We start from the raw sequence: 57671 nt of genomic DNA, 5'->3' as shown, positions 1-57671 counted from the left end.
GATTTTGCCAATTTGCGTGGTGGTGACGGCGTACTGAATAATCATCAGCAGAATTCGACGCAGCGCCTCACGATCGCCGTGACGTTCGTCGTTGGCCGGCAGGTGGTTGTTGATCAGCAGCTGCAGACCTTTGCGCTTAATCACCGGCAGAACTTCCGGCACTACTTCGTCAATCAGATCCTGAATCGAGAAGAGGGTCGGCGTGCCTTTCCAGAAGTCGTTCTCAAGCATGTTCGCGAGCTGGATCTCATCCACCATCCGCACCAGCGAATCCGCCTGGCTTGCCAGCTGTTGGCTTTCAGGCGTGCTCAACGCCGCCGCCTGCGTCGCCAGCGTTCTTAATGGCTGTTTGAAGGCATCACCAATATTTTGCATAAACGCGGCGCGACCCTGCTGATTTTTCTCATACAGTCTTTGCGCCTGCTTCAGTTTTTTGTTCACCAGCACTTCGCGATCCTGATCGCGAATAATGAAGATCTGCGTGCGGGAGGCGACCTGGCTGCGGAACTGACGGATCTCGTACAGTTCATTATTGATGGTGGCCTGAATCACCCCCTGATGCTGATCCGCCATGGTGGTGATGTTCTGCAGGTTAAGATGCGGCAGCAGATGGTCGGCAATTTTATTGCTCATCACCGTGCGGTTGGCTTCCTGGTCGTGAACCAGCACACCCAGCGGCAGTACTGAGATGATTTCTTCATTCAGGGCACGTAATACGCGCAATTCATTACTGGTTCCGGCCGGGACCGTTGAGGCATCGCTCTGACGCCCGGGCTGGAAACGGAACGTACTGTAGCCAAACAGCGCCAGCGCCAGTAGCCCAATATTCAGCAGCAGCGGTAACAGGATATTTTGTAGGGTGTCGAGCAGCAGCGTGCCAAACGGCACCTGCCACACCAGGCGCATACCGGTTGAGTTCAGCGAAGAGGCAATTTCAATCTTCGAGCCGTTAAAGGAGATAGAAACGCTTTCTGCGGCCTCTTTATCCGAGGCAGCACGCATGTTCTGGGTACTGCTGTCCGGCTCCAGGCGGAAGCTGTCGAGCGGCATATCCGGCGGGATCAGATCGTTAATCGGCAGATCGAACGCCACAACCGTCGCCAGATGTCCTGGCTGGTTAAAGGTGGTGCGAAGGGTAAAGTAATGGCCATTTTGCCAGGCCAGACGGCGCAGGGAAGAGAAACTTTCGCGTTCATCAAGGGCGTTCGCCTGCTGCAGCATTTCTGCCCGGCGGGAATCGACAATGCTGCCCACGGTCGTCTCTTTAAAACCCGAGGAGAGATCTTTAAGCGGCAGGGTTGAGATCAGGATCATGCTGTTATCCTGACCGTTCAGATAGTACATCGACCATGGCACCGTCTCGGCACCCCAGAGGGTATCGAGATAGGTTGAAATGCGCTGCGTCATCTCAAGCGTCGCGCTGTCGTGCGAGCCGAAAATAAGCGCTTCCGTTTTGCGCTGCGGCTTTTCCAGGTAGTAAACGTCCTGTTTCAGGCGCGTTTCCTGCAGCCCTTCACCTGAGGATGTCGCCGGGGCGGCTGCGATATTGTCGTAAATCTGCCAGGTGGCGTAGCGCCAGGTGTCAATGCGCTTGTGCACGGCATGCGTGATATCAACGACCTGATAGCTCTTATCCTTCAGCCAGGCGTTCACCGCGCTCTGAACCATAACCCCCATCGTGACCAACAGCACAACGATCAAAAGAAGAAAGAAACGGGTGATGCTCCCGGGGAGAAGGGAGAATTTGCTCGGGGCGGTAGTTTCAGTCTGACTCATTGATATGTTTAACCCGTAATGGCCGTGCTTTATGGCGATAGGGCAGTATAAAGGGTAATAACTGAATTTCCAGCCTCATAGCCTTTGAACACGCGACTTTTTCCTCTGTGAGTACTACTGAATGGTCTGTATTAAATGTGTACATACCCGAGGTGAATGTACAGATTACGCTCGATATCAGACAGAGAATAGCACGAATAAACAAGAAATTATGATTTGTTGCGTTGCGTTTTATGCGGGAGGGGTTTCAGGTGAATTTAGTTAATAGTCGTTATGATTTCTGTGCGGTAGCACAAAAAAAGAATAATTACGTAAAGAAAGGTAAAAAAAAACCGAATGCGAAGCATTCGGTTGAATTAGGGATAAACAGACATTCAAAGCTGAATGACGGTAATAAATAAAGTTAATGATGATAGCGAGAGTTATTTTAGTGATTACGCACGATCTTGTTTTGTCATTCAGTGCTGTAATTTTCTTTATCGCAAGCGATTGATTTATATGAGCATATATTTTCGCTTGATTATTAGTGCTAATTTTCTAAGCGCTTTGTGCTTTGTAAAAGTTCCTTGATGTTTACAAATTGAAACATCTTGATAGTGAAATGAAACATTTTCAAAGTTTTCGTATCATATTCCTGTTGGATTATTCTGTAATTTTGAGGAGAATGAAATTGCCGACTGGTTAAGAGGGTTAACCGGTAAGCAGTGGTAATAATAAGGCATATAACAGAGGGTTAATAAAATGAAAGTTAAAGTACTGTCCCTCCTGGTACCAGCACTGCTGGTAGCAGGCGCAGCAAATGCGGCTGAAATTTATAACAAAGACGGCAACAAATTAGATCTGTACGGCAAAGTCGATGGTCTGCACTATTTCTCTGATGACGACGGTCAGGATGGCGACCAGACCTACATGCGTCTTGGCTTCAAAGGCGAAACTCAGGTTAACGATCAACTGACCGGTTACGGCCAGTGGGAATACCAGATTCAGGGTAACACGACTGAAAGCGACAACCAGGCCTGGACGCGTGTGGCGTTCGCGGGTCTGAAATTCGCTGACGCGGGTTCATTCGATTATGGTCGTAACTATGGCGTGATCTACGACGTAACCTCCTGGACTGACGTTCTGCCAGAATTCGGCGGCGACACTTATGGTTCAGATAACTTCCTGCAATCCCGTGCTAACGGTGTAGCAACTTACCGTAACCAGGACTTCTTCGGTCTGGTTGATGGCCTGAACTTTGCTCTGCAGTATCAGGGTAAAAACGGCAGCGTAAGCGGTGAAAACGACACCGGCCGCAGCACCCTGAAACAGAACGGTGACGGTTACGGTGCATCCCTGACCTATAACCTGGGTGAAGGCTTCAGCATCGGTGGTGCAATGTCTTCTTCCAAACGTACTGCTGACCAGAACAACACCGCTAACCCTGCGCTGAAAGGCGAAGGCGATCGCGCTGAAGTCTATTCTGGTGGTCTGAAATACGACGCCAACAACATCTACCTGGCGGCGCAATACTCCCAGACCTACAACGCAACCCGTTTCGGCAACTCTCAGAGCAGCAGCGATATTTACGGCTTTGCTAACAAAGCGCAGAACTTCGAAGTGGTTGCTCAGTACCAGTTCGACTTCGGCCTGCGTCCTTCCGTGGCATACCTGCAGTCCAAAGGTAAGGACATTGAAGGTTACGGCGATCAGGATCTGCTGAAATATGTTGATGTTGGTGCGACTTACTACTTCAACAAAAACATGTCTACCTACGTGGACTACAAAATCAACCTGCTGGATGACAAAGAGTTCACCCGTAACGCAGGTATCAGCACTGACGATATCGTAGCACTGGGTCTGGTTTACCAGTTCTAATCGCTTTTCAGTGTAACAAAGGGGCCGGCTGGCCCCTTTTTATTGCCTTTTTTAAGGCCTTTCAATTCCCGCGTTTTGGTGTACTCTTGCCGCCCTGGCATGAGGATAATAATGAATGGACATGACTTTTTTACGCGCCAGCGTCCTGGCAACCTTTTTTTTCCTGACCGCATGTGACTCTTCCACGCCAGCGGCACACACCGACGCGCCAGCGGCGACGGTGCTGGAAGGCAAAACGATGGGGACATTCTGGCGCGTCAGCGTAATGAACCTTGATAAAGCACGCGCAGAAGAACTTCGCGGCAAAATTCAGTCTCAGCTGGATGCCGACGATCAGCTGCTATCCACCTACAAAAACGACTCGGCGCTGATGCGCTTTAACCTCTCTACCAGCACGTCCCTGTGGCCGGTGAGCGAGGAGATGGCCGATATCGTGACCGAATCGATGCGCGTGGGCTATAAAACCCACGGTGCGATGGACGTGACCGTGGGGCCGTTAGTTAACCTCTGGGGATTCGGCCCAAATAAGCAGCCGGTGACCACCCCCGATCAGGCGGCCATTGACGACGCCCGTGCCCGGACAGGGCTTCAGCACCTGACGGTGATCAACCAGTACGGGCAACAGTATCTGCAAAAAGACATCCCCGACCTGTTTGTTGACCTGTCGACAGTCGGGGAAGGTTATGCGGCGGATCATCTGGCCGCACTGATGGCTCAGGAAGGCATCCCGCGTTATCTGGTCTCCGTGGGTGGCGCATTGGTCAGCCGGGGGATGAACGCCAGCGGCAAACCGTGGCGTGTGGCGATTCAAAAACCGACCGACCAGCAAAATGCGGTGCAGGCGATTGTCGATATTAACGGCCATGGCATCAGCACCTCCGGCAGCTACCGTAACTATTACGAGCTCGACGGGAAGCGGATCTCGCATGTTATTGACCCCCAGACCGGGCGACCTATTACGCATAATCTGGTCTCGGTTACGGTGATTGCCCCGACGGCGCTGGAAGCCGATGCCTGGGATACCGGGTTAATGGTGCTCGGTACTGAGAAAGCCAAAGAGGTGGTTCGCCAGCAAGGGCTGGCGGTGTATATGATCACCAAAGAGGCCGACGGCTTTAAGACCTGGAGTTCACCGCAGTTCGACAGCTTCCTGGTGAGCGAAAAGAATTAAAAAGCAAGGTTGCGGGTTTTTGATTGCTGGCGCTCAGGCAAGCTGTAGGTATGCTTGTAAGAGGAGCCGATGATGAAAAACCCGACTTATATGACCGATGAGGATCGTTGGCAGGCCGTGCTGGCCCGCGATCCGCGTGCTGACGAACAATTTGTCTTTGCCGTCCAGACGACAGGGATCGTATGTCGTCCGTCCTGTCGCGCCCGACACGCGCTGCGTAAAAATGTCCACTTTTACCCCGATGTGCACCATGCTGTTCAGGCAGGGTTTCGGCCGTGCAAGCGTTGCCGACCGGACAAACGCGACCCGCAGGAAGAGAAGCTGGAAAAAGTGGAGCGCGCCTGCCGCCTGCTGGAGCAGGATCCCGCGTTAACGCTGGAAATGCTGGCGCAGCAGGTTGCCATGAGTCCTTTCCATTTTCACCGCCTGTTTAAATCCGTAACCGGGATGACGCCAAAAGCCTGGCAGCAGGCAGCGCGAGGACAGCGCCTGCGCAATGCGCTCGCCCACGGGGATAAAATAACCGATGCCGTGCTGGCGGCAGGGTTTCCGGACAGCAGCAGCTACTATCGTAAAGCCAACGACGCGCTGGGCATGACGGCAAAGCAGTACCGAAAAGGGGATGTCGCAGTGCGCTATGCCATCAGCGAGTGTGCCTTAGGCCGCTGTCTGGTGGGTGAAAGCGAGCGGGGGATCTGCGCAATATTGCTGGGCGATGATGATGCCAAAGTCACCCAGGAGATTTTGTCGCTGTTTCCGGACGCGGAGCGCGCGCCGCTGGAAGGCGAATTTGCCCGACGTATTGATCAGGTTATCCATACCATCGATAACCGTGGCGTGCCGCTGGCTCTGCCGCTGGATATTCGCGGAACCGCTTTCCAGCAGCAGGTCTGGCAGGCCCTGCGCAATATTCCCTGCGGTAAAACAGCCAGCTACCAGCAGGTGGCGCAGGCGATTGGCAAACCTGGCGCGGTACGTGCGGTGGCCGCAGCGTGTGCCGCAAATAAACTGGCGATCGTCATCCCTTGCCATCGTGTTGTACGCCAGGACGGAGCGCTTTCGGGCTATCGCTGGGGGACGGAACGAAAGGCGCTATTATTGAAACGTGAGTCCAGGAATCAGGAGGGATAATGCTCGATCTCTTTGCGGATGCAGAACCCTGGCAGGAGCCGCTAGCGCCTGGCGCGGTGATCCTGCGCCGGTTTGCACTCTCCCGGGCCTCGGCGCTGCTGGCCGGGATCCAGGACGTCGCGGCCGTTTCGCCATTCCGACATATGGTGACGCCTGGCGGCTACACCATGTCGGTGGCGATGACCAACTGCGGTACGGCAGGATGGGCAACCAACGAACGGGGCTATCTCTATGCCCCGGACGATCCCGTCACCGGCAAGCCCTGGCCGCCCATGCCTGCGGTTTTTCAGGCGCTCTGCCATGATGCCGTCGTCGAGGCCACCTATCCCGATTTTCAACCGGATGCCTGTCTTATCAACCGCTATGGCGTTGGGGCGAAACTCTCGCTGCATCAGGATAAAGATGAACCCGATCTGCGTGCGCCGATCGTCTCGGTATCCCTGGGGCTGCCCGCCATATTCCAGTTCGGCGGATTACGCCGCAACGATCCTCTCCAGCGTCTGATGCTGGAGCATGGGGATGTGGTGGTGTGGGGCAGGGAGTCGCGGCTCTATTACCACGGCATTCAGCCACTGAAGCCTGGCGTCCATCCGCAGACGGGCGAGTTCCGCTTTAACCTGACTTTCCGCCAGACCGCGCCAGGCAAACAAAAATAAGAATTATTCTTGATGTAAACGCAGGGCAGTTTACACTGCTGGCTGATTTTTATTGTCCGGATTGCCTGCATGCAACTACTTCTTCTTGTCTGGCGTCAGTATCGCTGGCCCTTTATTGCGGTAATGGCGCTAAGCCTTGCCAGCGCCGCATTAGGTATTGGTCTTATCGCCTTCATCAACGTGCGTTTGATCGAAATGGTCGACACCTCGCTGTCCGTTCTGCCGGAATTTCTGGGGTTGTTATTGCTGCTGATGGCGGTCACGCTGGGTTCCCAGCTGGCGCTGACGGCCCTCGGGCATCATTTCGTCTTCCGCCTGCGCAGCGAGTTTATCAAGCGGATCCTGGATACCCAGGTGGAGCGCGTCGAGCAGCTCGGCAGTGCCTCTTTGCTGGCGGGACTGACCAGCGACGTGCGCGCCATCACCATTGCGTTTGTCCGTCTGCCGGAGCTGGTGCAGGGCATTATCCTGACTGTTGGCTCGGCGGCCTATCTCGCCTGGCTCTCCAGCAAGATGCTGGCCGTTACGGCACTGTGGATTACTATCACCATCTGGGGTGGTTTTCTGCTGGTTTCCCGCGTCTACAAACACATGGCGGTACTGCGTGAAACCGAGGACAAACTCTATAACGATTACCAGACGGTACTGGAAGGGCGTAAAGAGCTGACCCTTAACCGCGAGCGTGCCGAGCATATCTTCAACAACCTCTACATCCCGGACGCGCGTGAATACCGGCACCATATTATCCGTGCCGATACCTTCCACCTGAGCGCGGTTAACTGGTCGAACATTATGATGCTGGGCGCGATTGGCCTGGTCTTCTGGATGGCCAACAGCCTGGGCTGGGCCGATACCAATGTAGCGGCAACTTACTCCCTGACGCTGCTGTTTTTGCGCACACCGCTGCTCTCTGCCGTCGGTGCATTGCCCACCTTGCTGAGTGCGCAGGTGGCATTTAATAAGCTCAAAAAGTTCGACCTTGCGCCGTTCAAAGCCGAGTTCCCGCGCCCTCAGGCCTTCCCGAACTGGCAAACGCTGGAACTGCGTAACGTCACATTCCGCTACCAGGACAACGCCTTTTCCGTGGGGCCGGTCAATCTGACGATTCATCGCGGCGAACTGCTGTTTCTCATTGGCGGTAACGGCAGCGGGAAATCGACGCTGGCGATGTTGCTGACGGGGTTATATCAGCCGCAATCGGGTGACATTCTGCTGGATGGCCGCGCGCTCAGCGCAGAGAAGCCTGAGGATTATCGCAAGCTGTTCTCGGCGGTATTCACCGATGTCTGGCTCTTCGACCAGCTGCTGGGGCCGGAAGGGCAACAGGCTAACCCGGCGCTGGTGGAGAAGTGGCTGGCGCATCTGCAGATGTCGCACAAGCTTGAGCTGCAGGACGGCAAGATCCTCAACCTGAAGCTCTCGAAAGGCCAGAAAAAGCGCGTGGCGCTGCTGCTGGCCCTGGCGGAAGAGCGCGACATCATCCTGCTGGACGAATGGGCAGCGGATCAGGACCCGCATTTCCGCCGCGAGTTCTACCAGGTGCTGCTGCCGCTGATGCAGGCGATGGGCAAAACCATCTTTGCCATCAGCCATGACGATCACTACTTCATTCACGCCGACCGGCTGCTGGAGATGCGTGACGGCAAGCTGAGCGAACTGACCGGTGAAGAGCGCGATGCGGCGTCTCGCGATGCGGTGGCGCGCACGGCTTGAAGCCTTCACTCTAACCCTCTCCCACAGGGAGAGGGGATAAATCGTGAATGTTATGCCGATTTTTTCTCCATCCCGCCCCGTTGTTTATTCTTATTTACATATCTCCGCGCTATGCTTAAAGCCAACTTATTTCATGGATTTATGATTAATGTCGGTTTTAAAGAAAAACAGTGCCAGGCAGCGCGACCAGGAACGTGCGCGTCTCATCTGGCTCCTCACGACGGATAAAGCGGTCACCTCTGCGTTACTGGGCAAACTGACCCTGGCTGAGCAATATGATGTCGGCACGCTGGCCGACGATATTGCTGAGGTAGGTGCGCTGGTTGCTCATTTACCTCCGCCGGATCTGGCGGATACCCTGGAAGCCCTCCCTTCCGAAGAGCGTCACGCCCTGTGGCGGCTGGTGCAGGATCACGAGCGCGGGCAGGTGTTGCTGGAAGCCTCTGAAAACGTCTGGGACGATCTCATTGATGAGATGAGCGACCGGGATATCCTCGATGCCCTGCAGACGCTGGACATTGACGAGCAGATTTACCTCGTTCAGCACCTGCCGCGAAACCTGACCGGGCGACTGCTGGCTTCGCTGCCTGCGGAAGAGCGGGCACGCGTGCGTCAGGTGATGCACTATGACAAACACAGCGTGGGCGCCATTATGGAGTTTGGCGTCATCATGGTACGCCCGGATGTGACTCTCGGTACGGTGCAGCGCTATCTGCGTCGCCTGGGCAGCATGCCGGACAACACCGATAAGCTGTTCGTCACCTCCCGGGATAAAACCCTGCTTGGCGAGCTGGAGCTTAAAACGATCCTGCTCAACAGCACCCAGCGGCGGGTGAGTGAGGTGATGGAAACCGAGCCGATGGTCTTCTCCCCGGAAGACGACGCGGAAAAAGCGGCCCGTACCTTCGAACGTGACGACCTTGTGAGCGCGGCGGTCGTCGATTCTGTGGGTAAACTGATGGGGCGTCTGACCATCGATGAGATCGTTGACGTGGTCTACGAAGAGACCGATAACGATTTACGTGCGCTCGGCGGGATCAGCGCCGAAGATGACGTCCACGCCTCCGTCGGCAAGGCGGTGAAAACCCGCTGGGCATGGCTCGCCATTAACCTCTGCACTGCATTTATCGCCTCACGGGTGATCGACGGCTTTGAACACACCATTTCACAACTGGTCGCGCTGGCCTCGCTGATGCCGATTGTGGCCGGCATTGGCGGCAACACCGGCAACCAGACCATTACCATGATCGTCCGTGCACTGGCGCTGGAGAACATTCAGCCGGGTAACTTCGCCTTCCTGATCTTCAGGGAGATGGGGGTGGCGCTGATTAACGGCCTGGTGTGGGGCGGCATTATGGGCGGCATCACCTGGTGGCTGTACGATGATATGGCGTTAGGCGGGGTGATGATGCTGGCGATGGTGCTGAATCTGCTGGTGGCCTCCATGATGGGGGTCATTATCCCCCTGACGATGACCAAACTGGGGCGCGACCCCGCGGTGGGGTCGAGCGTGATGATTACCGCCATCACCGATACCGGCGGTTTCTTTATTTTTCTTGGGCTTGCAACGATTTTTCTTCTTTAAGCCGACGCTTGAGCCGGGCGGGAAGCAATGCCATCACAATAATCCCGCCCAGCACGCCAATGGCCAGGTTACCGGTTGAAACCGTTGCTGCAACGGTAATCAGCATCGCAACCGTTTCGGCAATGGGCGCGCTTTTTAACGTGGCAGGCTGAAGGCTGTGCCAGTTAAACGTTTTGATGGCAACAATCGCCATGATCCCGGCCAGAACGGCCATAGGGATTTTTGCCATCACCTCACTGAGGGCGGTGACCAGCACCAGCAGCACCATGCCCGCTGCAAAAGTTGAGACGCGACTGCGACCTTTGCCCATCTCCACGTTGACGATGGTTTGTCCGATCATGGCACAGCCCGCGATACCGCCGTACAACCCGGCAAGAATATTCCCTGCGCCGAGGCCGATACTTTCACGGCGTTTGCTGGACGTCGTCGCGGTCAGTTCATCCACCAGTTTTGCCGTCAGCAGTGATTCCAGCAGGCCGACAAAAGCGATACTCAGCGCGCATGGCCAGATGATGCTGAGCGTTTCCATGTTCAGCGGAACGAGCAGCTGTGTCAGCCCTGGCAAACCACTGCTCATAGAACCTTCATCCCCCACCGTCGGGAGAACCTGTCCGCTGGTCACGGTGAACAGGGTGAGCAATACAATCGCAATAAGCGGTGACGGGATGCTTTTAACAAAACGCGGCACCCACAGCACAATCAGCAGCGTCAGCACGAACAGACCCACAATCAGCGGGCTGCGGCTCCAGAAATGGGGAACCTGCGCGAAGAAAATTAACAATCCCAGCGCATTTACGAAGCCGGTCATCACCGACTGGGGAATAAAGCGCATCAGGCGCGCCATTCCGAGCACGCCGAACAGAATCTGGATTATCCCCGCCATCAGGACCGCCGGCAGGATGTACTGCACGCCGTGCTGATGCACCATCGGGCCAATCACCAGCGCGACGGAGCCCGCAGCTGCTGTGACCATCGCACGACGACCGCCGAACGCTGAAAGGGTCAGACACAGCACCACAGAGGCAATCAGGCTGACCTTTGGGTCAACGCCTGCGACCACGGAAAAGGAGATCACCTCAGGAATGAGGGCCAGAGCGGTAATTACGCCTGCCAGCGTTTCGCGTAGCAGCAGTTGAGGGGAACGCAGCACCGTGGCGACCTGGTCTTCACGGGAAAGAGAAGCATGGGGTAATGACATAACAATTCGCAGATTAGGGCGGGCTTCCGTGCGCGCGATCACAAAGTGCAGCATAGTAACCAGAAATACCGCGCCTTGCCAGTTTCATCCGGCAATCCCCTACAAACAATCCATCATTAAATTTCACAATTACAATAATTTCGTAACCTTTAAACAATATTTAAAAGTTGCTACCGTTCCCCCCGCAGCTTTTTTCACCTGCAATTTCCACGCTTCAAGCACTACTCAACTAAGGCAAAATTATGAAAAAAATGACTGCCATGCTCTTTTCTCTGGCCGTGGGGCTGAACACCGTCTCCATGGCGGCGAAAGCTGACGCACCAAAAGAGCAGGAAACGGACGTCCTTTTAATTGGCGGCGGCATCATGAGCGCCACGCTGGGAACCTATCTGCAAGAGCTTCAGCCGGACTGGTCAATGACCATGGTCGAGCGCCTCGATGGCGTGGCGCAGGAAAGCTCAAACGGCTGGAATAACGCCGGTACCGGACATTCGGCACTCATGGAACTGAACTATACGCCGCAGAAAAAGGACGGTTCCATTAGTATCGAGAAGGCGGTAGAGATCAACGAAGCATTCCAGATTTCTCGCCAGTTCTGGTCTCACCAGGTGAACAGCGGCGTGTTGCACGATCCGCACTCCTTCATCAACACCGTGCCGCACATGAGCTTTGTGTGGGGCGAGCAGAACGTGAACTTCCTGCGCGCACGCTACGCGGCGCTGCAGCAGAGCACGCTGTTCCGCGGCATGAAATATTCTGAAGATCACGCGCAGATCAAAGAGTGGGCACCGCTGGTGATGGAAGGTCGTGACCCGAACCAGAAGGTGGCGGCAACCCGTACTGAGATTGGTACTGACGTCAACTATGGCGAAATCACCCGTCAGCTGGTGGCCTCTCTGAAGAAAAAAGAGAACTTCAATCTGCAGCTCAGCACCGAAGTGCGTGGCTTTAAGCGCAACGCTGACAACAGCTGGAGCGTGACCGTTGCCGATCTGAAAAACAACGAAGCCGAGCACGTCATCAAGGCAAAGTTTGTCTTTATTGGTGCGGGCGGTGCGGCGCTGAAACTGCTGCAGGAGTCCGGTATTCCGGAAGCGGACGACTACGCGGGCTTCCCGGTGGGCGGTCAGTTCCTGGTGTCGGAAAACCCGGAAGTGGTGAACCGTCATCTGGCAAAAGTGTATGGTCAGGCCTCCGTGGGGGCGCCGCCAATGTCCGTTCCACACATCGATACCCGTATGCTTGATGGTAAGCGTGTGGTGCTGTTCGGGCCGTTTGCAACCTTCTCCACTAAGTTCCTGAAAAACGGCTCGTTGTGGGATCTGCTGAGCGCAACCACCACCTCAAACGTGAAGCCAATGATGGATGTCGGTCTGGATAACTTCGATCTGGTGAAATACCTGATTAGTCAGGTGATGCTTTCTGATGAAGAACGCTTCGAGGCGCTGAAAGAGTACTATCCGCAGGCGAAGAAAGAAGACTGGCGTCTGTGGCAGGCGGGTCAGCGCGTACAGATCATCAAACGCGATCCGAAAGAGGGCGGTGTGCTGCGTCTGGGTACCGAAGTGGTAAGCGATAAAGACGGCACTATTGCCGCCCTGCTGGGGGCTTCCCCTGGTGCCTCTACCGCTGCACCTATCATGCTGCACCTGATGGAAAAAGTGTTTAAAGATAAAGTCGCCACGCCGGAATGGCAGGCGAAGCTGAAAACGATTATTCCATCCTACGGAACGAAGCTGAACGGTAACGTGGACGCGACGGAGCAGGAGCTGGAATACACCAGCCGCGTACTGCAACTGCAATACGTTAAGCCGCAGGCTGCTGATGCTGCACCAAAAGCGGAGCTGAAGCCGCAGGCAGAAAACAAACCGGTGGCGGATATCGCGCTGTAAGGTAAAAGCAAAACGGTAACATCCGTTACCGTTTTTAGTGTTTTCTCCCTCTCCCGGTGGGAGAGGGTTGGGGTGAGGGCACCAGAGCACACCCATTCCGGGTCGGGTAAGGCGAAGCCGCCACCCGACTTATTCTTAACGTACTACCGCTTGTCCGATATTTTCATCCGCCTTCCACACGCGATATTTCACTTCCACGTTTTCCGGCGTATACACCACGATTGGCAGCTTGCTGTTGTAGCGTAACAGGCTGTTATCACCCAGATACGCGGTCACGAATTTCTTCTCTTTCTTGCCATCCGGGCAGGCCATCATGGTGGAAACCGGTGACGTCACTTTATCAAAGATAAAGTAGTCGTAGCCCCAGCCTTCCAGCGTTTTGCTTTCCAGCTGTCCGCCGAGACGATGCTGGTTGCAATCCACTTCCAGCGTCTGGCCGATCAACAGTTCCACTTTGAAATTCGCTTCATTTTGCTGAGCCGGTAACTGGATCACCTGACGCTTCATGCCTTTTTCCGCTTGCGGATAAGGCGCGATTTTTTCCAGAGGTTGCACCTTCTGGCTTTCAGTTGCGAAGGCGCTGGTGCTGACGCACGCGGCGGCGATCAGGGCAAGGGCAAATTTAGGTGCGTTTTTCACAGTCATTCCTTTATGTCAAAACCATCCTGAAGAGATTAGCATAACGCCCATGTATGATTAGCGTGATTTACTTACATTTTCAATAAAAGCAGTGTAATGAGCTAATGCAGTGCCATTTTTGTGGTGGTTTGTACTTCGGTGGAGTCTGGCGGCAGATCGTGTTATTTTAAGGCATACATAATGTTATTCATCTGTAAAGGGAAGAGAGATGATTCGTGCAAAACTGAAAACACCTGAAGGCCGTAAGTTCCTCCTGGCGCTGCTGGTTGTGTTTATGATTGCGGCCGCGTGCGTGGGCCGGGCAACCATTGTCGGCGTCATCGAACAGTACAACATTCCACTCTCTGCGTGGACGACCAGCATGTATGTCCTGCAGTCGGCGATGATCTTCGTTTACAGCCTGGTGTTCACCGTCCTGCTTGCCATTCCGTTGGGTATTTTCTTCCTTGGCGGTCGCGACAAGCACTAAGCGCCGATATGCGATAACTAAGCCATTCTGCGGGGTGGCTTTTTTTGTGCACAAAAAAACCAGCCATATGGCTGGTTTTTAAATAGTTTTGGTCGGCACGAGAGGATTTGAACCTCCGACCCCCGACACCCCATGACGGTGCGCTACCAGGCTGCGCTACGTGCCGACGCATGAAATGAATACTACTCGATTCCGTTTTGAATGCAAGGGAATCTGAGGCTAACTGGTTTATAATTAATCAGTTAGCGATAAACCGTTTCTCATCCGTCAGAACCTGTAGCAGCAGATTCAACTGCGGTTTCTGGTCTTTCAGCCGTTCACCCTGCAGATTATACGTCTGGTAGTTTCCGTTATTGTTCAATACCAGCGTCAGCATTGGCGTGGTGACCGCCAGCGTATCATTGCCCGCTGCCGTGACCCAGTTGTGGCGACGCGTGGCGCTGAAGAGATCCTGCCCCTGTGAATACTCATTTGCCGGTGTACTGACGTGCAGCAGCCGTTGCATCAGCGTGGTCATCACATCTTTATGTTCGGTGAGCATGTTAATGCGCTGAGCGGGGGTGCCCGGCCAGTGGATCACCAGCGGAACATGCAGATTCGGCCGCGACCAGCTCATACTCTTCGCTTCGTCGCCCAGCGGTACGCCGTGGGCTGCCGTCACGATCACCACGGTGTTTTCGAGCTTGCCGGATTCGCGTAAGGCATCAAGCACGCGGCTAATCTGGTCATCAACATTGCCTGCTGCACGGCTGTAGCGGCGCGCAAAGCCTTTCTGATTGCTGTCATCGAGTGTGGTGCCATTAAAGGCAACCCAGGAGAACCAGCGGTTATCTTCCTGCGCATAACGCTGCAGCCAGTTAATCCACTGACTGGCGGTCTGCTCGTCCGACTGGCTTTCTGCGGCTGGCAGGGAGAAATCAGACAGCAGCGCCTGGCGGTACAGCGCGCTGTTAAAGCCGTCTGAGGAGAACAACCCTAACTGATATCCTTGCTGATTGAGCCCGGTGATCAGCGCTGCAGGAATGCGCGCAGAAAGCACGCCGTCCATGTAGGCGGCTGAAATGCCATAGAACAGGCCAAAAATGCCCGCATCGGCGGTGTTGCCGGAGCTCATATGCTGGGTGAACGTCACGTTCTTGCTGGCGAACTCGGCCAGCGCGGGCATCTGCTTCTCGTAACGGGAGTAGTTCAGACCATCGACGGTGATCAGCAGGACGTTCTGTCCGCGTCCCATATCGCGATAGCGCAGATCGCTCAGCGGATACTGCACGCTAACCGCTTCCGGATTCCCTTGCTCAATCAGACGACGCTGGTACTCCTGCGCGTCCAGCAGGCCGTGCTTCTCAAGGAAACGACGCGCCGTCATTGGATAAGAGAGCGGCAGGTTCGCACGCTGCATGGTGATCGGGCGATAGAAGTTAGCATCCGCCCAGATATACATGATGTGCGAACTGATAAAGGAGACGAAAAAGATCGCGGCCACCGGTTTTGCGTAATGGCGTCGGCGGGTCAGGCTGCGCAGTTTTTGCCAGCTCCAGGTGGCAAACAGCATCTCTATCAGAAGGATCACCGGGACGCTGATAAACATCAGCTGCCAGTCACGGGCCGTTTCGTTCTGATCGGGGTTAATCACCAGCTCCCAGACGATGGGATTGAGATGCAGGTGGAAGCGGGTGAACACTTCACTGTCGATAAGCAGCAGCGTCATCCCTGCCGTTGCAAGGATGGCGGATAAAAATCGCATCAGACGCTGCGACATGACGATAAACGTCAGCGGGAAGAGGATCAGCAGATAGGTGGCGAAAACCAAAAAGCTAAAGTGCCCTACAACGCTTATCCAGGAGTAAATACGCCCGGTTAGCGTCGTCGGCCAGTCTGCGACAAACAGATAACGACAGCCGATAAGCGTCGCCAGCAGAATGTTGAACAGGGCAAACCAGTGCCCCCAGCTGACCATCTGGGAGACTTTTTCACGGTAGCGCTGACGATTCGTCACCATAAACTGTTGTTCGTTTCCCTTAATGGGCCTGGTCGTCGCTAACGGAAGACTGTAAAGCCTGGGCGAAAGATTTGGCGATCGCCTGACGCTGAGCCGGAGCAACGCTGGTATTGATAAGGTTGGTGACCATATTTCCCAAAACCATCAGGGAGAGATCGGTCGGTGTTTTATGTTTTTCCAGTACGTTGACCAGCTCACTGAGCAATTGTTCAACGTGTTCATCACTGTAGCGGGAATGTTGTGGCATAAATCAAAATCAGTTTGTTGATGAAAGGGCAACATATTACCGTAGCAACAGCTTTTTTTCCCCTTTTTTATCAGTTGTTGCACACATGTCCTGGTGGTGGTTGAATACCGCCCGGTCTAAAAGGAGAGTTTATCATGAGTCTGGAAATCAACCAGATTGCCTTGCACCAGCTTATCAAGCGTGATGAGCAAACCCTTGAAGTGGTGCTGCGCGATTCGTTACTGGAACCCACGGCAACCGTTGTGGAAATGATGGCGGAACTGCACCGCGTCTACAGTGCAAAAAATAAAGCCTATGGTCTGTTCAGCGACGAGAGTGAACTGGCTGATAGCCTGCGCCTGCAACGCCAGGGTGAGGAAGATTTCCTGGCGTTTAGCCGCGCGGCAACCGGGCGTCTGCGCGACGAACTGGCAAAATACCCGTTTGCCGACGGCGGTATCGTTCTGTTCTGCCACTATCGCTACCTGGCGGTCGAGTATTTGCTGGTCACCGTGCTGAACAATTTAAGCAGTATGCGCGTGAATGAGCAGCTGGATATCAGCTCCACCCATTATCTGGATATCAATCATGCGGATATCGTTGCGCGTATTGATTTGACCGAGTGGGAAACCAATCCAGAGTCGACGCGCTACCTGACCTTCCTCAAAGGGCGTGTTGGCCGTAAAGTGGCCGATTTCTTTATGGACTTCCTCGGTGCCAGCGAAGGTCTCAACGCCAAAGCGCAGAACAAAGGGCTGCTGCAGGCGGTGGATGACTTCACGGCGGAAGCGCAGCTCGATAAATCTGAGCGCCAGAACGTGCGTCAGCAGGTTTACAGCTACTGCAACGAACAGCTGCAGGCGGGGGAAGAGATTGAGCTTGAGTCGCTGTCAAAAGAGCTGGCCGGCGTCAGTGAAGTCAGTTTCCAGGAATTTACTGCTGAGAAAGGGTATGAGCTGGAAGAGAGCTTCCCGGCGGATCGCAGTACGCTGCGTCAGTTAACCAAATTTGCCGGAAGCGGCGGCGGGTTAACCATCAACTTTGATGCCATGCTGCTGGGGGAACGTATCTTCTGGGATCCGGCCACCGACACGCTGACCATTAAAGGTACGCCACCCAACCTGCGCGATCAGCTGCAGCGTCGCACCGCTGGCGGTAAATAACCGCCATAAAAAAACCCCGCCGAAGCGGGGCTTTTTTTCGACATGTTTGCGATTACGCGCGAACGAAGTCGATGTGAGTCAGTTTTGGCTTGAACGCGTGACGCTGAACAGCCTGAACTTTCACTTTTTCTTCTTTACCGCCAACAACGATGGTCAGAACTTCGCTGTAGAATTCAGCTTTGGTCTGCATGTTCCATACTTTGTCGTGATCCAGTTCGATAGAAACTGGAGCAGCTTCGCCACCGTAAACGATAGCCGGGAACTTGTTAGCGGTACGCAGGCGGCGGCTCGCACCCTTACCCTGCACGTTACGTACTTCTGCTTCGATAGTGAACATTGATTTCTCTCTGTATTTAAAACCCTACTACAGGCGACCCAGCAGCAGGTGAGTGTTCTGCTTTGCGGATGCAAAAGCGGGCGGCATTATAGCCCCCAATCCACCTCAGGGCAATGAATTAATCCCCACTAAAAAAACCGCTTAGGGCGTCGGCGACGGCCTGAGGCTGCTCTTCTGGCTGAAAATGGCCGCAACGGGGGATCAAGCACCCGTCAACGCGTTCTGCAAACGCCCTCAGCGGCGAGGCCATATCAGGAATCGAACCCTGATCGGCACTGAGTGCCAGAACAGGAACAGAGAGTTTACCCCGTTCGCTAAGCGCCCGGTTTTGCGCAGCGGAGAGGGCGGCAGCGCGATAGTAAGCCAGCCCTGCGCGCAAGCCACCTTCGCGCGTAAAAATGCGCAGATACTCGTCAAGATCCGCCTCGCTGAAGGTGAGGGGATTCGCCGCTTTGCGACGCAGAAACCACTCCAGATAGCCGCGCTCTTTGCCCCTGATGAGGAATTCAGGCAGGTCTGCAATTACGTGAAAGGCAAAATGCCAGGTGCGCCAGGCGCGGTCCGCGGTGACGGGGAGGGCATCGGGTAAGGTAATACCCGGAATGCCGGCGTCCAGCAGCGCCAGCTTTATCACCTCATCGCTGTACATCGCCGCATAAGGCCAGGCAACCCAGGCTCCCACGTCGTGACCGGCCAGATAGTAGCGATGCACGCCAAGCTGGGTCAGCAGTTCATGAACATGGCTGGCGAGGGTGTGGGTGTCATACCCCTCTGACGGACAATCGGTATCACCCTGTCCGGGTAAGTCCGGGGCGATCACATGATAACGCTCGGCCAGCAAAGGGATAACATGGCGCCAGGCGTACCAGCTTTCGGGGAAACCTGCCAGCAGGACAACCGTCTGCGCGTGCTGTTCTCCGGCGGTGACGTAGTGCGTGCGGATACCATTGATGAGCGTGAAGTGGTGCTGCGGGGCGACGGGTATGGTCATAACGATCTCCGGAATAATAGGAAATAATCGTTTCCTAATTGATTAAAAAAAACTCAGCCGAGCAGGCTGAGTGCCGCGTTAACGGCGCTATTGATTTCGTCCTCAGACAGGCCTTTTTTGCCGATCACGCGGTAACCCTGCAGCAGCGCGAAAAGATTACGTGCCGTTTGCTCCGTGGGCAGCGCGCGAGAAAGGCTACCGTCCCGCTGGCCCTCCTGAACCAGTTCGAGCAACAGCTGCTCGGTACGCTGCATGGCGGTTTTGATGTACTGCGCGGTTGCCTCATCAAAAACCGCCAGCTCGGTCGCGCTGGCGACCACCAGACAGCCGCGTATGCCCTCAGAACCGTGGCTGCTCTCGGCGTAGAAACGTAACACCGCCGCGATTTTATCTCGCCCGCTGCGTGCCGCCTCGGTACGCTGGCGCAGGGCGGCGCTGCGCGTCCGGGTGTAACGATCGAACGCCGCGAGAAACAGGCCATTCTTGCTGCCAAAGGCTTTATACAGGCTTCCCGCCGTAAGGCCCGTCGCGTCACTCAGCTCTTTGATTGAGGTAGCATGGTAGCCGCGCTCGCGGAAAACGAGCAGGGCGCTGTCGATGGCAGCGTCGGTGTCAAATTCACGCGGGCGACCGGGAAGACGTGACATGAGTGAGTCCTGTTGCAATACGATAATACATAATAGGAAACAATCGTTTCCTATTCAAGGCCTGCCTGCCATTAACGCAGTTCGTTGGCCCGACGAAAACGGCCTTCATAGTCAAAAATCTTTTCACGGACTTGCCAGTACTGGCCTTTCTTGCGGGCGACAACAAAATCCGGATGGCGCAGCAGCACCTGCTGATGCACGATATCCGCTACGGTTATCCAGCGCAGCGGTACGCCCGGTGTGCGGGTATGCGGGCGGATAAAGAGCTGTTCGAAAGCCATGCGCTGAGCCGGAGTGTGCACCCGGAAGCGCTCGCTGACGTCGGCGCCGTCCTCATCGTAATAGGTGATTTTCAGCCATTCGCCTTTTTCATCCGCTCCCGGTTGCAGCGCCATGCCAGAGCAGCGCAGCACCAGGGCATCCTTTAACTTCAGCGCGGCCTTCAGCATGTCATCAGGGTCGACCAGAACCGTGTCACATTCGCGGCAGCGGCGGGCGGCGATATCATTTTCAGCGTTGCATTGGGGGCAGTTTTTAAAGCGGAAACGGAAATCGCACTGCTCGCGATGCCCTTCATCATCTTCAAACCAGCCCTGACAGCGGCGGCCAAAATGTTCGATCAGCGTACCGTCAGCCGTCGTCTTGCCCCAAAAAGTGTTGGCAAAGCCACAGGCAGGACAGAAGACCTGTACCGGCACGTTGTCACTTTTTCCTTTCGGCGTACCCACTTCAGGCGAGTAGAGATCGTGCGGGTTACCGGCGTAATCCAGGATCAGGCAGTCGGTTTTACCGGGAGCCAGACGCAGACCGCGGCCAACGATTTGCTGATACAGGCTGACCGATTCGGTCGGACGCAGAATAGCAATCAGGTCGACGTGGGGGGCATCAAACCCGGTGGTGAGCACCGAGACGTTTACCAGATAGCGAAACTGCTGCGCTTTAAACGCCTCAATCAGGCTGTCGCGCTCCGGGCCGGGCGTCTCGCCGGTGATCAGCGCCGCGTCGCCAGCGGGCAGTAAGCCGGTGATTTCGCGCGCATGCTCAACGGTGGCGGCAAAAATCATTACCCCTTTGCGCGTTTCAGCGAACTCTTCAATCTGGCTGATAATGTGCGGAGTGATGCGCTTTTGCTTTTTCAGCTCCTGGTTCAAATCCGCTTCGCTAAATAAGCCGTTGCTCTGCGCCTGTAAGCGGCTGAAATCGTACTGGACGACCGGCATATCCAGCCGTTCAGGCGGGGTCAGGTAGCCGTGTTTAATCATATAGCGCAGCGGAAGTTCATAGATACAGTCGCTGAACAGCGCCTTCTCATCCCCTCGCACCATACCGTGATAATGAAAGCGGTAAATCCAGCCTTTACCCAGGCGAAACGGGGTTGCCGTCAGGCCCAGCAGGCGTAAGTGAGGGTTCACCTCTTTCAGGTGAGTGAGGATTTGCTGATACTGGCTATCGTCGTCATCACTGATGCGATGGCACTCGTCGACAATCAGCAGCGAAAATTCGCTGCGAAACAGGTCAAGGTTGCGGGCAACAGACTGAACGCTGCCGAACACCACTTTGCCGTGGCTCTCTTTCCGCTTTAGCCCGGTGGCGAAGATATCGGCCTCCAGACCAAGCGCGCAATACTTGGCATGGTTTTGCGCAACCAGCTCTTTGACGTGCGCCAGCACCAGCACGCGGCCGCGCGCCAGGCGGGCAAGTTCGGCGATCACCAGGCTTTTGCCTGCGCCAGTGGGGAGCACAATGGCCGCGGGCTCACGGTGTTTGCGAAACCAGGCCAGGGTGGCGTCAACGGCTTCCTGCTGATAGGGGCGAAGTGTAAAAGTCATGGGGTCTCTGTATCGTTATTCCGCATATAGTATGCCACGAAACTTTTTCCCTTGAGTGGCGCAACCAGACCATTATACTGAACCGTTCCTGACTGCTTCTTTTTCGGACGCATTGTCCGACTTCCAGCACCATTAAGGCTAAAAAGATTTCATGCGACTTGATAAGTTTATCGCTCAGCAACTCGGCGTAAGCCGTGCTATTGCCGGGCGCGAGATCCGCGCCAGCCGCGTTACCGTGGATGGCGACATTGTGAGAGACAGCGCGTTCAAACTGCAACCTGACCATCAGGTGGAGTATGACGGCAATCCGCTCACCCAGCAGCACGGCCCGCGCTATTTCATGCTCAATAAGCCGGAAGGCTACGTCTGTTCTACGGACGATCCGGATCACCCGACGGTGCTCTATTTCCTCGACGAACCGGTTGCACACAAGCTGCATGCGGCTGGCCGCCTCGATATCGACACCACCGGTCTGGTGCTGATGACCGATGACGGTCAGTGGTCCCACCGCATTACCTCTCCTCGTCATCACTGTGAAAAAACCTATCTGGTGACGCTGGAATCGCCGGTGGCAGATGACACGGCAGAACAATTTGCCAAAGGCGTTCAGCTGCATAATGAAAAAGACCTCACCAAACCGGCGGTGCTGGAAGTCATTACCCCGACCGAAGTCCGTCTGACCATCAGCGAAGGGCGTTATCATCAGGTGAAACGTATGTTCGCCGCGGTGGGTAACCACGTTGTGGGTCTGCATCGTGAACGTATTGGGGCAATTGAACTCGATCCCGATCTGGCGCCTGGCGAATATCGCCCGCTGACGGAAGAAGAGATCGCCAGCGTCGGTCTGCCCTCGCATTAATTTCAGGAGAACCCTGTGACCACCAGGCCACACTCGTCTTTCAAAATCGTGTTCATTCTTGGCCTGCTGGCCATGTTGATGCCGCTGTCGATTGATATGTATCTGCCTGCGCTGCCGGTGATTTCGGCGCAGTTTGGCGTACCGGCAGGCAGCGCACAGATGACGCTCAGTACCTATATTCTCGGTTTTGCCCTTGGCCAGTTGTTTTATGGCCCGATGGCCGACAGCCTCGGACGTAAGCCGGTTATTCTGGGCGGAACGCTGATCTTTGCAGCCGCAGCCGTGGCCTGTGCGCTGGCACAGAGTATCGATCAGCTGATCGTGATGCGTTTATTCCACGGCCTCGCGGCGGCGGCGGCAAGCGTGGTGATTAACGCCCTGATGCGTGATATCTACCCGAAAGAAGAGTTCTCCCGCATGATGTCGTTTGTCATGCTGGTAACCACCATTGCGCCGCTGGTGGCTCCGATGGCCGGTGGCGCGGTGCTGGTATGGTTCAGCTGGCATGCCATTTTCTGGATCCTGGCGCTTGCCGCACTGCTGGCCTCGGCGATGATTTTCTTCTTTATTGATGAAACGTTAGCCGTCGAGCGCCGCCAGAAATTCCACATCCGTACCACAATGGGGAATTTTGCCTCGCTGTTCCGCCACAAGCGCGTGCTGAGCTACATGCTGGCAAGCGGCTTCAGCTTTGCCGGCATGTTCTCCTTCCTGAGCGCCGGGCCATTTGTCTATATTGAGCTGAACCACGTTTCCCCTCAGCACTTTGGGTATTACTTTGCGCTGAACATTGTGTTCCTGTTCATCATGACCATCATCAACAGCCGCTTTGTTCGCCGGATTGGAGCACTGAATATGTTCCGTGCCGGGCTGTGGATCCAGTTTGTGATGGCTATCTGGCTGGTGGTCAGCGCGTTTTTCGGCGTGGGCTTCTGGGCGCTGGTGGTGGGGGTTGCCGCTTTTGTTGGCTGCGTCTCGATGATCTCATCCAATGCGATGGCGGTCATTCTCGACGAGTTCCCGCATATGGCTGGCACCGCGTCATCGCTGGCGGGGACGTTCCGCTTCGGGATTGGTGCCGTGGTGGGGGCGTTACTCTCAATGGCGACCTTTAACACGGCCTGGCCAATGCTGTGGGCGATGGCGTTCTGTGCCACCAGCTCCATTCTCTTCTGTCTTTATGCCAGCCGACCGCGAAAAGCCGCTCATTAATCTGCACATCAGGCCCGATACGGGCCTTTTTGTTGACCCATATCAACCAAACTTGCGTTCGTTTACCCTGTGTTTGTTTCTTTTATGTAAAATCTATTTGTGTAAAAAGTCACATCATTGTATTTAAAAAGGTTGAGTTAGATCGCAGAAACGGGTACATATAGCGCCGACGCGAGCCTGGATACCTATAAAAAAGCGCTGAATAGTGCAGGTTGGCGATGATGTGTTACTATAAATGTAAATAAATTGTGAAGTAAATTTGCTTCCGGGGATCGAACGTGAATACATTACAACTCTCCATAGTCCATCGCTTGCCCCAGAGCTATCGCTGGTCGGCGGGTTTTGCAGGTTCGAAAGTTGAACCGATTCCGCAAAACGTTGCAGGTTGCGAGAATTGTCTGGTCGCGCTCAAACTGCTTAGCCCGAGCGACGAAGATGCATGGCCGGTAATGGAACGCTTAAGCCAGGCGCTGTCGGATATCGAAGTGGACAGCTCCGTACTGGAGTGTGAAGGCGAGCCGTGCCTGTTTGTTAAAAGTCAGGATGAATTTGCCGCAACCTGCCGCCTGAAGAACTTTGGCGTGGCCATTGCTGAGCCTTTCTCGGGCCAGTATCCCTTCTGAGTGCTAGTCTGCCGATAACAGCTGGCGCGTGTAGCTCTGCGTCGGTGCAGTAAATACACGCTGGCACTCACCTTGCTCGACCACTTCTCCCTGCCGTAGCACAATCACCTGATGGCATAACGCCCGCACTACCTGTAGATCGTGGCTGATAAAGATATAGGCCAGCCGGTGCTTTTCCTGTAACCCTTTTAACAGGGTCAGGATCTGTGCCTGCACGGTTCTGTCCAGCGAGGAGGTCGGTTCATCCAGGATGATCAGCTCAGGTTTGAGGATCAGCGCGCGGGCAATGGCGATACGCTGGCGCTGTCCGCCAGAAAATTCAGCCGGGTAGCGGTGGCGCGTCTCGGGATCTAACCCTACCTCTGCCATCACACGCCTGACCTCATTTTCACGTTGCAGAGCCGTCAGGGTAGGCTGATGGACGCGCAATCCTTCTTCGATGATCTGCAAAATACTCAGCCTTGGATTGAGCGAGGAGTTGGGATCCTGAAACACCACCTGCATGCGGGGACGTACCGGCAGCATCTGCCGACGGTTCCAGCGGTGCAGCGGCATGCCGTCAAACAGGATCTCGCCCTGCGAGGCAATTAAACGCAGTAGTGCCAGGCCGGTGGTGCTTTTGCCTGAACCCGACTCGCCCACCAGTCCCAGCGACTCACCCGGGCGCAGTGAAAAACGGATGTTCTTCAGCACGGCGTTCTGGTCGACCACGCGGCGCAGAATACCTTTACGGATGGGGAAGGAGACAGACAGCCCCTCGACGTTGAGCAACGGCGCGCTGTCCCCCTGAAGAGGCACAGGATCGCCAGCGGGTTCACTGTCGAGCAGCCGCTGCGTATAGGGGTGCTGAGGCGCGTTCAGCAGTGCGGCGGCGGTGTTCTGCTCTACACAGCGTCCGTTTTGCATTACGGCGACGCTGTCGGCCAGCTTTTTCACAATGCTCAGGTTATGGGTGATAAACAGCAGACTCATGTTCAGCTCGCTACGTAGCTCCCGCAGCAGTTGCAAAATTTGCGCCTGCACCGTGACGTCCAGCGCGGTGGTGGGCTCATCGGCGATCAGCAGTTCCGGGCGCGTCAGTAGCGCCATGGCAATCATCACACGTTGACGTTCACCGCCGGAAAGCTGATGCGGGAAATCGCTCAGCCGTTTTGCCGCGTTGCGGATGCCGGTTCTCTCGAGGCAGTCGAGGATTTCCCCGCGCGCGGCCTCTTTGCGCATGCCCCGGTGCAGGGACAGCACCTCGTAAAGCTGTTTTTCCAGGGTATGCAGCGGGTTGAGTGAGACCATCGGCTCCTGGAAAATCATCGCAATTTTATTGCCGCGGACGCCCCGCAGGGTCTGTTCGTCGGCGTGCAGCAGCGAGCTGCCGTGAAACAGAATATCTCCTTGCGGGTAGCTCACTGGCGGAGACGGGAGCAGGCGCAGTATGGAGAGTGCCGAGACGCTCTTGCCGGAGCCGGATTCCCCCACCAGTGCCAGCGTTTCGCCACGCTGGATCTGCAGCGACAGATCGCTGACCACGGTGCGCGTCTCACCCTGTTTCGAAAAGGCAATCGACAGATTCTCGATACTGAGAAGGGGCTGCGTCATGTTACACCGCCTTGTTGGGATCGAAGGCGTCGCGCACGGCTTCGCCAATAAAAATCAGCAGCGAAAGCAGTACCGCCACGGAAAGAAAGGCTGTAATGCCCAGCCACGGTGCCTGCAGGTTGTTTTTGCCCTGCAGCAACAGCTCGCCGAGCGAGGGGGAACCGAGCGGTAGCCCGAAGCCCAGAAAATCGAGCGAGGTGAGGGTGGTGATGGAGCTGCACAAAATAAACGGCAGAAAGGTCAGTGTCGCCACCACGGCGTTCGGCAGCATATGGCGGAAGATGATCCCGCTGTCGCTCACGCCCAGTGCCTGTGCGGCACGAATATAGTCAAAATTACGGGTGCGCAGAAATTCTGCGCGCACGACGCCCACCAGCGCCATCCAGCCAAACAATACGGTGATCCCCAGCAGCCACCAGAAGTTTGGCTGCACCACGCTCGACAGCAGGATGATCAGAAACAGCGTTGGCATACCTGACCACACCTCAATCACGCGCTGACCCCAGAGGTCAATTTTACCGCCATAGTAGCCCTGGACGGCACCTGCCACCACGCCCATCACGCTGGAGAAGAGCGTCAGCATCAGCCCAAAGAGGATCGAGATTCGGGTACCGTAGAGGATGCGCGCCAGCACGTCGCCACCGTTGGCATCCGTTCCCAGCCAGTTTTGCGTGGACGGGGGAGAAGGGAAGGGGGTCGTGGTGGCGAAATTGATACTGTTGGCGCCAAAACGGATCGGGGCCCACAGTGCCCAGCCGTGTTGATCAATCTGCTGGCGCAGCCACGGATCCTGATACTCCGCCGGTGTTGCAAATGGGCCGCCAAAGTCACTTTCACTGTAGTTATTAAGCACGGGCACATACCAGCGGTCGTTGAAATGCACCAGCAGGGGTTTATCGTTGGCAATCAGCTCTGAGCACAGGCTTAACACAAACAGGACGGCAAAAATCCATAACGACCAGTAGCCACGACGGTTGTGGCGAAAACGGGCCCAGCGGGCCTGATTGACGGGGCTTAAACGCGGCATCATCGGCCCTCAAAATCGATTCGGGGATCGACCAGCGTATAGCTGATATCACTGACGATATTCAGCAGCAGGCCAATCAGGGTAAAAATGTAGAGTGTGCCAAACATCACCGGATAATCCCGCGACACGGTGGCTTCATAACCCAATAGCCCCAGACCGTTAAGCGAGAACATCACCTCAATAAGCAGCGAACCGGTAAAAAACATACTGATGAACGTGGCAGGAAATCCGGCAATCACCAGCAGCATGGCGTTGCGGAACACGTGCTTCCACATGATCTGTTTTTCACCCACGCCCTTCGCGCGGGCGGTGACGACATATTGTTTGCGGATTTCATCAAGAAAGGCGTTTTTGGTCAGCATGGTCAGGGCGGCAAATCCGCCAATCACCGTTGCCAGCACCGGCAGCGTGATATGCCAGAGATAGTCGGTGATTTTCTGATACCACGGCAGGGTGCTGAAATCGGCGGATACCAGCCCCCGCAGCGGGAAGAGATCGAAATAGCTGCCGCCGGCAAAAAAGACAATCAGCAGCACAGCGAACAGAAACGCCGGAATGGCATAGCCGATGATAATGAACGTGCTGCTCCAGATATCAAAACGGCTGCCGTTGTAGACCGCTTTACGGATCCCAAGCGGAATGGAAACCAGGTAGATAATCAGCGTTCCCCACAGTCCCAGGGTGATCGACACCGGCAGGCTTTGTTTGATCAGGGTTAAGACCGAGGCACTGCGGAACAGGCTATCACCAAAATCAAACCGGACGTAATCCCACAGCATTTTGAAATAGCGCTCGTGAATCGGTTTATCAAAACCATAGCGATGGGTGATCTCGGCAATCACCTCCGGATCCAGCCCGCGGCCGCCGCGATAATGGCTTTCGCTGATATTCCCCACGCCCGTTTTGGCATGGCTTGCGCCCATTCCTTCTCCGCCACCGCCGGGCATCCCGCCGCTGGTGCCAAATTCAATGGCCGCAATCGCCTGATCGACCGGCCCACCGGGGGCGATTTGCACAATAAAGAAGTTAATGGTGATGATGGCCCACAGGGTTGGGATGATCAGCAGGAGACGGCGGATTAGATACGCACCCATGATGATTCCTTATCGCCGCTCAGCTGGGAGTCTGGCAGCTTTGTTAACGTCATACCACCAGGTATCGAAGCCCAGCGAATAGATCGGGCGCACGGCAGGCAGCGAAAACTTGTCCCAGCGGGCAAGACGATCTTCACCCATATACCACATGGGCAGCATGTAGTAGTTCCAGGTTAACACTCTGTCGAGGGCGCGTCCTAATGGCAGGAGCTTCTGTTTATCGCCCTGTGCCGCCACGATCTTTGCAATTAGCGCGTCAACGACCGGGCTTTTTACCCCCGGCGCATTGTACGAGGAGTCGATGTAACTGGACGCCCAGGAAATCTGCAGGTCGGAGCTTGGCCAGGGCTGCGCGGGCCACAGGCTCTGCATCATATCGTAATCCCGGCTGCGCTTGCGGTTGGTCAGCTGGGCGATATCCACCTGGCGTATGTTCATTGTGATCCCCAGCCGGGCCAGGTTGTGCTTAAACGGCAAAACCCACTGATCGTTTGCCCCTGACGCGATCAGTAGCTCGAAGCTCAACGGTTTTCCCGTTTGGGCATTGACCCGTTTTTGATTTTTCAGGACCCAACCGGCCTCATCCAGCAGTTTGCTGGCTTTCAGCAAATTGTCACGATCAAAGCCGTTGCCATCGGAGGTGGGGGGATCAAACACGGTGGTAAACACTTCCGGCGGCAATTGTGCTTTGAAGGGGGCCAGCAGCGTCAACTCGTCGGCATTGGGGTAAGCGCGCGCCGCGTATTCGGTATTCTGAAAATAGCTGTTAGCGCGGCTGTAGGCGCCATAAAACAGCGCCTTGTTCATCCACTCAAAGTCAAAGGCCAGGGTAATGGCCTGACGTACCCGGCGGTCGTTAAATACCGGACGCTGAATATTAAACGCCAGCCAGCGCGTGTCTTGGGCAGAGCTATTTTTTTGCTCGTCCTTGACGATGAAGCCTTTGGCAAAGTTTTTACCGATATAGCGCGTAGCCCAGTTTTTAGCGCTGCTCTCCAGGCGTAAATCGAAGGCTCCGGCCTTAAAGGCCTCAAAAGCCACGTTATCGTCCAGGTAGTAATCATAGCGAAGGGTGTCGAAATTCCAGCGCCCCCGGTTTACCGGCAGGTTGGCGGCCCAGTAGTCTTTTACACGGGAGTAGACCACATACTGCCCCATGCGCCAGTCGGTGATGCGGTACGGGCCTCCTGCCAGCGGCGGTGTGGAGAGCGGGTCGCTCAGCTTATGGGCTTTCCAGAACGATTCAGGCATTACGGGCAGGGAGAACAGGCTCAGCATATTCTCTTTATTCGGCTCGCTCAGCTCAATGCGCACGGTGAGCGGTGCGATGGCCCTGACCGACGCGCCTTTGTAGACAATACGGAACTGAGGAACGCCTTCAGTCATAAATTTATGAAACGTAAAGGCGACATCGCTTGCCCTGACCGGCGAACCGTCATGAAAACGCGCCCGCGGGTTAAGCGAAATTTCCGCCCAGGCAAAATTATCCGCATACCGCACGTTTTCGGCGATCATGGGATAGTAGCTTCCGGGCTCATCATCAGAGGTGACAAACAGGGTATCGTAGAGAGCTTCTGTGCGCGCCGCGGCCACACCGCGCAGGGCAAAGCGGTTGAAGTTATCGAACGTGCCGGTGGCGGAGAGCGTCACATTCCCGCCTTTCGGCGCGGCAGGGTTGACGTAATCATAATGGGTGAAATTCACCGCGTATTTCGGTTCACCAATCACGGCAAACGCAACGTCTTCTTTGATGGTTTGCGCCTGGCTGGACAGGGCCGTAAGTGCCAACAGCAACAGTATGAAGCGCATAAACATCTCGCGACAGCTCCCTCTTTAACAGACCGGCTCAGTTAAGCTGAATAATAAGTGACGTCACGGGCAATGTGAAATTATTCGCCAGCGTGCGTCAGGTCGGGCCGCCACTCACGGAACTGCTCCAGCGGCATCGGACGGCTAATCCAGTATCCCTGCAGGAAGTTAACGCCATGTTCGCGCAGCCAGGCCGCCTGTTCCGGCGTTTCCACGCCCTCTGCGACGGTGGACATGTTCAGCCGTCTTGCCAGCATCAGTACGGCATCAAGTACCGGTGAGGTGACGGTTTCTGTCCCGATGGCGTTAACAAAACCCCGGTCGATTTTGATGTAATCCATGGTGAAATGTTCAAGATAGATCAGCGCACTGTGGCCGGTTCCAAAATCATCGATCGCTATCTCAAACCCTTCGTTGTGCAGCCATTCGAACAGGTTGTTGGCTTCACGGTGGTTGAGCATGTCGCGCTCGGTAATTTCCAGCACCAACTGGAAGTGATCCGGCGGCAGTAACTCTTTAAAGGTGCGCATATCATCTTTAAAGCTGTCGGCGTGCAGATGCCCCGGCGCAATGTTGATACCGAGTTTTGCGCCCGGCGGCAGTTGGGTCTGTAATACCGGTGCATCGTGAATGATAAGGTCAAACAGATGCAGCGTGAGCGGAACAATCAGCTGCTGCGCTTCAGCAAAATTGATAAACGCATCAGGGGGGATCTCACCCATGGTGGGGTGCTTCCAGCGCATCAGGACCTCAACCCCCCGCATTTTCAGATCTTTTGCATCCACCACGGGCTGATAGACCACATAAAACTGGCCGCGCTTAATAGCGCTGAGGATCTCTTTGCCGGGATTAACGCGGATGGTGAGGATATAGAAATTCAGCGATCCTGCCGCAATACCGCACACCAGCCCAAAGAAGAGGGCGTAGAGGATTTCGTCGCTTGTCCACTTTTCAGCGTAAAGCTTAATGGTCAGCGGCACGGCCTTAAGCGTGGCGGTACGCTCGGGCACGGCATGTAAATCCTGCGCCCTGACCAGGGTACTGGACATGGTGGACAGCGCCATATCCCCGATGATGATGGCAATCCCTGCGAAGTCGTCCTGGCGCGCGGTATAAAGCAGGTACGGGGTCAGATTGAGATTAACTGACGTAAACACCCCGCCGTCTTTAACCAGAGGGTTTCGGTACCAGATGGCAATGGCGGGTTTATTCGGCAGCATAGGCGTGCCCGGCAGTAATGCCATATCAATCTTCTTGTTGATGTGCAGCTCAGGTATTAGAGCTTCCATCGGCGTATCCATCGGCCCGGTGGCCGACGAGCAGAAGGCGATTTTGTCCCTGACCAGCAAGAACGCGCGCACATTGAGGCTGAAGGCCGCGCGCGACGTCAGCTCGGCATTGACGTCATGGCAGCTGTTCAGCGTGAGGGGCTGAAGAACATCGATAGAGGTTTTCAACTCTTCGAAATAGCTCTCCATGTAGAGGCTCACATCGGTAATCAGGGTGTCGAACCGGACTTCCCGCTTGTGGTAACTCCAGAAAAATTGCAATGAACCCAAAAGCAGGGCAGTGACCAGACCTGTAATAATACTGAGGAAAAGTATCTTGCGATGACTGGAAAAGTAGCGGGTGAACATAGACGTCGTGATTCCTGAATTGCCGCTGGATGTATTCAGTGTAACGGGCAAAAAAAAAACACCGCCGAAGCAGTGTCTTTTTTTCATCATATCGCCAGCCAAGGGATAACCAACGATACAATCATCATATTAACTGCGGGTCAGTACGCGACGCGCTTCGTTGTAGCGCTTCTTCCAGTATGGCTCGTTCATGCTGGAAATGGTCACACCGCTGCTGGTGGAGGCATGCACAAACTGGTCATTACCAATATAGATGCCGACATGTCGACCCGTTGAACCGGCACGGAACAGAACTAAATCACCGGTGCGCAGTTTTGTACGTGAAATCGACTTGCCCACTTCCTGCTGTTCGTAAGTTGAACGCGGCAGGTCTAACCCAAACTGCTCACGGAAGGTACGCTGTACAAAGCTGGAACAATCGATACCTTTTTTGGTGCTGCCGCCCAGACGATAACGCACGCCTTTCCAGTCAGCATACTGGTCCATAATACGGGACTTCACGTCCAGATTACGTACCATATTTTCAAATTCATCCTGAGAGGCTTGCAGTGACGAGGAATCTTCCATTCCCACAACACGCGTCTCAGGATGCATGTTCTTTGCGGTGTTCGATGTACTACATGCAGACAACAGTACCGCAACTGCTATCGCCGGGATCCCCCGCAAGATATATCTCAAAATCGGTTGAGATTTGACCATTTTGTTTATTTTCCCTTGAAGTCCTTAACGACAAATATCGTTATAAAAATGCCAAACGTGACGAGACTAATTATCTGTTCACAATGAGACAATTCTTTCTGGTCACATTTGTGGCGCAGCGCACAAATTTATTCACCAAGGAAATAATTATCTCTATGGGGCAAAACGAGTTCGAGATTAACCGATTGCCAGGGCTATTGCGAGTAAAAAAAGCCTTTTTTTTATAAGAAATTGTGATACAGAAAGTAAAAATCCGGCATTGCTTAAAATGCAGTCAGATCCGGCGCTTTATCACGCAATTGATTCATTTTTATCATGAAAGAGATGACGGGAAGATGACAGTGCGAAACGATCGTGGCGGGAGATCTATCAGGGATCGCAATGATCCCTGATAGCGGACGTTAATTTTGGTTAATTATTTGTTTAATGCTTGTTGCTTTTTACCCGGCAGATAGCGATCAAACAGGGCTATTATCCGGTCGCTCAGCGGTGTCATCAGACACCACGGTAACGCGACCAGCGCAACAGAGAGCGAGCCCACGGCAATATCGGTGAACCAGTGTGCGCCAATCATTACGCGAGGGAAGGCGAAAACCACAAAAATAATCAGGGCTATGGCGAACGCCTTCCTGCCGAAATAGCGCAGCATGACTGCACAAAAAATAAGCAGCATCATGCCGTGATCGCCAGGGAAACTGGCCTTCGAGGCATCTTTCGTTGGAATATGCAGCAATTCGCTGACGCGATAAATATTGGTAAAGAACAGCGTTGGGCTTGAGCGCTTGACCGGAATAATAGCCGTAGCAAGTTGGTTAATGGCGACAGCCAGCAGCAGCATCATCAGACCAATAATCATAATGCGGCGACGCCCGGTTTTGTCCTCTTTCAGCCAGAAAGAGAGCATCAGGCAGCCCATCGCCACCAGCGAACAGCCGTCAAACGCGCGGTTGTTGGTAATCGCCACCAGCCACAGGAAGGCATCACTCTTCACCAGAGCCTGGTTAAAGAAATGGAAGATGGCAGAATCCAGCGGAAACCAGAAACCGTGATCCACCGGGATATACCAGGAGAAAAAGAGCGCCAGTCCGGCGACATTGAGCAGCAAAATCAGGGGAATTCGAGTTGTCATAACATTCAGCATACAGGGAAATCAGGGGCAACGTTAGCCGCCCGAACTTAAACGAAGCTTCAACAGGCTGGACTGCAGGGCATTCCAGTCGGCGTTAACCGCACTAATTAACTCTATTCGGCTATCCGGGGGCGCAACATTCTGCGTTTCAATAAAGAAATCTTCACCCTGACGGTTGATGCGCACCAGGCCGTCGGGGGTGCGCATAATCCCCTTAACGCGATCGACCGGCGCCAGTCTTGCCCACTCAAGCACGCCTATGGTGTCGAAAACGGTGTCGGCATCAAAGATCCACCCGCAGGCCTGATGACCCTGACCGCTGTTGAGATTACGTCGCCAGCGCTGGTGTTCCGGCAGGCTCAACGCCGCCAGACCCTGCTTTGCGGGATGACTATGCGCATGCTCCGCACTGGCTGGCAGCTCGGTGAGGTTCAGGCGAGGCAGGTCGAGCAGGGCGACATCTATCTTCCCCTGAGTGGTTTGCACCCGCTGACGGTTGCCCCCGAAATGTTGCCACCAGGCATCGAATGCCGCCTGGCTTTCAGCCGTAGCCCGATCTTCTTTATTTGCGACGATAATATCTGCGCAGGCGAGCTGATCGCGGAAGTTGTCGTTGGCCACCGCTTTTTCATCCAGCAGCTGTCGCGGGTCGAGCAGGCAAAGCGTGGCGCGTAAGTCTATCCACGGCTCGTAAACCGGCGCGGTGAGTAAATCAAGAATTTGCTTCGGGTGACCAAGCCCCGTCGGTTCAATCAGCAGGCGGTCGGGTTTACCCTGACGCAGCAGCGTATTCAGCCCCACCTGCATGGGCAGGCCGTTTACACAGCACATGCATCCGCCTGGGATCTCTTTGATCATGGCGCCGCAGTCAGACAGTAACGCGCCATCAATACCCACTTCGCCGAATTCGTTGACCAGCACGGCCCATTTTTCTGCCGGATCTTTATTGGCCAGCAGGTTGAGAATTGAGGTGGTTTTCCCGCTACCGAGAAAACCGGTAATAAGGTTGGTCCTGGTCACGTGCGCTCCGGTAGATAATTGTGATGATGTAACAATTATCTCTCATCCTGACGAAAAAAGGGCGCAATGAGAAGAGAAAGGGCAAACGGAGCGCATGTCCGTTCGCCTTAAGCGCAATAAACGTTAAAGATTTAACGTTTCGATAACAGCCTGGCGCGCCCCGCGGCGGGCAATACGTTGGTATGCCTGGTTCACCGACTCGACAAAAACGTGGTTTTGCGCGAGATCGTGACCAAAGACTTCGCTCAGCGTCAGCAGAGCGTTTACGCGGTTTGCGTCATTGCTGGCTTCAACCTTCGCACGGATTTTGTCGCTGAGCGGATCGCGGACATCAATCGTATTGCCTTGTTCATCTGTACCGCTGACGTAGCGGATCCAGCCCGCCACACCCAGCGCCAGCAGTGGCCACGCACTTTGACGCTCCAGATGAATACGGATCCCATCCAGCATGCGTTGGGGCAGCTTTTGACTGCCGTCCATCGCAATTTGCCAGGTACGGTGCTGCAGTGCCGGGTTGGCAAAACGGTCGAGCAGGCTGTCGGCGTAAGCCGTCAGATCAACGTCGGTGATACGCAGCGTAGGGGCCTGTTCATCCAGCATTAAACGCCGCGCGGCCTGACGAAACGCCTCATCCTCCATACATTCATTAATGTGCGCATACCCGGCGAGATAGCCCAGATACGCCAGGAAGGAGTGGCTGCCGTTCAGCATACGTAATTTCATCTGTTCCCACGGCAGAACGTCCTGCACCATCTGCACGCCTGCCACTTCCCACTCCGGGCGTCCGGCGACAAAGTTATCTTCCACGACCCACTGAATAAAGGGCTCGCAGCTGATGGCGCACGGATCTTCCACACCGAGTTCCTGCGCGACCTCCGCCAGCGAGGCATCGGTGGCGGCGGGCACAATCCTGTCAACCATTGTGCCCGGGAAACTCACATGGGTATCAATCCATCCGGCCAGGTCTTCAGAGCGTTTCTGCGCCATGCCGAGCACGGCATTTTTCACCACGTGGCCGTTATCCGGGATGTTATCGCAGGAAAGCACCGTAAAGGCGGGTAAGCCGCGTTCACGGCGGCGGTGGAGCGCTTCGACGATGATCCCTGGGGCGGAATGGGGCTCCGTCGGGTTTTCCAGATCGTGAACGATCCGGGTGTTTTGCAAATCGAGTTTCCCGGTTGCGGGGTCGATGCAATAGCCTTTCTCAGTAATGGTGAGGGAAACAATTGCCACCTGCGGCTCGCAAAATTTCTCAATGATGGCGGCCAGCGAGTCCAGTTTTGCGTTCAGGCATTCATGCACGGCTCCAGTGATAATCGGCTGGTTGCCCTCCGCGCCTTTCTCCAGCACGGTGAAGAGGTGATCCTGCGCCCGCAGCTGGCTCATCAACACATCGCCGCTGAACAGGCTGATCTCACAAATGCCCCAGTCGCCTCCTTTGGCATTCAGCACCCGATGGGTTAATAACGCCTGATGCGCACGGTGAAAAGCACCAAAGCCGAAGTGAACGATGCGCGAGCGCAGAAGCGAGCGATCGTAGCGCGGCTGCTGAACATGGGCAGGAAGCGAGGTGGAGGCAATTGTCTTCATGAAATACACACCTGATTAACCATTAATTAACAATGCCAGTGTAAAGTTATGTGACAACAAATAGAATTGGTAAGCCGTAAATATCGCCGTTCTGTGAGTTCGATCAATCAATCTGTGGCGCTGTATTGACCCCCTTCATTAAACATGTATGGTAGTCGTCATCGCAGTAACATATATTGGTATAACAACTTTGGAGGGTGGGCAATGGAACAAACCTGGCGTTGGTACGGGCCGAACGATCCAGTTTCTCTAGATGATGTGCGTCAGGCTGGCGCAACGGGTGTCGTCACGGCGCTGCATCATATTCCGAATGGCCAGGTGTGGCCGGTAGAGGAGATTCAACAGCGTCAGGCGCTGCTGGCAGAAAAAGGCTTAACCTGGTCTGTCGTGGAAAGTATTCCCGTTCACGAAGATATCAAAACCCATTCTGGGGAGTATCAGACCTGGATTGCTAACTATCAGCAGAGCATCCGCAACCTGGCGGCCTGCGGCATCGATACCGTTTGCTATAACTTCATGCCTGTTCTTGACTGGACGCGTACTGATCTCGAGTATCAGCTGCCAGACGGTTCACGAGCGTTGCGTTTTGATCAGATCGCCTTCGCGGCATTTGAGTTACACATTCTGAAACGCCCTGGCGCGGAAGCCGATTACACGGCCGACGAGCAGCAGCAGGCCCGCGAATGGTTTAACGCAGCAAGTGAAGCAGACATAGAGAAGCTGACCCGCAATATCATCGCGGGCCTGCCGGGTGCAGAAGAGGGCTACACGCTGGATCAGTTCCGCGCCCGTCTGGCAGAGTACGGCGGCATTGATAAAAATCAGCTGCGCGAAAACATGGCGTACTTCCTGCGCGCGATTGTGCCGGTCGCGGAAGTGGCGGGCGTGCGTCTGGCCGTACATCCGGACGATCCTCCGCGTCCCATCCTCGGCCTGCCGCGTATCGTCTCAACCATTGAAGATATGCAGTGGCTGAAAGAGACGGTCGATAGCATCTATAACGGCTTTACCATGTGCACGGGCTCGTACGGCGTGCGTGCGGATAATGACCTTGTGCGGATGATTGAAACCTTTGGCGATCGTATTCACTTCACGCATCTGCGTGCGACCTGCCGTGAAGAGAACCCGAAAACCTTCCACGAAGCGGCGCACCTGAGCGGTGATGTGAATATGGTGGCGGTGGTGGATGCCATTCTGGCGGAAGAGGCACGTCGTAAACAGGCTGGCGATTTACGTCCTATTCCGTTCCGCCCGGATCACGGACACCAGATGCTGGACGATCTGCGTAAGAAAACGAACCCGGGCTATTCGGCGATTGGCCGCCTGAAAGGGATGGCAGAAGTGCGCGGCGTAGAGCTGGCGCTGAAGATGACGAAGTATCCTGAGCTTCTGTAAGTGCTGTTGCCCGATGGCGCTACGCTTACCGGCCTACAAAAAACCGGCCTGAGAGCCGGTTTTTGTGTTTTTGTAGATCGGGTAAGGCGAAGCCGCCACCCGACAAAAGCCGCACTCAGTCAGCACGACCCATATAGCGTTTTTCTTCGATATGGATGCGGATTTTCTCACCCGCGGACAGGTATTCAGGTACCTGCACCACCAGACCGGTGGTCAGCGTCGCGGGTTTGTTACGCGCACTGGCGGACGCGCCTTTGATGCCCGGTGCCGTTTCAACGATTTCCAGATCAACCGTCTGCGGCAGTTCCAGTGCCAGCAGCACGCCGTCCCAGGTAAGAACCTGCATATCCGGCATACCGCCTTCAGGAATGAACAGCAGCTCTTCTTCAATCTGATCTTTGGTGAAGATGTACGGGGTGTAATCTTCTTTATCCATGAATACATACTCGTTGCCGTCGATATAGGAAAAATCAACATAGCGACGGGTCAGAGTGACGGTATCAACGATATCATCACCTTTAAAACGTTCTTCCACTTTAAGGCCGGTACGTACATCGGCGAAACGCATTTTGTACAGCGTTGCTGCACCACGGGCGCTCGGGGCCTGAATATCGATATCTTTCACAATCAGCAGTTTGCCGTTGTAATTCAGTACCATACCTTTCTTAATTTCGTTCGCTCTTGGCATTGCAGTAATCCTGTCTACGGGAGGTAAAAAATATCGCGCCAAATTACTCGTGCGCGGCCTTTCAGGCAAGCGGAATTCGTGGCTTTTGCTATCAATACACAAAAGGTGTTACTGTGCGCCCGATACCCGATTGCGCGGGTCTTTCACCGATAGAGAGCATTTATGGATTGTCGTCCCGATTGCGGCGCGTGCTGTACCGCACCGTCCATTTCCAGCCCCATTCCAGGAATGCCGGAGGGCAAGCCTGCGAATACCCGCTGCGTTCAGCTCTCTGAAACCAACCTGTGCATGATCTTTGGCTCGCCTCTGCGCCCGAAGGTCTGCTCCGGGCTGCAGCCCTCCGCAGAGATGTGCGGCAACACGCGCACGCAGGCGATGACGTACCTGCTTAACCTGGAAGCGCTCACCGCACCTTAAACGTCTTTAATTCTTGTCAGGCACGCTATCGTCAGGGTGCACATCACCAGCGCAATCCAGAACACCGTATGATAGTTCCAGATTTCAGCCACCACGCCGGCCATTGAGCCTGCGATAATCCAGCCCACGCGGGTGGTATTAGTATAAAGGGTGGTGGCGGAGCCAGCCTGGCCCGGCATCAGATCCTGGAAATAGAGCATGCCAATTCCGGCGAGTATGCCGATATAGATGGCGTTCAGCAGCTGTAAAGCGAGCAGCAGTCCCGGCGTATGTACCGTCAGCATTCCGACATAGAACAGTAGCCCGGCGACGGCGGCGATACGCATCAGAAAACGTTTCCCGAAACGCTTCGCGTAATAGCCAGCAATCAGCATGGTGGGAATTTCAAGCCCGGCCGCGGTCCCCATCATGATGCCAGCAAGCTTCTCGGGCAGATGCAATTCATCAATAATAAACAGCGGCATATTAATGATATACAGGCTGTTTGTGCCCCACATCAGCGTACAGATAATAAAGAGGAGCAGGGCGTCACGACGGTTACGACGCGGTGCTTCCAGCACGCCTGTTGCCACTTTTGGCTCTTTACGCATCGACGGCAGAAAGAACCACACCATGGCGCCACACACCACAAAGGCCACTGCCGCACTCAGGTACATCACCGTAAAGCCAAACCCCATCGCCAGCGCGTAAGCCAGCGGCGGGCCAATAACCCACGCCAGCGATACTTGCGCACGCAGAATAGAGCTGAACATCACCGCTTCTCGCCCGGTATGGTCGGCATGCTCACGGGCAAGGGCGAACATCTGCGGATTCGCCGTTGAACCGAAACTGCTCAGAAACACCCCGATAAACAGCAGAACAAAATAGTTGCGGTTCCAGGCAAACAGGACGCAGGCGAACACCCCCAGCAGACAGCAAAAGACGATCAGGCTTTTACGATCGCCTTTTTTATCTGAACGCCCCGCCAGAAACTGGCTCACCAGGATGCCGATAATGGCGCTTCCGGTAAAGAAGAAGCCCACCATCGCCGGACGCGCATGGACTTCATTGGTCAGGAACAGGCTCAGCGTAGGGGTCTGCAGCGCACCGGCGATGCCGGTCAGGAAGGCAACAATTAAAAATGCCGTTGAGGTGAAATCAAAGGGCTTCGGTGAGACGGCGGCGGGCGTGTTATGCATGTTTCACAGTCGGTGAGTTTCCAGGAGACGCGGAGTGTACGTCGCGAGTCAGAAAATAAACAGAGGGTGAGGTCAATTTCGCCACGAATAATCAAAATGGCATTTCATATTCGCGTGCAGCTGACCTTAGCTGAAACTGATTTGCTGACCGTCAGCAAAATTCAGCTGAACGAGGAAGAAATGTGCTGCATCTCTAAATTCTGCAATCAGAAATGTAACTTTCCTTGCAACGTCTTGCAGAAAGCGCAAGACTTTTTGAAACGTTTCAGCGCTATCTTGTTTTAACAAACGGAGCAGGCTAGCGCATTTTTTCTCAGTGAAGCTGAAACGATTCACTTTCAGCAGGAGAGGAGAACCATGTTCCAGTTATCTGTACAGGATATCCACCCGGGCGCTCAGGCCGGGAACAAAGAAGAGGCCATTCGTCAGGTTGCCGCTGCCCTTGTGCAGGCCGGCAATGTGGCTGAAGGCTACGTCAATGGCATGCTGGCGCGTGAGCAGCAGACCTCGACCTTCCTCGGCAATGGCATCGCCATTCCGCACGGCACCACAGACACCCGCGATCAGGTGCTGAAAACCGGCGTTAAGGTTTATCAGTTCCCGCAGGGCGTTGTGTGGGGCGAGGGGCAGGTGGCTTACGTGGCCATCGGTATCGCGGCCAGCAGCGACGAGCACTTAGGTTTGCTGCGTCAGCTGACGCATGTGCTGAGCGATGACGCCGTGGCCGAGCAGTTGAAATCTGCCACCACCGCTGAAGAGCTGCGCGCTCTGCTGATGGGCGAAAAACAGAGCGAAGCGCTGAAACTGGATAACGACACGCTGACGCTGGACGTTGCCGCGACCGATCTGGTGACGCTGCAGGCCCTGAATGCCGGACGCCTGAAAGAAGCCGGGGCAGCAGACGCTACCTTTGTCACCCGCGTCATTAACGATAAGCCTCTCAATCTGGGCCAGGGTATCTGGCTGAACGACAGTGCTGAAGGCAACCTGCGGAGCGCTATCGCGGTGAGCCGTGCCGCAAACGCCTTTGACGTAGACGGTGAAAGCGCTGCACTGCTGGTGACCGTCGCCATGACCGATGGCCAGCCGGTTGCCGTGCTGAAGCGTCTGGGCGATCTGCTGCTGAACAACAAAGCTGAAAAACTGCTGAACGCGGATGCCGCCACCGTGCTGGCTCTGCTGACCAGTGATGATGCGCTGACGGATGACGTGCTGAGCGCAGAGTTCGTTGTGCGTAACGAGCACGGCCTGCATGCCCGTCCGGGCACCATGCTGGTGAATACCATTAAACAATTTGAAAGTGAGATCACCGTGGCTAACCTGGATGGCACGGGCAAAGCGGCCAATGGTCGTAGTCTGATGAAAGTTGTCGCGCTGGGCGTGAAGAAGGGTCACCGTCTGCGTTTCACCGCGCAGGGTGCGGATGCTGAACAGGCGCTGAAAGCGATTGGCGATGCCATCGCGGCGGGTCTGGGGGAGGGCGCATAATGAGCAGACGTGTTGCGACTATTACGCTGAACCCGGCTTATGACCTGGTGGGGTTTTGCCCGGAGATTGAGCGCGGCGAAGTAAACCTCGTGCGTACCACTGGCCTGCATGCTGCGGGCAAAGGGATTAACGTCGCGAAAGTGCTCAAGGATCTCGGTATCGATGTCACCGTGGGGGGATTCCTCGGTAAAGATAACCAGGATGGTTTCCAGCAGCTGTTCAGCGAGCTGGGCATTGCTAACCGTTTCCAGGTCGTTCAGGGCCGTACCCGTATCAACGTCAAACTGACGGAGAAAGACGGGGAAGTGACCGATCTGAATTTCTCTGGCTTTGAAGTGACGCCGTCTGACTGGGAGCGTTTTGTTAACGATTCTCTGACCTGGCTGGGCCAGTTCGACATGGTGTGCGTCAGCGGCAGTCTGCCATCTGGCGTAAGCCCGGAAGCCTTCACCGACTGGATGACGCGCCTGCGCAGCCAGTGCCCGTGCATCATCTTTGACAGCAGCCGTGATGCGCTGGTCGCCGGCCTGAAAGCGTCCCCGTGGCTGGTGAAGCCTAATCGCCGTGAACTGGAGATCTGGGCTGGCCGGAAGCTGCCAGAATTAAAAGATGTGATTGACGCTGCCCATGCGCTGCGCGAGCAGGGTATCGCTCACGTGGTGATTTCGCTTGGTGCAGAAGGGGCGTTGTGGGTTAACGCGTCTGGCGAATGGATCGCCAAACCGCCGTCGGTTGACGTTGTCAGCACCGTTGGCGCCGGGGATTCGATGGTTGGCGGTCTGATCTATGGCCTGCTGATGCGCGAATCCAGTGAACATACTTTACGTCTTGCCACCGCCGTTGCAGCCCTGGCCGTGAGTCAGAGCAATGTCGGCATTACCGATCGTACCCAGTTAGCCGCGATGATGGCGCGCGTTGACTTAAAACCTTTTAACTAACAGCAGGAGAGGAATAATGAAAACGCTGCTGATTATTGACTCCGGTCTCGGACAGGCTCGCGCCTATATGGCGAAGACCCTGCTGGGAGCGGCGGCGAACAAAGCACATCTGGAAATGACCGATAACCCGGGCGACGCTGAACTGGCGATTGTGCTGGGTGATAAGGTCCCGGCTGACAGCGCGCTGAACGGCAAAAAAGTGTGGCTGGGCGATATTAATCGCGCGGTGGCACATCCGGAACTGTTCCTGAGCGAAGCGAAAGGCCACGCGTCTGTCTACAGCGCACCGGCTGCGGCAGCACCGGTTGCTGCCACGGGCCCGAAACGCATTGTGGCGGTGACAGCTTGTCCGACGGGCGTCGCGCATACCTTTATGGCGGCTGAAGCGATTGAAACCGAAGCGAAAAAACGCGGCTGGTGGGTAAAAGTTGAAACCCGTGGCTCGGTGGGGGCGGGCAATGCCATCACCCCGGAAGAAGTGGCGGAAGCCGATCTGGTGATCGTTGCGGCGGATATCGAAGTGGATCTGGCGAAATTCGCAGGTAAACCGATGTACCGCACCTCTACCGGCCTGGCGCTGAAAAAGACCGCGCAGGAGTTTGATAAAGCGCTGGTGGAAGCCCAGCCTTATCAGGCAACCGGTGCGGCTAAACCGGCTACCGAAGGGAAAAAAGAATCCGCGGGCGCCTATCGTCACCTGCTGACCGGTGTGTCTTATATGCTGCCGATGGTGGTGGCGGGCGGTCTGTGTATCGCACTGTCATTCGCGTTTGGTATCACCGCATTTAAAGAAGAAGGGACGCTGGCTGCGGCGTTAATGCAGATTGGTGGCGGCTCCGCGTTCGCGCTGATGGTGCCGGTGCTGGCAGGCTTTATCGCCTTCTCCATCGCTGACCGTCCGGGCCTGACGCCGGGTCTTATCGGCGGTATGCTGGCCGTGAGCACCGGTTCCGGCTTTATTGGCGGTATCATTGCTGGTTTCCTGGCGGGTTACGTCGCGAAGCTTATCAGCTCAAAGCTGAAGCTGCCGCAAAGTATGGAAGCCCTGAAACCGATTCTGATCATTCCGCTGATTTCAAGCCTGGTGGTCGGTCTGGCGATGATTTACCTGATTGGTAAGCCGGTGGCGGGTATCCTGGCGGGTCTGACCCACTGGCTGCAAACCATGGGCACGGCAAACGCGGTGCTGTTGGGTGCTATCCTCGGTGGCATGATGTGTACCGACATGGGTGGTCCGGTAAACAAAGCGGCCTATGCATTCGGTGTGGGCCTGCTGAGTACCCAGACCTACGCGCCAATGGCGGCCATTATGGCGGCCGGTATGGTGCCACCGCTGGCGCTCGGCCTGGCAACGATTATTGCGCGTCGTAAATTCGACAAAGCGCAGCAGGAAGGCGGCAAAGCAGCGCTGGTACTGGGCCTGTGCTTTATCACCGAAGGGGCGATTCCGTTCGCTGCCCGTGACCCAATGCGTGTTCTGCCTTGCTGTATCGTTGGCGGCGCGGTGACCGGGGCTATCTCAATGGCGATTGGCGCGAAGCTGATGGCACCGCACGGTGGTCTGTTCGTTCTGCTGATCCCAGGCGCTATCACCCCGGTACTGGGTTACCTGCTGGCGATTGTTGCTGGTACGCTGGTGGCGGGGCTCTCTTACGCGGTGCTGAAACGCCCTGAAGCGGAAGCGGTGGCAAAAGCAGCCTAAAAGTGGTGTCGGGTGGCGGTTTCGCCTTACCCGACCTATAAAAAAGCCGGACGCTTAACGCGATCCGGCTTTTTTTATGCCGCCTGTTCAGCGGTCTGCTGTGCCTTCAGCCAGGCGATCTCTTCCGCCCAGATATCCGGATTGATGGTTTCCAGCACCATGGGGATACCATCGAAACGGGCGTCCTGCATGATAAAGCGGAACGCATCATGGCCAATATTACCTTCACCCAGGCTGTGGTGACGGTCTACGCGGCTGCCAAAGGCGCTTTTGGCATCGTTTAAGTGCATTCCGCGCAGATACTTAAAGCCCACCACGCGTTCGAACTCATCGAAGGTGTTTTTCGTGGCCTCGGTTGTACGCAGATCGTAACCGGCTGCAAACGCGTGACAGGTATCGATACATACGCCCACGCGGGATTTATCTTCCACGCCGTCAATGATGGCGGCCAGATGTTCAAACTTAAAGCCGAGGTTGCTGCCCTGACCGGCGGTATTCTCGATCACCGCGGTCACCCCCTGGGTTTTATCCAGCGTGATGTTAATGGACTCCGCAATGCGTGCCAGGCAGGCCTCTTCGTCTATTTGCATCAGATGGCTACCCGGATGGAAGTTCAGCAGCGTCAGCCCAAGCTGCTCGCAGCGCTGGACTTCATCCAGAAACGCTTCGCGGGACTTCTCCAGCGCTTCCTGAACCGGATGACCGAGGTTGATCAGATAGCTGTCGTGGGGAAGGATTTGACCCGGCCCGTAATGGTACTTCTCACAGGCGGCTTTGAAATCATCTATGACGTCAGCGGTAAGCGGCGCGGCGCGCCACTGGCGCTGGTTTTTGGTGAACAGGGCGAAAGCGGTCGCCTCAATTTCGGCGGCGCGAATGGCGGCATTCGCAAGGCCACCGGCAGCGCTGACGTGCGCTCCAACGTATTTCATAAAGGGACTCCTGTTAACCCGAAATGCGTATCATAACGGGTTAACAGGAGAAGGATGTAGTGGTTTATGCCATCAGGCTGTGAACCACGAGGTTAATCGCACCGCCACCTACAATCAGCCAGATGAAGAGCACCAGCGCCATCAGCAGCGGTTTCGCACCGGCTTTTTTCAGCGCGCTGACGTGCGTGGTCACCCCCAGCGCCGCCATCGCCATCGCCAGCAGCACGGTATCCAGCGTCACCAGCATATCGACCACCGCTTTTGGCAGCAGGTGGAAGGAGTTGAAAATCGCCACCACGATAAACAGGATCGCAAACCACGGTATGGTGATTTTACTCTTCTGATTACCACCCGCGGGCGCAAGCTGTTTCACGCGGGCGGCCAGGATAATCAGGAAGGGTGCCAGCATCATGACGCGCAGCATTTTAGCAATCACCGCGGCGTTTTCTGCTTCCGGGTTAATGGCATGACCCGCCGCCACGACCTGCGCCACTTCATGCATGGTTGAGCCAATGTAGATGCCATAGGTTTCCGGGCTAAACCAGTGGGCAACCAGCGGATACATGGCCGGGTAGAGGAAAATAGCCAGCGTACCGAAGATCACCACGGTCGCGACCGCCACCGTAACTTTGCTGGATTCCGCCTTGACCACAGGTTCGGTTGCCAGTACCGCCGCCGCACCGCAAATACTGCTCCCGGCACCGATCAGCCAGCTGGTCTGTTTATCCAGGCCAAAGATTTTCTGCCCGATAAAGCAGGCCAGTAAAAAGGTGCTGGTCAGGGTCAGGACGTCAATGGCGATACCGCTAATGCCGACATCCGCAATCTGTGAAAAGGTGAGGCGAAAGCCGTAAAGAATGATCCCGAGGCGCAGCAAATGCTGCTTGGCAAAAATAACGCCGCCATCACAGGACTTCCAGATGTGCGGGTAAACGGTGTTACCCACGACCATGCCGAGCAGGATCGCCAGCGTTAAGGCGCTAAAACCGGCACCGGCGACGGCGGGAATGCTGCCGCCCCATAATGCCACACCGGTGACGACCGCGCTGAGCGCAAGACCCGGCACGAAGTGCCACAATGTACGATGATGCTGTAAGGTGATTTCTGACATAACCTTCTCCTTTGTCTGGCTAAAGGTTACGGCGCGCTGGTTTAAAAATAAAATTGATTATATACTTATAATCAATCTATATAAGTGGTAAGTAACCATGCACATTACTTTGCGTCAGCTGGAAGTTTTTGCCGAAGTACTGAAAAGCGGGTCGACGACCCAGGCCTCGCAGATGCTTTCGCTTTCCCAGTCTGCGGTCAGCGCCGCGTTAACCGATCTTGAGGGCCAGTTGGGCGTGCAGCTCTTCGACAGGGTAGGGAAGCGGCTGGTGGTCAACGAACATGGCCGCCTGCTTTATCCCCGTGCGCTGGCGCTGCTGGAACAGGCAACGGAAATTGAACAACTCTTCCGGGAAGAGAACGGTGCCATCCGCGTGTATGCCAGCAGCACCATCGGGAACTATATCTTGCCGGAAGTGATCGCCCGCTATCGCCGGGATTTCCCGACCCTGCCGCTGGAGATGAGCGTGGGGAACAGTCAGGATGTGATTAACGCGGTAATCGATTTTCGCGTGGATATCGGTCTTATCGAAGGGCCGTGCCATAACGTCGATATCATTGCGGAACCCTGGCTGGAAGATGAGCTGGTGGTCTTCGCCTCACCCGCCTCGTCGTTATTGCAGGGTGAAGTAACCCTGGAACGTCTGGCGCAGGCGCAGTGGATCCTGCGTGAGCAGGGCTCCGGCACGCGGGAAATTGTTGATTATCTGCTGCTCTCCCATTTGCCGCATTTCCAGCTGGGGATGGAGCTTGGCAACTCAGAGGCGATCAAGCATGCGGTGCGACATGGCCTTGGGATCAGCTGCCTTTCACGACGGGTCATTATTGAACAGCTTGAGGCCGGAACGCTGGTTGAAGTTCCGCTTCCGCTGCCCAAACTGGTGCGCACGTTGTGGTGTATTCACCATCGTCAGAAACATCTTTCCAGCTCGCTGCAGCGTTTTCTGCGCTATTGCGCCATGTAAAAGCGCCCCTCACCCCAATGGGGAGAGGGAAAAATTATGCTTTACTTATAATCCTGGCCGAGTCATGAAGCTCTCTTATAACTCAGTATTTCTGCCGGAAGGAACGCGGATCGTCTGCTACAATCGCGCCTCATTTATTAGATGGACAGCATTTTCACATGGTTTCAGAAACTAAAACCACAGAAGCGCCCGCGCTACGCCGCGAACTCAAGGCGCGTCACCTGACGATGATCGCCATCGGCGGCTCAATCGGTACAGGTCTTTTCGTTGCCTCCGGGGCAACCATTTCGGCAGCCGGCCCGGGTGGGGCACTTTTCTCTTATATCCTGATTGGCCTGATGGTCTACTTCCTGATGACCAGCCTGGGCGAACTGGCCGCGTACATGCCGGTATCCGGTTCGTTTTCGACCTACGGTCAGAAATACGTTGAAGAAGGCTTTGGTTTCGCGCTGGGCTGGAACTACTGGTACAACTGGGCGGTCACCATCGCCGTTGACCTTGTCGCCGCACAGCTGGTTATGACCTGGTGGTTCCCGGACACGCCAGGCTGGATCTGGAGTGCGCTGTTCCTTGCGGTCATCTTCCTGCTGAACTACATCTCCGTTCGCGGCTTTGGCGAAGCGGAATACTGGTTCTCTTTGATCAAAGTGGCAACCGTCATCATCTTTATCGTCGTCGGTGTGGCGATGATCGTTGGTATTTTCAAAGGGGCGGAACCGGCCGGGTGGAGCAACTGGACGATTGGCGATGCGCCGTTTGCCGGTGGTTTCTCGGCGATGATTGGCGTGGCGATGATTGTTGGCTTCTCCTTCCAGGGCACCGAGCTGATTGGTATTGCTGCCGGTGAGTCTGAAAACCCGGAGAAGAACATTCCGCGCGCGGTGCGTCAGGTATTCTGGCGTATTCTGCTGTTCTATGTGTTCGCGATCCTGATTATCAGCCTGATTATCCCGTACACTGACCCAAGCCTGCTGCGCAACGATGTCAAAGACATCAGCGTCAGCCCGTTCACGCTGGTCTTCCAGCATGCCGGTCTGCTCTCTGCGGCGGCGGTAATGAACGCCGTTATCCTGACCGCGGTGCTCTCTGCGGGTAACTCCGGTATGTACGCCTCAACCCGTATGCTCTATACCCTGGCCTGTGACGGTAAAGCGCCGCGTATTTTCGCAAAACTGTCTCGTGGTGGTGTGCCGCGTAACGCGCTGTATGCCACAACGGTCATTGCTGGTCTGTGCTTCCTGACCTCCATGTTCGGTAACCAGACGGTCTACCTGTGGCTGCTCAACACCTCTGGTATGACGGGCTTTATTGCCTGGCTGGGGATTGCCATCAGCCACTACCGCTTCCGTCGCGGCTATGTTATGCAGGGACACGATCTGAACAACCTGCCGTACCGTTCCGGGTTCTTCCCGCTGGGGCCGATTTTCGCCTTCATTCTGTGTCTGATTATCACCCTGGGCCAGAACTATGAAGCGTTCCTGGCGGACACCATTGACTGGGGCGCCGTAACGGCCACCTACATTGGTATTCCGCTGTTCCTGGTGATCTGGTTTGGCTACAAGCTGATGAAAGGAACGCACTTCGTTCGCTACAGTGAAATGGAATTCCCTGAACGATTTAACAAATAAACCGCACTTCCTCTCTTTTAGCCCGCTCATTTGAGCGGGCTTTTTTATCTCCACATTATGCAGAACGGATATAATTTTTAACAATTTAATTGATAATAATAATCGTTTGCTTTATCGTTACGTCAAAATAAGCAGACCACCGACCCGCCGGAGATGCGGGCGGAGCAAAAGGCATTGTGGGCAATAATCTTTTGATTTAGTTGTATTTACCTCATGGAGATATGGAATGTTTAGGTTGAATCCCTTCGTCAGGGGAGGACTCTGTGCGTCCGCAATGTCCCTGGCACTGCCTGTCATCGCTGCGGAATCCAGCGACACACTGGTTGTCACGGCGTCAGCGACTGAGCAAAACCTGAAGGACGCACCGGCGAGCATCAGCGTCATCACCCAGGAAGACCTGCAGCGTAAACCCGTTCAGAACCTGAAAGATGTGTTGCAGGACGTACCGGGCGTGCAGCTCACTAATGAAGGGGACAACCGTAAAGGGGTAAGTATTCGCGGTCTGGACAGCAGCTATACGCTGATCCTGATCGACGGTAAGCGTGTTAACTCCCGCAACGCCGTCTTCCGCCATAACGATTTCGATCTGAACTGGGTTCCGGTCGATGCGATCGAGCGGATCGAAGTAGTGCGCGGGCCAATGTCCTCGCTCTACGGTTCAGATGCGCTGGGCGGCGTGGTGAACATCATCACCAAGAAAATCGGTCAGAAGTGGACGGGCACCCTGAGCGCCGACTCCACCATTCAGGAACACCGCGATCGCGGGGACACCAACAACGGCCAGTTCTACACCAGCGGCCCGCTGGTGGACGGCGTGCTGGGGCTGAAGGCCTACGGCAGCGTGTCTAAGCGTGAAAAAGACAAACAGCAAGAATCGTCTACCACAACGAGCGGTGAAACGCCGCGCATTGAGGGCTTCACCAGCCGCGATGCCAATGTGGAATTCGCCTGGACGCCGACGGAAGATCATGACTTTACCGCAGGCTATGGTTTCGACCGCCAGGATCGTGATTCCGATTCCCTCGATAAAAATCGCCTTGAGCGCCAGAACTACTCCGTGAGCCACAACGGCCGCTGGGGGACAGGCAACAGCGAACTGAAAGTTTACGGCGAGAAGGTGGACAACAAAAACCCGGGTAACAGCCATACCATCACTTCCGAGAGCAACGCCGTTGATGGTAAATACGTGCTGCCGCTGGGTGAAATCAATCAGCTGCTGACCTTCGGCGGCGAATGGCGTCACGACAAACTGAAAGATCCGGTAAACCTGACCGGCGGCTCCGGCAGCGCGACTTCTACCAGCCAGTATGCTCTCTTCCTTGAAGATGAATGGCGGATATTTGAACCGCTGGCGCTGACTACCGGCATCCGTATGGACGACCACGACACCTACGGCGATCACTGGAGTCCGCGAGCGTATCTGGTCTATAACGCGACCGATACCGTCACGGTGAAAGGGGGCTGGGCAACCGCGTTTAAAGCGCCATCCCTGCTGCAACTGAGTCCGGACTGGATCACCGGATCGTGTCGCGGTGCCTGCGAGATTGTCGGTAACCCGAACCTGAAACCGGAAACCAGCGAAAGCTTTGAACTCGGGCTGTACTACAGCGGGGAAGAGGGATGGTTAGAGGGCGTGCAGGCCAGCATTACCACCTTCCAGAACAATGTTGATGACCGTATCAGCATCAGCCGTACGGCGAACGTTGACCAGGCTAAGAGCTACCCGAACTACGTGGGGCTGAATGCTGACGGTGAACCGATCTTCCGCTATTACAACGTCAACAAGGCGCGTATTCGTGGCGTGGAATCCGAGCTGAAGATCCCGGTGGCTGAGGACTGGAAGTTGACGCTGAACTATACCTACAACGACGGGCGTGATATCAGCAACGGCGGCAACAAACCGCTGTCCGAACTGCCGTTCCATACCGCCAACGGTACCGTGGACTGGAAGGCGACGCAGGACTGGTCGTTCTACGTCCAGGGCCACTACACCGGCGAGAAACGTGCGTTAACCAGCGCAGACGCAACGCCGGGCGGCTATGTCATCTGGAATACCGGCGCGGCATGGCAGGCAACGAAAAGCGTGAAGCTGCGCGCGGGCGTGCAGAACCTGCTGGATAAAGATCTGAGCCGCGACGATTACAGCTACACGGAAGATGGCCGCCGCTACTTTGTGGGTGTGGATTATAAGTTCTGATGTGGTTTTCATGCCCGGTGGCGCTTCGCTTACCGGGCAAAAAAGACCGCACTTACCCGAACAAATGCTCCGCATGGAAGCGGAGGTGATCCTCAATAAAGGATGCAATGAAATAGTAGCTGTGGTCATATCCGGGCTGAATACGCAGCGTCAGCGGCCAGTCTTTCTGACGTGCGGCTTCAGCCAGCACGGCGGGCTGTAGCTGTCCGGCCAGGAACTGATCCGCATCACCTTGATCGACAAGCGTCGGGATCGCATTTCCAGGCTGGCTCGCCAGCATCAGGGCACAGCTGTCCCACTCCTGCCAGCGTTGTGCGTCATCGCCCAGATAGTTCGTAAAGGCTTTCTGCCCCCACGGTACCTGGGTGGGGTTCACTATTGGCGCAAACGCGGAAACGCTGGTGTATCTGCCAGGATTTTTTAGCGCCATGATCAACGCGCCGTGCCCACCCATGGAATGCCCGCTGATGGCACACCGGTTGCTTACTGCAAACTCACGCTGGATCAGGGCTGGCAGCTCGTCGGCAATGTAGTCGTACATGCGGTAATGGCTCGCCCACGGCTGCTCTGTGGCGTTCAGATAGAACCCGGCCCCTTTGCCCAGATCATATCCGGCATCGTCCGCCACCTCATCGCCACGCGGGCTGGTGTCTGGCATCACCAGGGCGATACCCAGCTCGGCCGCCACACGCTGCGCACCCGCTTTGGTGGTGAAATTCTCATCGTTACAGGTTAATCCCGAGAGCCAGAACAGAACCGGGGGCTTAACACCCTCTTCAGTGGGCGGCAGGAAAATGCTGAACGTCATGGCACAGTTCAGGACAGTGGAGTCGTGGCGCCAGCGCTGCTGTCGACCTTCAAAACAACGATGCTCTTCGAGCAGTTCCATGCAGGGCTCCTTAATACGAATTGCTATTCATTCAACCCATAATACAGAGTTTTCATTTACCTGTGAGCAACTTTCACTTTCGCAAGACAGCGAGATCCTGCATCATAAATTTACTTTTTATTAACAACTGGAGCGGTCATGGCGCTGCGAATTGCGCTCAGTGGATTTGTGGTTCTGGTGGTAGCGATGGGAATTGGGCGCTTCGCGTTTACCCCTCAGGTGCCGCTGATGATTGCCGCCGGGCAACTCACGCTCACCAGCGCAGGTCTGGTGGCGGCGATGAACTATCTGGGCTATCTGGTGGGCGCATGGGATGCGATGCGCGCCCATCGCTTCGTTGAAACCCGCCTCTGGCTGGGTATTACTGGCGCTGTGGCGTTGACGCTGCTTTCCGCCGCCGCGGATAACGCGCTGGTACATGGTCTGCTGCGCTTTGTGATTGGATGCATGAGCGGCTGGTCGATGGTGCTGATTGCCGCCTGGACCAACGAGCGGCTGGGGCAACTGGGTAAACCGGGTTTGAGCGCGGCCGTGTTTGCCGGGCCGGGCGCAGGTATCGCCCTGAGCGGACTGCTTGCGGTCTATATTCACGCAAAAGCGTTGTCGGCCGGGGCCGCATGGCAGATTTACGGCGTGCTGGCGCTGGTGCTTATCGCACTGGTTGCCCGCTATTTACCGCGTGCCGGGCAACTGCACCGGCCGGGCAGCGCGCCTGAACCCCTTATTCTGACGAAAGATTTGAAGTGCCTGGTCTGGAGCTACAGCCTGGCCGGATTTGGCTACATCCTGCCTGCAACATTCTTATCGCAAATGGCGGCCGTGCGTTTTCCCGGCAGCCTGTTTGCACAGTTTGTCTGGCCGATATTTGGCGCTGCCGCTGTTGTGGGCATCGTGCTCAGCATCGTTTTGCGCCACACCTCTACCTCGAACCGCAGGCTGGCTATCGTGCTGTGGTTACAGGGGGCGGGTGTGCTGGCGGCGTGGCTACTGCCGGGAATTGGCGGCTTGCTGACGGGCGGCCTGCTGGTCGGCGGCGGATTCCTGTGTGCCGTTCAGCTCTCTTTACTCTACGGGCGCGAGCTGGCACCCGAACATACCCGCTATATGGCGGGGCTGCTGACTACCGGTTATGCCATTGGACAGCTGGTGGGGCCGATGACCTCGGCGTTATCCACCTGGCTTACCCACAAGCTTGAGCCTGCGCTGGGGCTGGCGGGCGTTGCGCTGTTCATTGCGGGCGCGCTGGTGTGGAACCGTCAGGCCGAAAGGCAGCAGCAATTGCAATAATTATCGTCGTGAATACTGGATTATGTGCGCGGCCTCACGCACAATGAGCGCACACTTTTGCCACAACGAGGGCAAAAGACGCCACACCTGCAGGAGAAAAGAATGTCAACACTCAGTAAAGAAGCGGCCCTTGTCCACGAAGCCCTGGTTGCGCGCGGTCTTGAAACGCCACTGCGTCCACCCGTTCAGGAAGTGGATAATGAAACCCGTAAGCGTCTGATTGCCGGGCACATGACCGAGATCATGCAACTACTGAATCTCGATCTGAGCGACGACAGTCTGATGGAAACGCCGCATCGCATCGCAAAAATGTATGTCGACGAAATTTTCTCCGGCCTGGACTACGCCAACTTCCCGAAAATCACCGTCATTGAAAACAAAATGAAGGTGGATGAGATGGTGACGGTGCGCGATATTACGCTGACCAGCACCTGCGAGCACCACTTCGTGACCATCGACGGTAAAGCGACCGTGGCTTACATTCCAAAAGATACGGTGATAGGTCTGTCCAAAATCAACCGTATCGTGCAGTTCTTTGCCCAACGCCCACAGGTGCAGGAGCGTCTGACGCAGCAGATCCTGACTGCGCTGCAAACGCTGCTGGGCACCAATAACGTCGCGGTCTCCATTGACGCGGTTCACTACTGCGTGAAGGCGCGCGGTGTACGTGATGCCACCAGTGCGACCACCACCACGTCGCTGGGCGGTCTGTTTAAATCCAGCCAGAACACCCGCCAGGAGTTCCTGCGCGCCGTGCGTCACCACAACTAATCTGACAGGGCAGGGACCATGGAGCGAAACGTCACGCTCGATTTTGTTCGCGGCGTCGCCATTCTCGGTATCCTGCTGCTTAATATCAGCGCCTTCGGCCTGCCGAAGGCCGCTTATCTCAACCCCGCCTGGTATGGCGAGATCACCCGTCGCGATGCCTGGACGTGGGCAATCCTCGATCTCTTTGCTCAGGTGAAATTCCTCACCCTCTTTGCGCTGCTGTTTGGCGCCGGTCTGCAACTGCTGCTCAAACGCGGCACCCGGTGGATCCAGTCACGTCTGACCCTGCTGGTGCTCCTTGGCTTTATTCACGGCCTGTTCTTCTGGGACGGTGATATTCTTCTCGCCTATGGATTAGTCGGGCTGATTTGCTGGCGACTCATCCGTGATGCGCATAGCGTCAAAAGCCTGTTTAACACCGGCGTGATGCTTTATGTCATGGGGCTTGGCGTGCTGCTGTTGCTGGGCATGATCGCCGGCGACGCAACAAGCCGCTCGTGGATACCGGACGCCGCCAACCTGCAGTATGAGCAGTTCTGGAAGCTAAAAGGCGGCGCGGAAGCGATAAGCAATCGCGCGGATATGCTGGGCGATAACCTGCTGGCACTGGGGGCGCAATATGGCTGGCAGCTGGCGGGGATGATGCTGATGGGCGCATCCCTGATGCGCACCGGCTGGCTGAAAGGGGAATTTAGCCTGCGCCACTATCGTCGCACAGGCGTCTTGCTGGTGCTGCTGGGCGTGGCGATCAATCTTCCGGCGGTGATTGCGCAGTGGCATCTACACTGGGATTACCGCTGGTGCGCTTTCCTGCTGCAGGTTCCGCGCGAGCTCGGTGCCCCGTTCCAGACCATCGGCTACGCCGCGCTCATCTATGGCTTCTGGCCGCAGCTCTCCCGCCTCTGGATTGTCAGTGCCGTGGCCTGCGTTGGCCGCATGGCGTTAAGCAATTACATTCTGCAGACCCTCATCTGCACCACGCTGTTCTATCGATTCGGCCTGTTTATGAAATTCGACCGTCTTACGCTGGTGGCGTTTGTTCTTCCGGTCTGGACGATAAACCTGGCGTTTTCGGTTATCTGGCTGCGGTATTTCCGCCAGGGGCCGCTGGAGTGGGGGTGGCGTCAGTTAACCGCAAAAGCGTCAGGTGTTTCATTGAATAATACATCCAGATAACGATCTGGATCACAATCATTAACAAAATGGATGTAACCGTTTTCATCTGTGTGAGCTTCTTCACGTAGTCCCCTTTCTCTCGCTGCCAAAATAGCCACCTTGCTAAACACAGGGGGTGTCTGTGAGTTGCTGCAATCCTTTTAAGGATGGTGAATATGATCACCATTCGTGACGTCGCCCGTCAGGCGGGCGTTTCTGTGGCCACCGTCTCTCGCGTGCTGAACAACAGCGCGCTGGTCAGCCCTGAAACCCGTGAAACCGTAATGAAAGCCGTGACCCAACTGGGTTACCGCCCCAATGCTAACGCGCAGGCGCTGGCTACGCAGGTCAGTGACACCATTGGCGTGGTGGTGATGGACGTGTCGGATGCGTTTTTTGGCGCGCTGGTGAAAGCGGTGGACGTTGTTGCCCAGCAGCACCAAAAGTATGTGCTGATCGGCAACAGCTATCATGAAGCAGAAAAAGAGCGCTATGCCATCGAAGTGCTGATCCGCCAGCGTTGTAACGCGCTGATTGTGCATTCAAAAGCCCTGAGTGATGAGGAGCTTGCCGGATTTATGGAGCAAATCCCCGGCATGGTGCTCATCAACCGGATTGTGCCCGGCTATGCCCACCGTTGCGTGGGGCTGGATAACGTGAGCGGCGCCATGATGGCCACGCGCATGCTGATTAATAACGGGCACCAGCGAATCGGTTATCTGGCCTCCAGCCACGCGATTGAGGACGACGAACTGCGTCGCGAAGGCTGGCAAAACGCCCTGAAAGAGAACGGCATTGTGCCTGCTGAAAGCTGGGTAGGCACCGGTACCCCGGACATGCAGGGAGGGGAGGCGGCGATGGTCGAGCTGCTGGGCCGTAACCTGCAGCTCTCCGCGGTGTTTGCCTACAACGACAGTATGGCTGCCGGAGCACTGACGGCATTAAAAGATAACGGCATTGCGGTGCCACAGCATTTGTCGTTGATCGGTTTTGACGATATTCCCATTGCCCGTTACACCGACCCGCAGCTGACAACGGTACGCTATCCCATTGTCTCGATGGCCAAACTGGCGACTGAGCTGGCGTTACAGGGCGCGGCAGGGCTGCTTGATACGGGAGCAACACACTGTTTCATGCCGACATTAGTGCGCCGCCATTCGGTCTCTGCCCGGCAAATTGTGGTTCCGATCACTAACTGATAAAGCCAGCTGATGTAACCGTTTTCAATCTGTGAGTAAATTCACAGTATCTTAACAAGGCGCTGACTATGATGTCAGCGTTTTAGGGGCTGAAACGCTATGTAACAGTGATTATTCACTTTCACTATAGCCAACGTGCCGCAAACAACGAATAAAACGCATTTCTGGAGCGTTACCGAACACGGAAGATAGAAATTTTATAAGTGAACTTCGGCTGTCAGTAACGTTTTATTAACACCTGCCCGCCGATCGTTATTCACAAGAACTACCCTGCATAAAAAAAAACCGGAGATACCATGAATAAGAAGGTGTTGACTCTGTCTGCTGTAATGGCAAGCATGCTTTTTGGTGCAGCAGCGCACGCTGCGGATACCCGTATTGGTGTGACTATCTATAAATACGACGACAACTTCATGTCTGTTGTGCGTAAAGCGATCGAGAAAGATGCTAAAGCAGCGCCAGATGTTCAGCTGCTGATGAATGACTCCCAGAACGACCAGTCCAAACAGAACGACCAGATTGACGTCCTGCTGGCAAAAGGTGTGAAGGCACTGGCAATCAACCTGGTTGACCCGGCTGCTGCAGGCACAGTTATCGAGAAAGCGCGCGGCCAGAACGTGCCAATCGTCTTCTTCAACAAAGAACCTTCCCGTAAAGCGCTGGACAGCTATGACAAAGCGTATTACGTCGGTACTGACTCCAAAGAGTCCGGTATTATTCAGGGCGATCTGATCGCGAAACACTGGGCGGCCAACCCGAACTGGGATCTGAACAAAGACGGCCAGATCCAGTTTGTGCTGCTGAAAGGCGAGCCAGGCCACCCGGATGCTGAAGCGCGTACCACTTACGTTGTCAAAGAGCTGAACGACAAGGGTCTGAAAACCCAGCAGCTGGCTTTAGATACCGCGATGTGGGATACCGCTCAGGCGAAAGATAAAATGGACGCGTGGCTGTCTGGTCCTAACGCGAACAAAATTGAAGTGGTCATCGCTAACAACGACGCGATGGCAATGGGGGCGGTAGAAGCCCTGAAAGCACACAACAAATCCTCTATCCCTGTATTCGGCGTGGATGCGCTGCCAGAAGCGCTGGCACTGGTGAAATCAGGTGCGATGGCCGGTACCGTATTGAACGATGCCAACAACCAGGCGAAAGCCACCTTCGATCTGGCGAAAAACCTGGCCGACGGTAAAGGTGCGGCTGATGGCACCAACTGGAAAATCGACAATAAAATCGTTCGCGTACCTTACGTGGGCGTAGACCAGTCCAACCTGGCTGAGTTTATCGGTAAATAAGATAGTTAGTTATGTCTCCACAGGGCGCAACATGTTGCGCCCTTTTATAACGCGATATGCGAGGCCAACAAGGTATAATTATGGTCAGCACAACTACTCCGTCGTCCGGTGAATTCTTGTTGGAAATGAACGGCATCAACAAGTCGTTTCCCGGTGTTAAGGCACTCGATAATGTTAATTTAAAAGTTCGGCCTCATTCAATTCATGCCTTAATGGGTGAAAACGGTGCCGGTAAATCAACATTATTAAAATGTCTTTTTGGGATCTATCAAAAAGATTCTGGCAGCATTCTTTTTCAGGGGAAAGAGATCGATTTCCATTCAGCGAAAGAAGCACTGGAAAACGGTATCTCTATGGTTCACCAGGAATTGAACCTGGTACTGCAACGCTCGGTAATGGATAATATGTGGTTGGGACGTTATCCAACCAAAGGTGTTTTTGTCGATCAGGACAAAATGTACCGTGACACTAAAGCCATTTTCGATGAGCTGGATATTGATATCGATCCGCGCGCCCGCGTGGGAACATTATCCGTCTCGCAAATGCAGATGATCGAAATTGCTAAAGCGTTCTCCTATGATGCCAAAATTGTCATCATGGATGAACCGACATCGTCATTAACAGAAAAAGAGGTTAACCACCTTTTTACCATTATTCGTAAGCTAAAAGATCGCGGCTGCGGCATTGTTTATATCTCCCATAAAATGGAAGAGATCTTCCAGCTGTGTGATGAGATAACCATCCTGCGAGACGGCCAGTGGATTGCCACTCAGCCCTGATGAATCCCCTAATGATTTTGGTAAAAATCATTAAGTTAAGGTGGATACACATCTTGTCATATGATCAAATGGTTTCGCGAAAAATCA

The 57671-nt window shown here is 55.2% G+C and carries 48 protein-coding genes, 1 tRNA gene and 1 pseudogene (1 of these 50 running past the window's edge); 26 read left to right on the top strand and 24 right to left on the bottom strand.

The genetic code is table 11. The features are described from left to right. A protein-coding gene (gene rcsD / locus ACOTZF_RS19445) for a phosphotransferase RcsD (RefSeq protein WP_023619743.1) crosses the window boundary here: on the bottom strand, positions 1-1776 show its 5' portion. Its footprint begins 897 nt before the window's first position; only the first 1776 of its 2673 coding nucleotides appear in the window; the start codon lies at positions 1774-1776; its stop codon lies beyond the left edge, outside the window. Positions 1777-2517: 741 nt separating this feature from the next. Here rcsD and ACOTZF_RS19440 point away from each other — a divergent pair. The 6 genes from ACOTZF_RS19440 to mgtE all read left to right on the top strand — a co-directional run bounded on the left by ACOTZF_RS19440 (position 2518) and on the right by mgtE (position 9889). Next, positions 2518-3633 carry a porin OmpC gene (locus tag ACOTZF_RS19440; protein WP_023619744.1) on the top strand — a complete coding sequence of 372 codons (1116 nt, stop codon included), beginning with the start codon at positions 2518-2520 and terminating at the stop codon, positions 3631-3633. A 115-nt stretch (positions 3634-3748) separates the two neighbouring features. Beyond that, positions 3749-4804 (top strand): FAD:protein FMN transferase ApbE, encoded by a 1056-nt coding sequence (gene apbE, locus ACOTZF_RS19435; RefSeq protein ID WP_040022407.1) that lies wholly within the window; start codon positions 3749-3751, stop codon positions 4802-4804. Positions 4805-4876: 72 nt separating this feature from the next. After that, the gene (ada, locus tag ACOTZF_RS19430; RefSeq protein WP_094084902.1) at positions 4877-5935 is read left to right on the top strand and encodes a bifunctional DNA-binding transcriptional regulator/O6-methylguanine-DNA methyltransferase Ada; all 1059 of its coding nucleotides are present in this window, start codon (positions 4877-4879) and stop codon (positions 5933-5935) included. Continuing rightward, the gene (gene alkB, locus ACOTZF_RS19425) at positions 5935-6591 is read left to right on the top strand and encodes a DNA oxidative demethylase AlkB (protein ID WP_129317574.1); all 657 of its coding nucleotides are present in this window, start codon (positions 5935-5937) and stop codon (positions 6589-6591) included. Before ada ends, alkB begins: the two co-directional genes overlap by 1 nt. 69 nt (positions 6592-6660) lie before the next feature. Further along, positions 6661-8304, top strand: a complete 1644-nt coding sequence (locus ACOTZF_RS19420) for a multidrug ABC transporter permease/ATP-binding protein (protein WP_029883099.1) — start codon at positions 6661-6663, stop codon at positions 8302-8304. Positions 8305-8452: 148 nt separating this feature from the next. After that, positions 8453-9889 carry a magnesium transporter gene (mgtE, locus tag ACOTZF_RS19415; RefSeq protein ID WP_013098001.1) on the top strand — a complete coding sequence of 479 codons (1437 nt, stop codon included), beginning with the start codon at positions 8453-8455 and terminating at the stop codon, positions 9887-9889. Here the strand turns inward: mgtE and ACOTZF_RS19410 are convergent. Continuing rightward, positions 9852-11141 carry a SulP family inorganic anion transporter gene (locus ACOTZF_RS19410; protein ID WP_127869154.1) on the bottom strand — a complete coding sequence of 430 codons (1290 nt, stop codon included), beginning with the start codon at positions 11139-11141 and terminating at the stop codon, positions 9852-9854. The genes mgtE and ACOTZF_RS19410 overlap by 38 nt on opposite strands. Positions 11142-11329: 188 nt before the next feature. Between ACOTZF_RS19410 and mqo the strand changes: the two genes are divergently transcribed. Further along, positions 11330-12979: a malate dehydrogenase (quinone) gene (gene mqo, locus ACOTZF_RS19405; RefSeq protein WP_020690675.1), complete on the top strand. Its 1650-nt coding sequence runs from the start codon at positions 11330-11332 to the stop codon at positions 12977-12979. 135 nt (positions 12980-13114) lie between these two features. Here the strand turns inward: mqo and eco are convergent, their stop codons facing one another. Continuing rightward, positions 13115-13624: a serine protease inhibitor ecotin gene (gene eco, locus ACOTZF_RS19400; RefSeq protein WP_029883097.1), complete on the bottom strand. Its 510-nt coding sequence runs from the start codon at positions 13622-13624 to the stop codon at positions 13115-13117. Between the two features lie 202 nt (positions 13625-13826). Here eco and ACOTZF_RS19395 point away from each other — a divergent pair, with 202 nt between their 5' ends. Continuing rightward, entirely contained in the window at positions 13827-14087 is a 261-nt protein-coding gene (locus ACOTZF_RS19395) for a DUF2534 family protein (protein WP_013097997.1), read from the top strand. Positions 14088-14176: 89 nt separating this feature from the next. Here ACOTZF_RS19395 and ACOTZF_RS19390 read toward each other — a convergent pair. From ACOTZF_RS19390 to ACOTZF_RS19380, 3 genes are all read right to left on the bottom strand, one after another. Beyond that, positions 14177-14253 (bottom strand) — tRNA-Pro (locus ACOTZF_RS19390). A 72-nt stretch (positions 14254-14325) separates the two neighbouring features. Continuing rightward, positions 14326-16086 carry an LPS biosynthesis-modulating metalloenzyme YejM gene (gene yejM, locus ACOTZF_RS19385; protein WP_020690103.1) on the bottom strand — a complete coding sequence of 587 codons (1761 nt, stop codon included), beginning with the start codon at positions 16084-16086 and terminating at the stop codon, positions 14326-14328. Positions 16087-16105: 19 nt separating this feature from the next. Continuing rightward, positions 16106-16333 (bottom strand): YejL family protein, encoded by a 228-nt coding sequence (locus ACOTZF_RS19380; RefSeq protein ID WP_001135586.1) that lies wholly within the window; start codon positions 16331-16333, stop codon positions 16106-16108. A 134-nt stretch (positions 16334-16467) separates the two neighbouring features. Between ACOTZF_RS19380 and yejK the strand changes: the two genes are divergently transcribed. Beyond that, the gene (gene yejK / locus ACOTZF_RS19375) at positions 16468-17475 is read left to right on the top strand and encodes a nucleoid-associated protein YejK (RefSeq protein WP_013097995.1); all 1008 of its coding nucleotides are present in this window, start codon (positions 16468-16470) and stop codon (positions 17473-17475) included. Between the two features lie 52 nt (positions 17476-17527). On the opposite strand, the gene rplY is transcribed toward yejK, so the two are convergent. The 4 genes from rplY to ACOTZF_RS19355 all read right to left on the bottom strand — a co-directional run bounded on the left by rplY (position 17528) and on the right by ACOTZF_RS19355 (position 21279). Next, a complete protein-coding gene (gene rplY / locus ACOTZF_RS19370; protein ID WP_013097994.1) occupies positions 17528-17812 on the bottom strand; it encodes a 50S ribosomal protein L25 in 285 nt (94 codons plus the stop codon). Between the two features lie 118 nt (positions 17813-17930). Continuing rightward, on the bottom strand, positions 17931-18803 hold the full coding sequence (locus tag ACOTZF_RS19365; protein ID WP_129252156.1) for an alpha/beta fold hydrolase: 873 nt from the start codon (positions 18801-18803) through the stop codon (positions 17931-17933). A gap of 53 nt (positions 18804-18856) precedes the next feature. Continuing rightward, positions 18857-19450 (bottom strand): TetR/AcrR family transcriptional regulator, encoded by a 594-nt coding sequence (locus tag ACOTZF_RS19360; RefSeq protein ID WP_129317572.1) that lies wholly within the window; start codon positions 19448-19450, stop codon positions 18857-18859. A gap of 71 nt (positions 19451-19521) precedes the next feature. Further along, positions 19522-21279, bottom strand: a complete 1758-nt coding sequence (locus ACOTZF_RS19355; protein ID WP_129317571.1) for a DEAD/DEAH box helicase — start codon at positions 21277-21279, stop codon at positions 19522-19524. 151 nt (positions 21280-21430) lie between these two features. Between ACOTZF_RS19355 and rsuA the strand changes: the two genes are divergently transcribed. From rsuA to ACOTZF_RS19340, 3 genes are all read left to right on the top strand, one after another. Further along, entirely contained in the window at positions 21431-22138 is a 708-nt protein-coding gene (gene rsuA, locus ACOTZF_RS19350) for a 16S rRNA pseudouridine(516) synthase RsuA (RefSeq protein ID WP_013097990.1), read from the top strand. A 15-nt stretch (positions 22139-22153) separates the two neighbouring features. Beyond that, complete coding sequence (locus ACOTZF_RS19345; protein ID WP_013097989.1) at positions 22154-23350, top strand: Bcr/CflA family multidrug efflux MFS transporter; 1197 nt, start codon at positions 22154-22156, stop codon at positions 23348-23350. A 278-nt stretch (positions 23351-23628) separates the two neighbouring features. Further along, positions 23629-23973: a YejG family protein gene (locus tag ACOTZF_RS19340; RefSeq protein ID WP_013097988.1), complete on the top strand. Its 345-nt coding sequence runs from the start codon at positions 23629-23631 to the stop codon at positions 23971-23973. A gap of 3 nt (positions 23974-23976) precedes the next feature. On the opposite strand, the gene yejF is transcribed toward ACOTZF_RS19340, so the two are convergent. From yejF to ACOTZF_RS19295, 9 genes are all read right to left on the bottom strand, one after another. After that, positions 23977-25566 (bottom strand): microcin C ABC transporter ATP-binding protein YejF, encoded by a 1590-nt coding sequence (gene yejF / locus ACOTZF_RS19335; protein WP_129252158.1) that lies wholly within the window; start codon positions 25564-25566, stop codon positions 23977-23979. Between the two features lies 1 nt (position 25567). Then, positions 25568-26593, bottom strand: a complete 1026-nt coding sequence (locus ACOTZF_RS19330; protein WP_129252493.1) for an ABC transporter permease — start codon at positions 26591-26593, stop codon at positions 25568-25570. Further along, positions 26593-27687 (bottom strand): microcin C ABC transporter permease YejB, encoded by a 1095-nt coding sequence (locus ACOTZF_RS19325; protein WP_038420221.1) that lies wholly within the window; start codon positions 27685-27687, stop codon positions 26593-26595. Before ACOTZF_RS19325 ends, ACOTZF_RS19330 begins: the two co-directional genes overlap by 1 nt. A 9-nt stretch (positions 27688-27696) precedes the next feature. Next, entirely contained in the window at positions 27697-29502 is a 1806-nt protein-coding gene (locus tag ACOTZF_RS19320; RefSeq protein ID WP_129317570.1) for an extracellular solute-binding protein, read from the bottom strand. A gap of 74 nt (positions 29503-29576) precedes the next feature. After that, the gene (locus ACOTZF_RS19315) at positions 29577-31133 is read right to left on the bottom strand and encodes a cyclic di-GMP phosphodiesterase (protein WP_038420219.1); all 1557 of its coding nucleotides are present in this window, start codon (positions 31131-31133) and stop codon (positions 29577-29579) included. Between the two features lie 129 nt (positions 31134-31262). After that, a complete protein-coding gene (gene mepS, locus ACOTZF_RS19310; RefSeq protein ID WP_023619753.1) occupies positions 31263-31832 on the bottom strand; it encodes a bifunctional murein DD-endopeptidase/murein LD-carboxypeptidase in 570 nt (189 codons plus the stop codon). 415 nt (positions 31833-32247) lie between these two features. Further along, the gene (locus ACOTZF_RS19305; RefSeq protein ID WP_136374357.1) at positions 32248-32961 is read right to left on the bottom strand and encodes a phosphatase PAP2 family protein; all 714 of its coding nucleotides are present in this window, start codon (positions 32959-32961) and stop codon (positions 32248-32250) included. A 33-nt stretch (positions 32962-32994) separates the two neighbouring features. Further along, positions 32995-33981, bottom strand: coding sequence for a CobW family GTP-binding protein (locus tag ACOTZF_RS19300; RefSeq protein WP_129252162.1), 987 nt, complete (start codon positions 33979-33981; stop codon positions 32995-32997). 123 nt (positions 33982-34104) lie between these two features. After that, entirely contained in the window at positions 34105-35571 is a 1467-nt protein-coding gene (locus tag ACOTZF_RS19295; RefSeq protein WP_129252165.1) for a mannitol dehydrogenase family protein, read from the bottom strand. A gap of 204 nt (positions 35572-35775) precedes the next feature. Here ACOTZF_RS19295 and uxuA point away from each other — a divergent pair, with 204 nt between their 5' ends. Continuing rightward, positions 35776-36966 (top strand): mannonate dehydratase, encoded by a 1191-nt coding sequence (gene uxuA, locus ACOTZF_RS19290; RefSeq protein WP_129252167.1) that lies wholly within the window; start codon positions 35776-35778, stop codon positions 36964-36966. A 115-nt stretch (positions 36967-37081) separates the two neighbouring features. Here the strand turns inward: uxuA and yeiP are convergent, their stop codons facing one another. Further along, a complete protein-coding gene (gene yeiP / locus ACOTZF_RS19285) occupies positions 37082-37654 on the bottom strand; it encodes an elongation factor P-like protein YeiP (protein ID WP_008500940.1) in 573 nt (190 codons plus the stop codon). A 162-nt stretch (positions 37655-37816) separates the two neighbouring features. Here yeiP and ACOTZF_RS19280 point away from each other — a divergent pair, with 162 nt between their 5' ends. Then, positions 37817-38071: a YkgJ family cysteine cluster protein gene (locus tag ACOTZF_RS19280; protein WP_023619756.1), complete on the top strand. Its 255-nt coding sequence runs from the start codon at positions 37817-37819 to the stop codon at positions 38069-38071. Here the strand turns inward: ACOTZF_RS19280 and setB are convergent. Then, complete coding sequence (gene setB / locus ACOTZF_RS19275; protein WP_013097970.1) at positions 38068-39249, bottom strand: sugar efflux transporter SetB; 1182 nt, start codon at positions 39247-39249, stop codon at positions 38068-38070. The two genes, ACOTZF_RS19280 and setB, sit on opposite strands and share 4 nt — an antisense overlap. Positions 39250-39606: 357 nt before the next feature. Here setB and fruB point away from each other — a divergent pair, with 357 nt between their 5' ends. Genes fruB through fruA form a run of 3 tightly spaced genes read left to right on the top strand, consistent with a single transcriptional unit; the run spans position 39607 to position 43377 of the window. Then, on the top strand, positions 39607-40737 hold the full coding sequence (gene fruB, locus ACOTZF_RS19270) for a fused PTS fructose transporter subunit IIA/HPr protein (RefSeq protein ID WP_129252173.1): 1131 nt from the start codon (positions 39607-39609) through the stop codon (positions 40735-40737). Then, positions 40737-41675, top strand: a complete 939-nt coding sequence (gene fruK, locus ACOTZF_RS19265; protein WP_014170919.1) for a 1-phosphofructokinase — start codon at positions 40737-40739, stop codon at positions 41673-41675. Before fruB ends, fruK begins: the two co-directional genes overlap by 1 nt. A gap of 16 nt (positions 41676-41691) precedes the next feature. Beyond that, positions 41692-43377: a PTS fructose transporter subunit IIBC gene (gene fruA / locus ACOTZF_RS19260; RefSeq protein ID WP_023619758.1), complete on the top strand. Its 1686-nt coding sequence runs from the start codon at positions 41692-41694 to the stop codon at positions 43375-43377. Positions 43378-43451: 74 nt separating this feature from the next. Here the strand turns inward: fruA and nfo are convergent, their stop codons facing one another. Both nfo and ACOTZF_RS19250 read right to left on the bottom strand, forming a co-directional pair. After that, a complete protein-coding gene (gene nfo / locus ACOTZF_RS19255) occupies positions 43452-44309 on the bottom strand; it encodes a deoxyribonuclease IV (RefSeq protein WP_013097964.1) in 858 nt (285 codons plus the stop codon). Positions 44310-44373: 64 nt separating this feature from the next. Further along, on the bottom strand, positions 44374-45420 hold the full coding sequence (locus tag ACOTZF_RS19250; protein WP_013097963.1) for a YeiH family protein: 1047 nt from the start codon (positions 45418-45420) through the stop codon (positions 44374-44376). A gap of 97 nt (positions 45421-45517) precedes the next feature. On the opposite strand from ACOTZF_RS19250, the gene yieE reads away from it, so the two are divergent. The 3 genes from yieE (at position 45518) to cirA (ending at position 50209) form a co-directional block, all read left to right on the top strand. Further along, entirely contained in the window at positions 45518-46384 is an 867-nt protein-coding gene (yieE, locus tag ACOTZF_RS19245) for a DNA-binding transcriptional regulator YeiE (protein ID WP_029883079.1), read from the top strand. Between the two features lie 158 nt (positions 46385-46542). Next, the gene (locus ACOTZF_RS19240; protein WP_013097961.1) at positions 46543-48012 is read left to right on the top strand and encodes an amino acid permease; all 1470 of its coding nucleotides are present in this window, start codon (positions 46543-46545) and stop codon (positions 48010-48012) included. A gap of 226 nt (positions 48013-48238) precedes the next feature. Continuing rightward, the gene (gene cirA, locus ACOTZF_RS19235) at positions 48239-50209 is read left to right on the top strand and encodes a catecholate siderophore receptor CirA (protein WP_129317569.1); all 1971 of its coding nucleotides are present in this window, start codon (positions 48239-48241) and stop codon (positions 50207-50209) included. Between the two features lie 52 nt (positions 50210-50261). On the opposite strand, the gene fghA is transcribed toward cirA, so the two are convergent. Further along, positions 50262-51098 (bottom strand): S-formylglutathione hydrolase, encoded by an 837-nt coding sequence (fghA, locus tag ACOTZF_RS19230; RefSeq protein WP_047352227.1) that lies wholly within the window; start codon positions 51096-51098, stop codon positions 50262-50264. Between the two features lie 138 nt (positions 51099-51236). Between fghA and ACOTZF_RS19225 the strand changes: the two genes are divergently transcribed. From ACOTZF_RS19225 to ACOTZF_RS19200, 6 genes and pseudogenes are all read left to right on the top strand, one after another. Continuing rightward, a complete protein-coding gene (locus tag ACOTZF_RS19225; RefSeq protein ID WP_029883076.1) occupies positions 51237-52385 on the top strand; it encodes a YbfB/YjiJ family MFS transporter in 1149 nt (382 codons plus the stop codon). 102 nt (positions 52386-52487) lie between these two features. Continuing rightward, a complete protein-coding gene (gene folE / locus ACOTZF_RS19220) occupies positions 52488-53156 on the top strand; it encodes a GTP cyclohydrolase I FolE (RefSeq protein ID WP_114518892.1) in 669 nt (222 codons plus the stop codon). 18 nt (positions 53157-53174) lie between these two features. Next, on the top strand, positions 53175-54332 hold the full coding sequence (yeiB, locus tag ACOTZF_RS19215) for a DUF418 domain-containing protein YeiB (RefSeq protein WP_013097956.1): 1158 nt from the start codon (positions 53175-53177) through the stop codon (positions 54330-54332). Positions 54333-54487: 155 nt separating this feature from the next. Further along, positions 54488-55510 carry an HTH-type transcriptional regulator GalS gene (gene galS / locus ACOTZF_RS19210; protein ID WP_038984035.1) on the top strand — a complete coding sequence of 341 codons (1023 nt, stop codon included), beginning with the start codon at positions 54488-54490 and terminating at the stop codon, positions 55508-55510. A 296-nt stretch (positions 55511-55806) separates the two neighbouring features. Beyond that, the gene (gene mglB / locus ACOTZF_RS19205; RefSeq protein WP_014832691.1) at positions 55807-56805 is read left to right on the top strand and encodes a galactose/glucose ABC transporter substrate-binding protein MglB; all 999 of its coding nucleotides are present in this window, start codon (positions 55807-55809) and stop codon (positions 56803-56805) included. An 80-nt stretch (positions 56806-56885) separates the two neighbouring features. Further along, positions 56886-57581: pseudogene (locus ACOTZF_RS19200) on the top strand (ATP-binding cassette domain-containing protein); the annotation flags it as partial. Between the last annotated feature and the right edge of the window lie 90 nt (positions 57582-57671).

Source organism: Enterobacter cloacae complex sp. SHL021, from assembly GCF_049237765.1.
Classification (GTDB): Bacteria; Pseudomonadota; Gammaproteobacteria; order Enterobacterales; family Enterobacteriaceae; genus Enterobacter; species Enterobacter cloacae.
Note: the sequence above shows the minus strand (reverse complement) of the source record. Positions and strands in the feature narration are given on the sequence as shown.

Bases quoted from the DNA above. Each gene is read 5' to 3' on its own strand.
- ACOTZF_RS19240 (WP_013097961.1), top strand. From the start codon at position 46,543: ATGGTTTCAGAAACTAAAACCACAGAAGCGCCCGCGCTACGCCGCGAA.
- ACOTZF_RS19440 (WP_023619744.1), top strand. From the start codon at position 2,518: ATGAAAGTTAAAGTACTGTCCCTCCTGGTACCAGCACTGCTGGTAGCA.
- ACOTZF_RS19365 (WP_129252156.1), bottom strand. From the start codon at position 18,803: ATGACCATACCCGTCGCCCCGCAGCACCACTTCACGCTCATCAATGGT.
- ACOTZF_RS19360 (WP_129317572.1), bottom strand. From the start codon at position 19,450: ATGTCACGTCTTCCCGGTCGCCCGCGTGAATTTGACACCGACGCTGCC.
- cirA (WP_129317569.1), top strand. From the start codon at position 48,239: ATGTTTAGGTTGAATCCCTTCGTCAGGGGAGGACTCTGTGCGTCCGCA.
- rsuA (WP_013097990.1), top strand. From the start codon at position 21,431: ATGCGACTTGATAAGTTTATCGCTCAGCAACTCGGCGTAAGCCGTGCT.
- ACOTZF_RS19225 (WP_029883076.1), top strand. From the start codon at position 51,237: ATGGCGCTGCGAATTGCGCTCAGTGGATTTGTGGTTCTGGTGGTAGCG.
- apbE (WP_040022407.1), top strand. From the start codon at position 3,749: ATGGACATGACTTTTTTACGCGCCAGCGTCCTGGCAACCTTTTTTTTC.
- yejK (WP_013097995.1), top strand. From the start codon at position 16,468: ATGAGTCTGGAAATCAACCAGATTGCCTTGCACCAGCTTATCAAGCGT.
- fruB (WP_129252173.1), top strand. From the start codon at position 39,607: ATGTTCCAGTTATCTGTACAGGATATCCACCCGGGCGCTCAGGCCGGG.
- yeiB (WP_013097956.1), top strand. From the start codon at position 53,175: ATGGAGCGAAACGTCACGCTCGATTTTGTTCGCGGCGTCGCCATTCTC.
- mqo (WP_020690675.1), top strand. From the start codon at position 11,330: ATGAAAAAAATGACTGCCATGCTCTTTTCTCTGGCCGTGGGGCTGAAC.
- eco (WP_029883097.1), bottom strand. From the start codon at position 13,624: ATGACTGTGAAAAACGCACCTAAATTTGCCCTTGCCCTGATCGCCGCC.
- yejM (WP_020690103.1), bottom strand. From the start codon at position 16,086: ATGGTGACGAATCGTCAGCGCTACCGTGAAAAAGTCTCCCAGATGGTC.
- mglB (WP_014832691.1), top strand. From the start codon at position 55,807: ATGAATAAGAAGGTGTTGACTCTGTCTGCTGTAATGGCAAGCATGCTT.
- ada (WP_094084902.1), top strand. From the start codon at position 4,877: ATGAAAAACCCGACTTATATGACCGATGAGGATCGTTGGCAGGCCGTG.
- ACOTZF_RS19325 (WP_038420221.1), bottom strand. From the start codon at position 27,687: ATGGGTGCGTATCTAATCCGCCGTCTCCTGCTGATCATCCCAACCCTG.
- ACOTZF_RS19410 (WP_127869154.1), bottom strand. From the start codon at position 11,141: ATGCTGCACTTTGTGATCGCGCGCACGGAAGCCCGCCCTAATCTGCGA.
- ACOTZF_RS19305 (WP_136374357.1), bottom strand. From the start codon at position 32,961: ATGACAACTCGAATTCCCCTGATTTTGCTGCTCAATGTCGCCGGACTG.
- setB (WP_013097970.1), bottom strand. From the start codon at position 39,249: ATGCATAACACGCCCGCCGCCGTCTCACCGAAGCCCTTTGATTTCACC.
- fruA (WP_023619758.1), top strand. From the start codon at position 41,692: ATGAAAACGCTGCTGATTATTGACTCCGGTCTCGGACAGGCTCGCGCC.
- yieE (WP_029883079.1), top strand. From the start codon at position 45,518: ATGCACATTACTTTGCGTCAGCTGGAAGTTTTTGCCGAAGTACTGAAA.
- yejF (WP_129252158.1), bottom strand. From the start codon at position 25,566: ATGACGCAGCCCCTTCTCAGTATCGAGAATCTGTCGATTGCCTTTTCG.
- alkB (WP_129317574.1), top strand. From the start codon at position 5,935: ATGCTCGATCTCTTTGCGGATGCAGAACCCTGGCAGGAGCCGCTAGCG.
- rplY (WP_013097994.1), bottom strand. From the start codon at position 17,812: ATGTTCACTATCGAAGCAGAAGTACGTAACGTGCAGGGTAAGGGTGCG.
- galS (WP_038984035.1), top strand. From the start codon at position 54,488: ATGATCACCATTCGTGACGTCGCCCGTCAGGCGGGCGTTTCTGTGGCC.
- folE (WP_114518892.1), top strand. From the start codon at position 52,488: ATGTCAACACTCAGTAAAGAAGCGGCCCTTGTCCACGAAGCCCTGGTT.
- mgtE (WP_013098001.1), top strand. From the start codon at position 8,453: ATGTCGGTTTTAAAGAAAAACAGTGCCAGGCAGCGCGACCAGGAACGT.
- fghA (WP_047352227.1), bottom strand. From the start codon at position 51,098: ATGGAACTGCTCGAAGAGCATCGTTGTTTTGAAGGTCGACAGCAGCGC.
- nfo (WP_013097964.1), bottom strand. From the start codon at position 44,309: ATGAAATACGTTGGAGCGCACGTCAGCGCTGCCGGTGGCCTTGCGAAT.
- fruK (WP_014170919.1), top strand. From the start codon at position 40,737: ATGAGCAGACGTGTTGCGACTATTACGCTGAACCCGGCTTATGACCTG.
- ACOTZF_RS19250 (WP_013097963.1), bottom strand. From the start codon at position 45,420: ATGTCAGAAATCACCTTACAGCATCATCGTACATTGTGGCACTTCGTG.
- ACOTZF_RS19295 (WP_129252165.1), bottom strand. From the start codon at position 35,571: ATGAAGACAATTGCCTCCACCTCGCTTCCTGCCCATGTTCAGCAGCCG.
- ACOTZF_RS19395 (WP_013097997.1), top strand. From the start codon at position 13,827: ATGATTCGTGCAAAACTGAAAACACCTGAAGGCCGTAAGTTCCTCCTG.
- ACOTZF_RS19280 (WP_023619756.1), top strand. From the start codon at position 37,817: ATGGATTGTCGTCCCGATTGCGGCGCGTGCTGTACCGCACCGTCCATT.
- yeiP (WP_008500940.1), bottom strand. From the start codon at position 37,654: ATGCCAAGAGCGAACGAAATTAAGAAAGGTATGGTACTGAATTACAAC.
- ACOTZF_RS19355 (WP_129317571.1), bottom strand. From the start codon at position 21,279: ATGACTTTTACACTTCGCCCCTATCAGCAGGAAGCCGTTGACGCCACC.
- ACOTZF_RS19380 (WP_001135586.1), bottom strand. From the start codon at position 16,333: ATGCCACAACATTCCCGCTACAGTGATGAACACGTTGAACAATTGCTC.
- ACOTZF_RS19320 (WP_129317570.1), bottom strand. From the start codon at position 29,502: ATGTTTATGCGCTTCATACTGTTGCTGTTGGCACTTACGGCCCTGTCC.
- ACOTZF_RS19420 (WP_029883099.1), top strand. From the start codon at position 6,661: ATGCAACTACTTCTTCTTGTCTGGCGTCAGTATCGCTGGCCCTTTATT.
- ACOTZF_RS19330 (WP_129252493.1), bottom strand. From the start codon at position 26,593: ATGCCGCGTTTAAGCCCCGTCAATCAGGCCCGCTGGGCCCGTTTTCGC.
- ACOTZF_RS19315 (WP_038420219.1), bottom strand. From the start codon at position 31,133: ATGTTCACCCGCTACTTTTCCAGTCATCGCAAGATACTTTTCCTCAGT.
- uxuA (WP_129252167.1), top strand. From the start codon at position 35,776: ATGGAACAAACCTGGCGTTGGTACGGGCCGAACGATCCAGTTTCTCTA.
- mepS (WP_023619753.1), bottom strand. From the start codon at position 31,832: ATGGTCAAATCTCAACCGATTTTGAGATATATCTTGCGGGGGATCCCG.